This window comes from Halospina denitrificans (genome assembly GCF_004364635.1).
GTDB classification, from domain to species: Bacteria; Pseudomonadota; Gammaproteobacteria; order Pseudomonadales; family Oleiphilaceae; genus Halospina; species Halospina denitrificans.
Genome location: NZ_SOAX01000001.1, coordinates 281391 through 338865, shown reverse-complemented (window position 1 = coordinate 338865; position 57475 = coordinate 281391). Strand labels below are relative to the sequence as shown.

56 protein-coding genes (2 of these 56 only partly in view) are annotated in these 57475 nt (G+C 60.6%); 33 read left to right on the top strand and 23 right to left on the bottom strand.

Features of this window, described 5'->3' with window-relative positions; translation table 11 throughout:
- On the top strand, window positions 1–299 hold the 3' portion of the coding sequence (locus DES49_RS01630; RefSeq protein WP_133734634.1) for a PadR family transcriptional regulator. The gene continues 241 nt to the left of window position 1, outside the view; 299 of the gene's 540 nt are visible here — the last part of the coding sequence; its start codon lies off the left edge, out of view; its stop codon occupies window positions 297–299.
- Complete coding sequence (locus DES49_RS01625) at window positions 296–1981, top strand: phytoene desaturase family protein (protein ID WP_133734633.1); 1686 nt, start codon at window positions 296–298, stop codon at window positions 1979–1981. Before DES49_RS01630 ends, DES49_RS01625 begins: the two co-directional genes overlap by 4 nt.
- Window positions 1982–1993: 12 nt before the next feature.
- On the opposite strand, the gene DES49_RS01620 is transcribed toward DES49_RS01625, so the two are convergent.
- On the bottom strand, window positions 1994–3346 hold the full coding sequence (locus DES49_RS01620; protein WP_133734632.1) for a TrpB-like pyridoxal phosphate-dependent enzyme: 1353 nt from the start codon (window positions 3344–3346) through the stop codon (window positions 1994–1996).
- A gap of 365 nt (window positions 3347–3711) precedes the next feature.
- Here DES49_RS01620 and DES49_RS01615 point away from each other — a divergent pair, with 365 nt between their 5' ends.
- Window positions 3712–4605, top strand: a complete 894-nt coding sequence (locus DES49_RS01615) for a choice-of-anchor L family PEP-CTERM protein (protein ID WP_133734631.1) — start codon at window positions 3712–3714, stop codon at window positions 4603–4605.
- 3 nt (window positions 4606–4608) lie between these two features.
- Here DES49_RS01615 and DES49_RS01610 read toward each other — a convergent pair whose 3' ends face one another.
- From DES49_RS01610 to DES49_RS01600, 3 genes are all read right to left on the bottom strand, one after another.
- Window positions 4609–5409 (bottom strand): phospholipase A, encoded by an 801-nt coding sequence (locus DES49_RS01610; protein WP_243864858.1) that lies wholly within the window; start codon window positions 5407–5409, stop codon window positions 4609–4611.
- Window positions 5410–5535: 126 nt separating this feature from the next.
- Window positions 5536–5934 (bottom strand): gamma-glutamylcyclotransferase family protein, encoded by a 399-nt coding sequence (locus tag DES49_RS01605; protein WP_133734629.1) that lies wholly within the window; start codon window positions 5932–5934, stop codon window positions 5536–5538.
- Window positions 5915–6262, bottom strand: a complete 348-nt coding sequence (locus DES49_RS01600) for a hypothetical protein (RefSeq protein WP_133734628.1) — start codon at window positions 6260–6262, stop codon at window positions 5915–5917. Before DES49_RS01600 ends, DES49_RS01605 begins: the two co-directional genes overlap by 20 nt.
- 236 nt (window positions 6263–6498) lie before the next feature.
- Between DES49_RS01600 and cynS the strand changes: the two genes are divergently transcribed.
- From cynS to DES49_RS01585, 3 genes are all read left to right on the top strand, one after another.
- The gene (cynS, locus tag DES49_RS01595; protein ID WP_133734627.1) at window positions 6499–6939 is read left to right on the top strand and encodes a cyanase; all 441 of its coding nucleotides are present in this window, start codon (window positions 6499–6501) and stop codon (window positions 6937–6939) included.
- 82 nt (window positions 6940–7021) lie between these two features.
- Window positions 7022–8251 (top strand): alginate export family protein, encoded by a 1230-nt coding sequence (locus DES49_RS01590; protein ID WP_243864808.1) that lies wholly within the window; start codon window positions 7022–7024, stop codon window positions 8249–8251.
- A gap of 126 nt (window positions 8252–8377) precedes the next feature.
- The gene (locus DES49_RS01585) at window positions 8378–9733 is read left to right on the top strand and encodes an MBL fold metallo-hydrolase RNA specificity domain-containing protein (protein ID WP_133734626.1); all 1356 of its coding nucleotides are present in this window, start codon (window positions 8378–8380) and stop codon (window positions 9731–9733) included.
- On the opposite strand, the gene DES49_RS01580 is transcribed toward DES49_RS01585, so the two are convergent.
- Window positions 9730–10509: an LOG family protein gene (locus DES49_RS01580; protein ID WP_133734625.1), complete on the bottom strand. Its 780-nt coding sequence runs from the start codon at window positions 10507–10509 to the stop codon at window positions 9730–9732. The two genes, DES49_RS01585 and DES49_RS01580, sit on opposite strands and share 4 nt — an antisense overlap.
- Before the next feature lie 143 nt (window positions 10510–10652).
- On the opposite strand from DES49_RS01580, the gene DES49_RS01575 reads away from it, so the two are divergent.
- The 4 genes from DES49_RS01575 to DES49_RS01560 all read left to right on the top strand — a co-directional run bounded on the left by DES49_RS01575 (window position 10653) and on the right by DES49_RS01560 (window position 15740).
- On the top strand, window positions 10653–12092 hold the full coding sequence (locus DES49_RS01575) for a glutamate-cysteine ligase family protein (protein WP_133734624.1): 1440 nt from the start codon (window positions 10653–10655) through the stop codon (window positions 12090–12092).
- Complete coding sequence (locus DES49_RS01570; protein ID WP_133734623.1) at window positions 12080–13120, top strand: M14 family metallopeptidase; 1041 nt, start codon at window positions 12080–12082, stop codon at window positions 13118–13120. Before DES49_RS01575 ends, DES49_RS01570 begins: the two co-directional genes overlap by 13 nt.
- Before the next feature lie 36 nt (window positions 13121–13156).
- Window positions 13157–14611: a 1-acyl-sn-glycerol-3-phosphate acyltransferase gene (locus DES49_RS01565; RefSeq protein ID WP_133734622.1), complete on the top strand. Its 1455-nt coding sequence runs from the start codon at window positions 13157–13159 to the stop codon at window positions 14609–14611.
- A gap of 94 nt (window positions 14612–14705) precedes the next feature.
- Window positions 14706–15740: a DUF5924 family protein gene (locus DES49_RS01560; RefSeq protein WP_133734621.1), complete on the top strand. Its 1035-nt coding sequence runs from the start codon at window positions 14706–14708 to the stop codon at window positions 15738–15740.
- 39 nt (window positions 15741–15779) lie between these two features.
- On the opposite strand, the gene DES49_RS01555 is transcribed toward DES49_RS01560, so the two are convergent.
- The 5 genes from DES49_RS01555 to DES49_RS01535 form a co-directional block, all read right to left on the bottom strand.
- Window positions 15780–16517: an SDR family oxidoreductase gene (locus DES49_RS01555; RefSeq protein WP_133734620.1), complete on the bottom strand. Its 738-nt coding sequence runs from the start codon at window positions 16515–16517 to the stop codon at window positions 15780–15782.
- Between the two features lie 36 nt (window positions 16518–16553).
- Window positions 16554–17666 carry an alkene reductase gene (locus DES49_RS01550; protein WP_133734619.1) on the bottom strand — a complete coding sequence of 371 codons (1113 nt, stop codon included), beginning with the start codon at window positions 17664–17666 and terminating at the stop codon, window positions 16554–16556.
- A gap of 69 nt (window positions 17667–17735) precedes the next feature.
- Window positions 17736–18320 carry a TetR/AcrR family transcriptional regulator gene (locus DES49_RS01545; RefSeq protein WP_133734618.1) on the bottom strand — a complete coding sequence of 195 codons (585 nt, stop codon included), beginning with the start codon at window positions 18318–18320 and terminating at the stop codon, window positions 17736–17738.
- Between the two features lie 73 nt (window positions 18321–18393).
- On the bottom strand, window positions 18394–19980 hold the full coding sequence (locus tag DES49_RS01540) for a BCCT family transporter (RefSeq protein WP_133735014.1): 1587 nt from the start codon (window positions 19978–19980) through the stop codon (window positions 18394–18396).
- A gap of 40 nt (window positions 19981–20020) precedes the next feature.
- Window positions 20021–20164, bottom strand: a complete 144-nt coding sequence (locus DES49_RS01535; RefSeq protein ID WP_133734617.1) for a DUF3096 domain-containing protein — start codon at window positions 20162–20164, stop codon at window positions 20021–20023.
- 224 nt (window positions 20165–20388) lie between these two features.
- Here DES49_RS01535 and DES49_RS01530 point away from each other — a divergent pair, with 224 nt between their 5' ends.
- The 12 genes from DES49_RS01530 (at window position 20389) to DES49_RS01475 (ending at window position 33516) form a co-directional block, all read left to right on the top strand.
- Entirely contained in the window at window positions 20389–21750 is a 1362-nt protein-coding gene (locus tag DES49_RS01530; protein WP_279591370.1) for an efflux transporter outer membrane subunit, read from the top strand.
- Window positions 21743–22960, top strand: coding sequence for an efflux RND transporter periplasmic adaptor subunit (locus DES49_RS01525; RefSeq protein WP_133734615.1), 1218 nt, complete (start codon window positions 21743–21745; stop codon window positions 22958–22960). Before DES49_RS01530 ends, DES49_RS01525 begins: the two co-directional genes overlap by 8 nt.
- Window positions 22957–26064 (top strand): efflux RND transporter permease subunit, encoded by a 3108-nt coding sequence (locus tag DES49_RS01520; RefSeq protein WP_133734614.1) that lies wholly within the window; start codon window positions 22957–22959, stop codon window positions 26062–26064. The genes DES49_RS01525 and DES49_RS01520 overlap by 4 nt, the downstream gene beginning before the upstream one ends.
- 309 nt (window positions 26065–26373) lie before the next feature.
- A complete protein-coding gene (locus DES49_RS01515; protein ID WP_133734613.1) occupies window positions 26374–26802 on the top strand; it encodes a hypothetical protein in 429 nt (142 codons plus the stop codon).
- Window positions 26803–26917: 115 nt separating this feature from the next.
- Window positions 26918–27919 carry a lipid A deacylase LpxR family protein gene (locus DES49_RS01510; RefSeq protein WP_133734612.1) on the top strand — a complete coding sequence of 334 codons (1002 nt, stop codon included), beginning with the start codon at window positions 26918–26920 and terminating at the stop codon, window positions 27917–27919.
- A gap of 77 nt (window positions 27920–27996) precedes the next feature.
- On the top strand, window positions 27997–28842 hold the full coding sequence (locus DES49_RS01505) for a cytochrome c oxidase assembly protein (RefSeq protein WP_133734611.1): 846 nt from the start codon (window positions 27997–27999) through the stop codon (window positions 28840–28842).
- Window positions 28839–29456, top strand: coding sequence for an SCO family protein (locus DES49_RS01500; RefSeq protein WP_133734610.1), 618 nt, complete (start codon window positions 28839–28841; stop codon window positions 29454–29456). The genes DES49_RS01505 and DES49_RS01500 overlap by 4 nt, the downstream gene beginning before the upstream one ends.
- Before the next feature lie 91 nt (window positions 29457–29547).
- On the top strand, window positions 29548–30015 hold the full coding sequence (locus tag DES49_RS01495; protein ID WP_133734609.1) for a hypothetical protein: 468 nt from the start codon (window positions 29548–29550) through the stop codon (window positions 30013–30015).
- 11 nt (window positions 30016–30026) lie between these two features.
- Window positions 30027–30392 carry a hypothetical protein gene (locus tag DES49_RS01490; protein WP_133734608.1) on the top strand — a complete coding sequence of 122 codons (366 nt, stop codon included), beginning with the start codon at window positions 30027–30029 and terminating at the stop codon, window positions 30390–30392.
- A gap of 43 nt (window positions 30393–30435) precedes the next feature.
- Entirely contained in the window at window positions 30436–30891 is a 456-nt protein-coding gene (locus DES49_RS01485) for a DUF4124 domain-containing protein (RefSeq protein ID WP_133734607.1), read from the top strand.
- A gap of 254 nt (window positions 30892–31145) precedes the next feature.
- The gene (locus DES49_RS01480; protein ID WP_133734606.1) at window positions 31146–32633 is read left to right on the top strand and encodes a SulP family inorganic anion transporter; all 1488 of its coding nucleotides are present in this window, start codon (window positions 31146–31148) and stop codon (window positions 32631–32633) included.
- Window position 32634: 1 nt separating this feature from the next.
- Entirely contained in the window at window positions 32635–33516 is an 882-nt protein-coding gene (locus DES49_RS01475) for a universal stress protein (protein WP_243864805.1), read from the top strand.
- 3 nt (window positions 33517–33519) lie between these two features.
- Here DES49_RS01475 and DES49_RS01470 read toward each other — a convergent pair whose 3' ends face one another.
- From DES49_RS01470 to mqo, 3 genes are all read right to left on the bottom strand, one after another.
- Entirely contained in the window at window positions 33520–33786 is a 267-nt protein-coding gene (locus DES49_RS01470; protein WP_133734605.1) for a hypothetical protein, read from the bottom strand.
- Window positions 33783–34685, bottom strand: coding sequence for an esterase/lipase family protein (locus DES49_RS01465; RefSeq protein WP_133734604.1), 903 nt, complete (start codon window positions 34683–34685; stop codon window positions 33783–33785). The genes DES49_RS01470 and DES49_RS01465 overlap by 4 nt, the downstream gene beginning before the upstream one ends.
- Window positions 34686–34772: 87 nt before the next feature.
- On the bottom strand, window positions 34773–36254 hold the full coding sequence (gene mqo, locus DES49_RS01460) for a malate dehydrogenase (quinone) (RefSeq protein ID WP_133734603.1): 1482 nt from the start codon (window positions 36252–36254) through the stop codon (window positions 34773–34775).
- 186 nt (window positions 36255–36440) lie between these two features.
- On the opposite strand from mqo, the gene DES49_RS01455 reads away from it, so the two are divergent.
- Window positions 36441–36668 (top strand): hypothetical protein, encoded by a 228-nt coding sequence (locus tag DES49_RS01455; protein ID WP_133734602.1) that lies wholly within the window; start codon window positions 36441–36443, stop codon window positions 36666–36668.
- 30 nt (window positions 36669–36698) lie between these two features.
- On the opposite strand, the gene gloA is transcribed toward DES49_RS01455, so the two are convergent.
- Together gloA and DES49_RS01445 are read right to left on the bottom strand one after the other, a co-directional pair.
- On the bottom strand, window positions 36699–37244 hold the full coding sequence (gene gloA / locus DES49_RS01450; protein ID WP_133734601.1) for a lactoylglutathione lyase: 546 nt from the start codon (window positions 37242–37244) through the stop codon (window positions 36699–36701).
- 143 nt (window positions 37245–37387) lie between these two features.
- A complete protein-coding gene (locus DES49_RS01445) occupies window positions 37388–38536 on the bottom strand; it encodes a porin (protein ID WP_166645953.1) in 1149 nt (382 codons plus the stop codon).
- Window positions 38537–38861: 325 nt separating this feature from the next.
- Here DES49_RS01445 and DES49_RS15440 point away from each other — a divergent pair, with 325 nt between their 5' ends.
- Complete coding sequence (locus DES49_RS15440; protein ID WP_166645952.1) at window positions 38862–39032, top strand: hypothetical protein; 171 nt, start codon at window positions 38862–38864, stop codon at window positions 39030–39032.
- A gap of 301 nt (window positions 39033–39333) precedes the next feature.
- Complete coding sequence (locus DES49_RS01440; RefSeq protein ID WP_243864804.1) at window positions 39334–40689, top strand: MATE family efflux transporter; 1356 nt, start codon at window positions 39334–39336, stop codon at window positions 40687–40689.
- 157 nt (window positions 40690–40846) lie between these two features.
- On the opposite strand, the gene DES49_RS01435 is transcribed toward DES49_RS01440, so the two are convergent.
- On the bottom strand, window positions 40847–42304 hold the full coding sequence (locus tag DES49_RS01435) for an NAD-dependent succinate-semialdehyde dehydrogenase (RefSeq protein WP_133734599.1): 1458 nt from the start codon (window positions 42302–42304) through the stop codon (window positions 40847–40849).
- A 230-nt stretch (window positions 42305–42534) separates the two neighbouring features.
- Between DES49_RS01435 and DES49_RS01430 the strand changes: the two genes are divergently transcribed.
- A complete protein-coding gene (locus DES49_RS01430; protein WP_133734598.1) occupies window positions 42535–42951 on the top strand; it encodes a universal stress protein in 417 nt (138 codons plus the stop codon).
- A gap of 57 nt (window positions 42952–43008) precedes the next feature.
- Window positions 43009–44676 carry a BCCT family transporter gene (locus DES49_RS01425; RefSeq protein ID WP_133734597.1) on the top strand — a complete coding sequence of 556 codons (1668 nt, stop codon included), beginning with the start codon at window positions 43009–43011 and terminating at the stop codon, window positions 44674–44676.
- Between the two features lie 67 nt (window positions 44677–44743).
- Here DES49_RS01425 and DES49_RS01420 read toward each other — a convergent pair whose 3' ends face one another.
- From DES49_RS01420 to DES49_RS01410, 3 genes are all read right to left on the bottom strand, one after another.
- Window positions 44744–45469, bottom strand: coding sequence for a 3'-5' exonuclease (locus DES49_RS01420; protein ID WP_133734596.1), 726 nt, complete (start codon window positions 45467–45469; stop codon window positions 44744–44746).
- A gap of 9 nt (window positions 45470–45478) precedes the next feature.
- Entirely contained in the window at window positions 45479–47377 is a 1899-nt protein-coding gene (locus tag DES49_RS01415; protein ID WP_133734595.1) for a DUF294 nucleotidyltransferase-like domain-containing protein, read from the bottom strand.
- 74 nt (window positions 47378–47451) lie between these two features.
- Window positions 47452–48570, bottom strand: a complete 1119-nt coding sequence (locus DES49_RS01410; protein WP_133734594.1) for a hypothetical protein — start codon at window positions 48568–48570, stop codon at window positions 47452–47454.
- A 152-nt stretch (window positions 48571–48722) separates the two neighbouring features.
- Between DES49_RS01410 and DES49_RS01405 the strand changes: the two genes are divergently transcribed.
- The 5 genes from DES49_RS01405 (at window position 48723) to DES49_RS01385 (ending at window position 51746) form a co-directional block, all read left to right on the top strand.
- Window positions 48723–49274, top strand: a complete 552-nt coding sequence (locus DES49_RS01405; protein ID WP_133734593.1) for a hypothetical protein — start codon at window positions 48723–48725, stop codon at window positions 49272–49274.
- 106 nt (window positions 49275–49380) lie between these two features.
- Entirely contained in the window at window positions 49381–50121 is a 741-nt protein-coding gene (locus DES49_RS01400; protein ID WP_166645951.1) for a MotA/TolQ/ExbB proton channel family protein, read from the top strand.
- Between the two features lie 19 nt (window positions 50122–50140).
- Window positions 50141–50509, top strand: a complete 369-nt coding sequence (locus tag DES49_RS01395) for an ExbD/TolR family protein (protein WP_243864802.1) — start codon at window positions 50141–50143, stop codon at window positions 50507–50509.
- Window positions 50506–50916: an ExbD/TolR family protein gene (locus DES49_RS01390; RefSeq protein WP_133734591.1), complete on the top strand. Its 411-nt coding sequence runs from the start codon at window positions 50506–50508 to the stop codon at window positions 50914–50916. The genes DES49_RS01395 and DES49_RS01390 overlap by 4 nt, the downstream gene beginning before the upstream one ends.
- Entirely contained in the window at window positions 50916–51746 is an 831-nt protein-coding gene (locus tag DES49_RS01385) for an energy transducer TonB (protein ID WP_133734590.1), read from the top strand. Before DES49_RS01390 ends, DES49_RS01385 begins: the two co-directional genes overlap by 1 nt.
- 34 nt (window positions 51747–51780) lie before the next feature.
- Here the strand turns inward: DES49_RS01385 and DES49_RS01380 are convergent, their stop codons facing one another.
- The 3 genes from DES49_RS01380 to DES49_RS01370 all read right to left on the bottom strand — a co-directional run bounded on the left by DES49_RS01380 (window position 51781) and on the right by DES49_RS01370 (window position 54885).
- Window positions 51781–52842, bottom strand: coding sequence for a hypothetical protein (locus tag DES49_RS01380; protein WP_243864800.1), 1062 nt, complete (start codon window positions 52840–52842; stop codon window positions 51781–51783).
- Between the two features lie 80 nt (window positions 52843–52922).
- A complete protein-coding gene (locus tag DES49_RS01375) occupies window positions 52923–54011 on the bottom strand; it encodes a hypothetical protein (RefSeq protein WP_133734589.1) in 1089 nt (362 codons plus the stop codon).
- A 142-nt stretch (window positions 54012–54153) separates the two neighbouring features.
- The gene (locus DES49_RS01370; protein ID WP_133734588.1) at window positions 54154–54885 is read right to left on the bottom strand and encodes an SIR2 family NAD-dependent protein deacylase; all 732 of its coding nucleotides are present in this window, start codon (window positions 54883–54885) and stop codon (window positions 54154–54156) included.
- A 161-nt stretch (window positions 54886–55046) separates the two neighbouring features.
- Here DES49_RS01370 and DES49_RS01365 point away from each other — a divergent pair, with 161 nt between their 5' ends.
- Window positions 55047–55616, top strand: coding sequence for a DUF4136 domain-containing protein (locus DES49_RS01365; RefSeq protein ID WP_133734587.1), 570 nt, complete (start codon window positions 55047–55049; stop codon window positions 55614–55616).
- Here DES49_RS01365 and DES49_RS01360 read toward each other — a convergent pair.
- A protein-coding gene (locus DES49_RS01360) for a putative bifunctional diguanylate cyclase/phosphodiesterase (RefSeq protein WP_133734586.1) crosses the window boundary here: on the bottom strand, window positions 55582–57475 show its 3' portion. Its footprint extends 110 nt past the window's final position; 1894 of the gene's 2004 nt are visible here — the last part of the coding sequence; its start codon lies beyond the right edge, outside the window — the gene reads right to left on this strand; its stop codon occupies window positions 55582–55584. The genes DES49_RS01365 and DES49_RS01360 overlap by 35 nt on opposite strands.

Sequence of the window (57475 nt, the reverse complement as noted above, 5' to 3'; positions counted from 1 at the left end):
AATGGCTGGAAACCCCGCTGGATCCGCCCGTGGTTCGCCTGCCGCTCTACGCCAAGTTTTTTGCGTGGGAAAGCTGGCCGGCGGAGGCCCGGACCCGGGAACTGAGTGGATTACGCCAACAACTGGAGGAGCGGCTTACCACCTACAGGGCCATCGAGCAGTACTGGTTCTCCGACCCCTGGTCCATGCCGGCGGAAAAGCGCGCGCCCTGGCATACACTGAGACTCGGCCAGCGGTTGACCGAGACCTGGATTGAATGGATTGATGAAATCACAGAACAGGAAGGCAGCACACCATGAGCAAATCATCCCTTACCCCAAGCACCATCCGCATCGGCCGCCGCTATCGCGCCAACCGCCTGGACGGCCCCTATGACGCCATCGTGATCGGCTCCGGCATCGGCGGACTGACGACGGCGGCCTGCCTGTCAAAGGCGGGCAAGAAAGTGCTGGTCCTTGAGCAGCACTACACGGCGGGCGGCTACACCCACAGCTATGCCCGCAACGGCTATGAATGGGACGTGGGTGTGCACTACATCGGGGACATGGGCTCACCCAATACGCTGGGACGCAAGCTGTTCGATCTGATCACCGACGGTCAGCTCAAGTGGGCGCCCATGGATGACAATTACGACCGTTTCTTCCTGGGTGACCGGGTGGTGAACCTGCGTGCAGGCAAGAAAGGATTTCGCAACTCGCTGCTGGAGGCTTTTCCGGACGAAGAGCAGGCCATCGATGACTACATGGCCCTGCTGAACAAGGTCGCCTCCGGGATGCAGTTCTACACCCTGTCCAAGCTGGCGCCCTCCTTCGTCAGCCCCTTGCTGGGCAAGGGCATCAGGATGGCGTTGCCGGACTGCTTCAACCGGCCCACCTATGAGGTGTTGCGCGATCTGACCGATAACGAGGAGCTGATCGGCGCCATTACCGGGCAGTGGGGCGACTGCGGCGTGACACCGAAGCAGTCCAGCTTCATGATCCACGCGCTCATCGCCAAGCACTACATGCATGGCGGCTATTACCCGGTCGGTGGCGCCTCGGAGATGGCCAAAACCATCATTCCGGTCATCCAGCAGAGTGGCGGCGAGGTGTTCACCTACGCGGATGTCACCGAAATCCTGGTCGAAAAGGGCAAGGCAGTCGGCGTGCGCATGGCCGACGGCGAGGAAATCCGCAGCCCGAAGGTGATCAGCGGCGCCGGCATCATCAACACCTTTGAAGAGCTTCTGCCCCGGGAAACCGCCGAAAAGATCGGGTACCCGAAGCAGCGCGAGCACGTGAATCCGTCCATGCCCCACATCGGCCTCTACATAGGCCTGAAGGGAACCCCGAGCGAGCTTAACCTGCCGAAGACCAACTTCTGGGTCTACCCGAGCGCGGACCATGACGGCAATGTGGAACGCTTCCTTGAAAACACGGACAGCGAATTCCCCGTGGTCTACCTGTCATTCCCGGCGGCCAAGGACCCCGACTACCAGAATCGCTGGCCGGGCACATCAACCATCGAAGTGGTCGCACCCACCACCTACGAGATGTTCGAACCCTGGAAGGATTCAACCTGGGGCAAGCGCGGCGAGGACTACGAGGCGCGCAAGCAGGCCATTACCGACCGCCTCATGGAGGTTGTTTACGAAAAGCTGCCGCAGGTCAGGGACAAAGTGGATTACGTGGAAACCTCCACGCCCTTGTCCACCGCCTGGTTCTGCCGCTACAGCCGGGGTGAGCTGTATGGGCTGGACCATACCCCGGAACGTTTTGACCAGAGCTGGCTGCGTCCAAAAACGAAGGTGCCCGGGCTGTACCTGACCGGCCAGGACATACTGACGTGCGGTGTGGTCGGCGCGATGATCGGCGGCTTCGTGACCTCCCTGTCCATCCTTGGCTACAAGGGCCTGCCCCTGGCGAAACAGATTTTCGTGGACAGGGCCGACAGCAGCACTGATTCCCAGGTGGTCACTCCTGCCGCTTCCGGTACCTCCTGATCAGACCCTAGCTCACTCCACATCCGGAAGGTTGTGGAGTGCCTGGTTCAGGGCGTCGTCCGGGTAGTCAAAGTCCTCGAGGTCGCCAGCGAAATACCGGTCATAGGCGGCCATATCAAAATGGCCATGCCCGGAGAGGGTAAAGAGGATGGTTTTCTCCTTGCCCTCGGCCTTGGCCTTGAGCGCCTCGTCGATCGCACCGCGAACCGCGTGGGCCGACTCCGGCGCGGGAATGATGCCCTGGGTGCGCGAGAAGAGCACCCCCGCCTCGAAGGTGGCGATCTGGGGCACGGCGACCGCCTCCAGAATGCCCTCGTGGTAGAGCTGGGAGACCAGCACCGAGTCCCCATGATAGCGCAGCCCACCTGCATGGATGCCCGGCGGCATGAAGTCGTGGCCCAGGGTGTACATCTTCATGATCGGCGTCAGGCCGACGCTGTCGCCATAGTCATACGCATAGTGGCCGCGCGTCAGCGTGGGACAGGAACTGGGCTCCACCGCCACCATCCGGATGTCCTTCCCGGCAGCCTTGTCCGCCAGGAAGGGGAACATGATACCGCCCACGTTGGAGCCACCACCACAGGGCGCCAGGATCACATCCGGCGTCTCCCCCACCTTCGCAAGCTGGGCCTTCGCCTCCTGGCCGATCACGGTCTGGTGGAGCAGCACATGGTTGAGGACCGAGCCCAGCGCGTAGTTGGTATCCTCGCGACCGGCCGCTTCCTCCACCGCCTCGGAAATCGCCAGGCCCAGCGAGCCCGGGTTGTCGGGATCCTTTTCCAGCGCCTGGCGCCCGGTTTCGGTTTTGCGGGAGGGGCTCGGGATCACTTCCGCGCCCCAGGTCTGCATCATGGAACGACGGAACGGCTTCTGGTGGTAGCTCACGTTCACCATGTAGACGTGCACATCCAGGCCGAACATCTGCCCGGCCAGAGCCAGTGACGACCCCCACTGCCCGGCGCCGGTCTCCGTGGTCAGGCGCCTGATCCCCGCCTGCCGGTTGTAATAGGCCTGTGCCACGGCCGAGTTGGGCTTGTGGGAGCCGGCGGGGCTGACGCCTTCGTGCTTGAAGTAGATCTTCGCGGGAGTTCCCAGAGCCTCCTCGAGACGTTTGGCCCGATAGAGCGGCGACGGACGCCACAGACAGAGGGCGTCGCGCACCGGTTCCGGAATCTCGATCCAGCGCTGGTCGCTCATCTCCTGCTCGATGATGGCCGGCGGGAAAATGGCCTGCATGGATTCCGGCGTGATCGGCTGGCCGTCCGGACCCATATAGGGCGACATGGGCGTTGGCAGGTCGGGGATCACGTTGTACCAGTGGGTTGGAAGTTCGGATTCGTTCAGCAGGATCTTGTGTTCAGGCACCGCCAGACTCCATCAAGCAATTTTTGATGAGGGGAGAATAGCGGAAGCATTGCCACTAGAGAAGAACCCTTTATGGGTAAGCCGTGACCAACGTCCGATCATTTTACAGACTCACCGTGGTAGCAACTCGCTCAGCACAACAAAAGCGGCGCCTACCTCTCGCATAACATTAACTTACCCCAACCCTGAAGGGTGCATCACCGTCAGCATTCTTTACAGCAATACCGATCAACCATTTTAGGATTCTGTTTTTAAAAACTTTTTAATAAATGGCCCATTACTTGCTGAAAGCAACGACCTTCTCTATGGAGGGGATTCAAGGAGTATTTCAACCATTCAAACTTCAGAAAAATAGGGATATAACCATGCGACTCACCGGAACAAAACCTCTTGTTTTCCTGGGATTCTGCCTTGCAGGCACACAGGCGGCAGCTCTGACAATCAATCCGACCTCGTCAGGACCAGACCTGACCAACGCCATCCTTGGCTCGGGAATAACGGTAGACGATGCGTCCATCAATTATGTCGGCGAAGACGGGCAGGCGGGCTTTTTCAGTAACGGGCTGTCCGCGGATATCGGCATCGACAGCGGGATCCTCATGACCAGCGGTAAAGCCGAGAACGCCGTAGGCCCCAACACCAGTGATAGCATCACAACCGCCTGGGGCACATCGGGTGATGCAACGCTCGACGACCTGGTGGTGGGCGCTACTGAGGATGCCAACGTCCTTGAGTTTGACTTTGAAAGCGCAGGCGGAGACCTTTTCTTCGACTACGTCTTTGCCTCCGATGAATACAACGAGTTTGTAAACTCGACGTTCAATGATGTTTTCGCATTCACTGTGGACGGCGTCAATATCGCGACCCTAGGTCCTGACGATGACGCCGTATCCATCAACAATGTCAACTGTGGCAATCCTTTCGGGAGTGCCGACAATTTCTGTGACAGCTACAACAACAACGACCTTAATGATGGGGGCGGCAGCCTCAACGTGGAATACGATGGTCTTACCGATGTCTTCACGGCGTCCATCCTCGGCCTGGAGCCCGGTACGCACACTATGAAGCTGGCGATTGCGGACCGGGGTGACAGTGCCTACGATTCCGGGGTCTTTATCAAAGGCGGCTCTTTCTCGGATAAGCCGGAAACGCCGGAAACGCCCGGGGTCAAGGTACCGGAACCGGGGACCCTCTCGCTGATCGGTCTGGGTCTTGCAGGCCTGGGAGTCACCCGTCGCAGGTCCGTCAGGAGAAGCTGATCACTACAGGATGTTGAGCGAGACCCCGATGCCAATGCGCTGAATACGCTCGTTGTAATCGATCAGGGTCTCGCCATATCCGTTGTAATACTGGAAATGCGCACTGAGTGTATCGTTGAGCGGAACAGAAAGATTCAACTCCGCCGAGGTTCGATTATTGTCACTGCGGAGATTATTGAAAAACCGCGCCTCCACCGTATAACGCCCCTCCGCCTGATACAGAACCCTGAGATCGCCGTACCCAAGGTACTCGCCAATATCCGGGTTATCGTCATCATCGGTGCTTTCCGGTATCCGGTACCAGGGCGAAAGCGCGAATACCCACCGGTTCGTGCTGTATACCACCTCGCCTTTGATCCGGTTCCAGCTTCGCGAGAAGGGCTCCTCGCGGCCATTGGACTCGTGGTTGAGCCCCAGTCGGAGTACCTCGAAACGCCCGTCTCCCAGCTGCCAGCCCGGTTCATGACTCAGGAAGACTTCCGGTTCAAAGTTGGTCTCACGGAAGGGGGAGGAGCGGTCCCAGTTGTAGGCCTGCCAGTGGGACTGCTGCGTGTAGGCCGCCCAGAGTCGTGTCCTGTCATCAAAAATACCCGTCAGCACCGGGATCTTGATACTGAACTGGAACTTGGTCTCCGTCGGCTGCAACTTGGTTCCAATGGGCTCGTCCCGAAACGCTGGGGAAGAGGGGACCTGATTGACGGGATGCGCCCAGGTCGCGAACAACAGGTAATTGCGGCGGTGGGGGAGGAGAGTCCCCGAATAGGACATCAGCTCGCGATCCCGGTCCAGCGCCTGTTCGGTCACTGTGCTCAAGTCCTCGCTCCCGGGCGTGTCAGCCAACAGTACGGGCGACAACAGAAGCAGCCACGGAACAGCGAAAAGCAATCTCAAGCTGTATACCCCTCTATTGGCACCTCGAAATGCTGGCACTCACCAGCTCCCACGGCTGATTCGCCGACAGCCGCGCACGGACTTGTTGTAAAGATAAACCCAGGCGTCGCCATGACGCGTATTCAGGCGTTTTCGGGTATATTGACCCAGTTCGGGCGCCTTGGGGTCATAACCTTCAAGTTCATCCAGACGCGCGAGCCCGGTGTCATTCACTTCGTAAACCTCCACCAGAACGCCTCGGGATGGCTTTCTCTGCGCAGCGGGATAGGGGCCCAGATCGAAGAGAACAATCGAGCGTAGATGGTCCGTGCCCAGAAAACGGGCACGTCCCAGCAGACGGTGGTTGGAACGCCCCCGCTTCAGAGTCCCATAGACGGCAACATAATGGGTCTCAGCAGAGTCCGTCTCAGCGTCCGAATCAGTTGTCCATGTTGGCACAGCGTTCCTTCATCTTCTCCATGCGCTTCTGCATCTTCTCCCGATGCTCCTCATGCATGGCCTGAAGCTCCTGCTGTTGTTCCTCGGTCAGATCCAGGCGCTCGACCATTTCCTTGCGGCGCTCCTTCATCATGTCCTTACCCATTCCCATGGACTGCCCGCCGTGCATGGCTTTCATCCGTTTCATCTGCTCGCACATGGCTTTCGGGTTCATCTGGTGGCCACCGCCTTTGTGTTCCTTGTCCTTATGACTGCTGGCAATGGCGGGTGCAGCCATCAGCAGAACGATCATCAGGGCAAGTAGCTGGATAATGCGCATGTTGTGCATGACTCTCTCCTTAAAAGGGCGTCGCTGGCTTGCTTTGACTCTAAAGAACTACCCAGCCGAGGTAAAGTGACGCCACGGCACCCCCATCCACGAATTGGCACAGCTTCTGCTTCTACTCTCCCCAGGAACCTGAAGGCGAGCCATAGCGCGGCTTTTGCTCCCCTTCTCCTGCCCTGATTCTGGGCGCAGGCACAAATTAAGAGCAATGCACCTCAAACCAACCAGGGAGAAATCCTATGAACCATGAAGAGATGACGGCGGCCATTCTTGACGCCAAGAACAGGAAAGGCATGACCTGGGAACAACTGGCCGAAAAGGTTGGCATGTCGCCCGTCTGGGTGGCGTCCTGCTGCTACGGCATGAACACCATGCTTGAAGACCAGGCGAAAGCACTCTGCGACGCCCTGGGTCTCAAGGGCGATGTACCGCAGACGCTGCAGACCTGCCCCTCCAAAAGCTGGGGCGAAAGTGTCCCTCAGGACCCCCTCCTCTATCGTCTTTATGAAGCCATCATGATCTATGGCCCGAGCGTGAAGGATCTGGTCCACGAAAAGTTCGGCGACGGCATCATGAGCGCCATCGATTACAAGATGCATGTTGACCGGGTCGAAGACCCCAAGGGTGACCGTGTGGTGATCACGCTGGACGGCAAATTCCTCCCATACCGCCGTTGGTAATCCCCGGGAGGCCGCATCGCGCGGCCTCCGAAACCCCTTTCACAGCTATGCCCTTTTCAATCGGATCAAAGAGGATCATACGATGAACAAGCACCCTATTGTCCGGAATAAACGGACCGTCCCGATCAGCGTCCTGGCGATGATGGCGGCCATGCCGGCGAGCCAGGCCGTGGCGGATCCGGTCACCGAGGCCATCAGGAATGGCGAGGCCTCGCTGAGTGCCCGGTATCGTTACGAGTTTGTCGACCAGGACGGCATTCCCAACGACGCCCACGCCTCCACCATCAAGACCAAGCTTGGCTATCGCACGGGCAAGGTCAGTGGCTTCAGCGGCTTCCTGGAGGCTGAAAGTGTGACCGCTATCGGATCTGAGAATTTCGCGAGCCCGACGAACAACGTCTCCAACCATCCCGTGGTCGCGGATCCGACCGAAACGGAGATCAACCAGGCCTACCTGCGATACCAGGGGCTCGCGGATACCGACATCAAGTACGGTCGCCAGCTCTTTACCCTGGACAACCACCGTTTCGTGGGGCACGTCGGCTGGCGTCAGAACGAGCAGACCTTTGATGCGGCCACCGTGGTGAACAAGTCTCTTGCGGACACGACCCTGACGGCCGGCTACATCCATAACGTCAACCGGCTGGTATCTGAAGCGGCCGGTCCGCGGGGCGATGACGGCATGCAGAGTGGCATCTTCAATGCGCGCTATGATGGGCTTTCCGCCGGATCACTGACCGCCTACAGCTACCTGCTGGACTACGACAGCCTCGACGCCGCCTCCACCAGCAGCTACGGCCTTCGTTTCACCGGCGACACAGCGTTGGGCGACAGCGCCAAGGCCCTGTACACGCTGGAATACGCACAGCAGTCCGACTACGCCGACAATCCCAACAGCTTCGATACGGATTACTACCTCATCGAAGGCGGGATCCAGGCCTCGGGCGTAACCGTCAAGCTGGGTCAGGAACTGCTGGGCTCGGACGACGGCAACGCCGCCTTCCAGACGCCGCTGGCCACACTCCATGCCATGAACGGCTGGACGGACAAGTTCCTTGGCACACCGGCGAACGGCCTGGTCGACACCTATGCCTCCATTGGCGGCAAGGCCGGGGGCATCAAGCTGATGGCCATTCATCACCAGTTCGAGAGTGACACCGCGAACCAGGATTATGGCACCGAAACAGGCGTACTAGCCGCCAAGCCGCTGAACGAGACCTACACACTCGGCTTCAAGGCCGCGAGCTACAGCGCGGATGATTTCAGTGTGGACACGGACAAGGCCTGGCTCTGGGTAAGCGCCAACTTCTGAAGATCAACACCCTTTCTCTTTCAGCTCAGTCTGTGCTTCACTCAACCCCATGAATCCAGCCGTCCTGGCCCGCAACGCAAACAGCGTCCACGCGGGCCAGGCATTATCGGAAAAGGGGATCAACTGATGAAGTTACGGTTTCTGGGCGGCGTCGACACGGTCACGGGGTCACGGCATCTCATGGAGACGGATCGCCATCGCGTTCTCGTCGACTGTGGGCTCTATCAGGGCGTCAAGATGCTGCGGCGCCGTAACTGGAAGGGTTTTCCGGAACCGCCCTCGTCCATTGACAGCGTGATCCTGACCCACGCCCACATTGACCACAGCGGTTACCTGCCGGTGCTGGTCAAGCATGGTTTCAAGGGGAAAATCCACTGCACCCAGGCCACCTACGAACTGTGCAGGATACTTCTTCCGGATGCCGGACACCTGCAGGAGGAAGATGCCCGCTACGCGAAGAAAAAGAAATTCTCCCGCCATGACAACCCGGAACCACTCTTCACGGTGGAGGATGCCAGACATGCCCTGGAATTCTTTGAGACCCATGCCTACAACAAGGAATTCTCGCCAACGGACGATATAACCGCCCTGTTCAGCCCCGCCGGTCATATACTGGGCTCTGCCTGCGTCCGGGTGCGCCACGACAACCAGAGCATTGTCTTCAGCGGGGATGTCGGGCGCCAGGCCGATCCCATCATGCGCCCACCCGAGGCCCTCCAGAACGCGGATTACCTGTTACTGGAGTCCACCTATGGCGACCGGCGACACAGCACTGAGGACCCGGAAGAAACCCTGGCCTCGATGATCAATCAAACCCTGGCCCGGGGCGGTATTGCGCTGCTTCCCGCGTTCGCGGTGGGGCGGGCACAGATGCTTCTGTACCTGATCCATAAACTGCAGAAGGAAAAGCACATCCCCGATGTACCCGTGTTCCTGAACAGCCCCATGGCGATCTCCGCAACAGAGCTGTTCCTGCACCATCACCACGAACACCGGCTCAATGAAGCACAATGCGCGGCTATCGATGAAAACACCACCTTCGTGCGATCCGTGGACGATTCCATTGCGCTCAACCAGCGCCGCAAGCCGGCCATCATCATCTCGGCCAGCGGCATGGCGACGGGTGGCCGGGTCCTCCACCACCTGAAGTCACTGGTGACTGACTACCGCAACAGTGTCATCTTCGCCGGCTTCCAGGCGCCGGGAACACGCGGTGATGCCATGGTGAACGGCACCGACCGGATCAAGATCCATGGCGCCTATTACCCAGTCAGGGCGGAAGTCCACAACATCGATTCACTCTCGGCCCATGGGGACTATGAGGAAATCCTTGCCTGGCTGAAGCAGTCCGACATCCGCCCCCGCAAGGTATTCATCACCCACGGGGAACCCTGTGCCGCGGACGCCATGCGCAAGCACCTGGAGGACGAACTGGGCTGGAACGCGGAAGTCCCGGAACTGAACAGCGAGGTGGACCTCTAGCCCGGCTGTTGCGGATCCTCGGGGTCGCAGCACAGGGAGCGTGCAAAGGCGGGACTGATGTCCTCGAAGTCCTCCGCCAACCCTTCCTGCAGGGCCTGGAACGCCTCCTCCGGGGACTCCACGAAGCGGAAGAGTTCCAGGTCCTTCTCGTTGATCATCCCGTAACGCACCAGCGCCTGGAAGTTGATGACCTCCTCCCAATAGGCACGCCCGTAGAGAAACACGCGGATGGGGCGCGACAGCTTGCGGGTCTGGGAAAGCGTGAGGATCTCGCACAGCTCATCCAGCGTACCCAGCCCCCCGGGGAACGCGATCATGGCCCGGGCCAGGTGCGCAAACCACAGTTTTCGGGTAAAGAAATACCGGAACTCCAGGGTCAGCTCGGGGGTAATATAATCATTGGGGCGCTGTTCATGGGGGAGCCCGATATTGAGCCCGACCGACGGACCACCGGCATCGGCCGCGCCCCGGTTGGCCGCCTCCATGATGCCGCCACCGCCACCGGAACAGACCACGAACCTGTGTGCCGGCGATTCCATTGCATTCGACCACTCGGTAACCCGGCGCGCCAGCTCCCGGGCCTCCGTGTAATAGTGCCCCATGGGGCCATCCTCGCGCAGCCGCGCCGAGCCGAAGAAAACGACGGTATCCCTTATACCCGCGCTCTGGAAGGCATCCAATGGTTTGAGGTATTCCGCCAGGATCCGAATGGGGCGGCCTGCATCACTACTGAGAAAGGCCTCATCCTCATGGGCAAGATTGGCGCGTTTGGTCATGCTCAGCCTCAACAACGGTTATCGGAAACCAGAGCATCGGCCCCGGCCACGGAATTTTCAAGCGATATGCCAACAACCTGTTGCAGTGACGCCTGTAACGCCTAATCTGGGGGAAAGCGGCAAACAGCTGCAGGAGGTCATCCATGGGCCAGGAAATCGATCGCTGTGAGTTCAGCGAGGAGGACCGGAAGCATTTCGGGGAACGGCTTGATGACGAGACCCGGCAGCTGGAAGCCTGTTTCCGGGAGAACCGCTTCGCCAGTGCTCCCGGAACCTGCGGCCTCGAGCTGGAGGGCTGGCTGGTCGACCGCAACGCCGAAGCGGCCCCGGAAAATGAAGCTTTCCTGAAAGCGCTGGACAACCCCCTGGTGGTCCCGGAGCTGTCCCGCTTCAACTTCGAGATCAACACAAAGCCGGAGCCTCCGGCGCCCCGCATGTTCCGCCACATGCACGATCAGCTCCAGGCGACCTGGACGGCCTGCGAACAGACCGCCCGCACCCTGGGACTCTCCCCCCTGCACATCGGCACGCTGCCGACGCTGAAGGACGACGTCATGACGCTGGCCAACATGTCGCCCATGCAGCGGTACTACGCCCTGAACCAGGAAGTGCTGCACAACCGCCAGGGCTCCCCGCTGGCCATCGACATCAAGGGGAGTGAGGACCATCTGCACGTGGAGCACAGGGACGTGATGACGGAAGCGGCGACCACGTCACTGCAGATTCATCTCCAGCTTGAAAACAGCAGCGCCGTGCGCTTTTACAACGCGGCCCATATCCTCTCGGCCCCGATGGTCGCGCTCTGCGCCAACTCTCCCTACCTGTTCGGCCACGAACTCTGGGAGGAATCCCGCATTCCGCTCTTCGAACAGGCCGTGGCGGTTCCCGCCTTCTACGACAGGGAGGCCCACCTGATCGAACGGGTCACCTTCGGCACGGGCTATGCCGTCGACTCACTTATGGAAGTGTTCCGTGAGAACCGCGATTCCTTTCCACCGCTGCTGCCGCTGCTCTACCCGGAAGGCAACCACAGGCTGGAGCACCTGCGCCTGCACAACGGCACCATCTGGCGCTGGAACCGGCCGCTGATTGACGTCGACGGGGAGGGCAGTCCCACGCTGCGCCTGGAACACCGGGTCGCTCCGGCCGGCCCCTCGCTGCCGGACAGCATCGCCAACATCCTTTTTTTCTACGGTCTGATCCATCACCTGGCGGAACTCGACGACGCGCCCGAGCATCGCCTGGGCTTCGGGCCCGCCGCCGCCAACTTCTACCGCGCGGCCCGGAAAGGCATGACGGCTACCGTGTTCTGGCTCGACGGGCACGAATACAGCTTGCACGATCTTCTGCTCAATGAACTGATCCCCGCCACCGACCGGAGTCTGAGACAACTCGGCATCGCCGACCAGGACATACAGACCTACCTGCATGACATCATTGGCGAACGGGTCCGTACAGGCCAGACGGGCGCCGCCTGGCAGCGGGGCTATATCGCCCGGCACGGGCGTGACTTCAGGGCCATGACCCAAGCGTACCAGGGCAACCAATCCAGACAGATACCGGTGCACCAATGGACACTCTAGATCCGGATCGCCCCACGCACATCAGACACCTGGACCGCCTGCCCAGGGGCTTCCTGGACTGCCCGGTCAACCGGCTGGACACGATCCTGGACGGCCCCACGCTCATACGTCTTCGCGGTGAACGCCAGCCGCCGCTGTTTGTATCCATTCTGCTGCACGGCAATGAAGTCTCGGGATTCCTGGCCCTCCAGATCCTGCTGCGCGACTTTCACGAGAAAAACCTGCCACTTCCGCGGGACCTCTGGATCTTCGTGGGCAATGTGGAAGCCGCCCGCTATGGGGTGCGCAGGCTTCCGGGCCAGCCGGACTACAACCGCATCTGGGCCGGAGGCGAGCATCCGGAATGCCGTATGGCGGAACAACTGCTGGAGGAGCTGTCGAGCCAGCCCCTGTTTGCGGCCCTGGATGTGCACAACAACAGTGGCAGAAACCCGATCTACGGCTGCGTGAACCGGCTGGATCCGCGCTACCTGAACATCGCCCGCAAACTCAGCAATACCCTGGTCTACTTCACGGAGCCCCACGAGGTGCTGGGGATGGCGCTGTCCCGCCTGTGCCCGACCGCCACCTTCGAATGCGGTATATCCGGCCTTGCCGAAGGCATCAACCGGGTGGTCCGGGTCGTGAATGAGCTTCTTGTCGAAGAGGGGATCAGCGATGCCACCCTGGTGGGTGAGGATCTCCACGTCTTCCATACCGTGGCCCGGATCACGGTGGATGAAACCGCAAGCCTGGGATTTGGTGAACAGACCCGGCGTTATGACCTGTGTTTCCCCGAGGACCTCGAGTCCCTCAACTTCCGCTACCTCCAGCCCGGCACCCTGCTGGGCTGGAAGGCGCCGGGAAGCCCGGGGCTGACCGTGAGGGACAACGACGGCCGGGACGTGCACCAGGACTACATTCGCTATGAGAACGAACGGATCCTGACACGCCGCCCCTGCCTGCTGTCCATGCTCACCGCCGACATTACGGTTATTCACCAGGACTGTCTGTGCTATATCATGGAACCCTATCCACTACAGACCTGAATTGACCGCCGCCGCGATTCAGGCCAAGGTACGTCCATGAAGCTGTACGGACCCATTGTCAGACTCTTTTCCATCTTCAACCACCTGTACTTCACCAGTATCCGCTCCCACAACGAGGAGCGGGTTCCGGAGTCCGGCCCGGTAATCCTCGCCTCCAATCACCCCACCTCCATCCTCGATGCCATACTTCTGGCGACCCAGAACCGCCGCAAGATCCACTTCCTGGCCAAGAGCGGGCTATTCCGCAACCGCATTGTGGCGGGGCTGCTTTACGGGGTCGGCGCCATCCCCGTCTACCGCTCCCATGAAACCCGGGACGCAGGCAGCCGCAACGTGGAGGTATTCGAAAAGGTCTACGAGCTTTTCGAGCGTGGTGGTTGTCTGGGCATCTTTCCAGAGGGCAGTAATTCCCCGGCGCGGGGAATCGGGGAAGTCCGTCCCGGCACTGCACGAATGGCCCTGGCGGCGGAAGCCCGCAACAATTACCGGCTGGGGCTGAAGATTGTGCCGGTGGGGCTGAACTTCGAGAATCGGGAACTGTTCATGTCCGCGGTACTGCTGCGTTACGCGGCGCCCATACGGGTAGCTGACTACGCGGAGCTGCACCGGAAAGACCCCGAGGAAGCGGTGGCGCGGCTGACGGCCCACCTTCAGGAATCATTGCGCCGTCAGACCCTGCACGTGGAAAACGATCAGGTGCGTGCGTTGGCGACGGATCTCGCCGAAGCACTGGGTCAGGACCCCATGCAGACAAAGGGCGGGAACACGGAGGCCACGGATGCGGACAACCGGCAACCCTCGCGCATCAAACGCTGGATCTGGAAGCTGCTTGACTGGTATCACCCGGATGCGGGTGACGTCGATGCGCCCCTGGAAACACGGCTGCATAATGAACAGTACCTGACCGATGTTCTCACCCGGGCAACCGCGAATGATCCCGAAGCGGTCCAGCTCCTGAGACGCCAGGTCGACCGTTACCAGGCCCACCTGCACCAGACCGAACTCAGCCAGGTGGTCAAGCAATCCCTGAACGAGCCCGTGCGCGAACGCCTGATCCGGCTACGGATGACCATCTATGCGATCGCCATGGCACCCCTGGCCCTGTTCGGGCTTGTACACAATGCCATTCCCTACTTCTTCACCAAGTACACGGCCCAACTGAACCGGGACGAGGCGATCCGGGCCTTCGCCTATTTCGGCATTGGCTTCCTGGCCTTCATCATCAGCTACGGAGGCTTTGGTTTCTGGCTCTGGTATTCAGCGGAGATGGGCTGGAAAGGCATTCTGGGCTACCTCGCGACCCTGCCGCCAACCGGATTCATCACGCTGCGTTATCGCCGTGACATCCTGGTCTACCGGGAAAAGATCCTGGTCAGGACTTTTTTCTGGGACCAGCAGGAACTGCTGCAGCTGCTTCAGCGTGAGCGCCAGGAAGTCGTCGAACGCTTCCGCACTCTCACGGGCGAACCGAGGGAAACCCCCCAGGGCTGACATAACGGTAACCCACATTTTTTGACTTCACTCAACCGGTTACCCTAACGTTCGCTGGCCAGCATATCCCGAATGGCCTGAAGAGTATGTGCTCATGCCCGAACCAGCCACATCACGGCGCCTCTGGAAAAGGAAGATCCTGAAAGCCGTTGCCCATGGGCGGCGTCATCCCTATTTTTTTGCAACCATCGGATTTGTTGGCGGCCTCGCCAGTTTCCTGATGGTCGATCGCCAGGCGAGAACGGCTGGGATCATTGCGCTTTTGATGCTTGCCGGCTGGGTGTGGCTGTTGCTGGAAGAGCCCATCCGGCGGCTTGTCAGGGTGACAACAGGGTTCACTATTCCGCCAACCCTGCTCCGGTACACCACCCAGATCGTGCACCAGGAAAGCTTCTTCTTCGTCCTGCCTTTTTTTGCCATCACGACCACCTGGACCAGCCCGCAGGCCGTATTTACGGTGATGATCGGCATTGCGGGCCTGATTTCCATCATTGATCCCCTCTACCACGGCCGACTGGCCAAACACCGGTGGCTTTTCCTGGCCTATCACTGCCTTGCCCTGTCCGTGGTCCTGCTGACCGCGCTGCCCATCATTGTTCATCTCACCACCTGGGAGAGCTACGCGATAACCACGGCACTGACCGTGACACTGGCGCTTCCAAGCATCATCCAGGTCGTGCCTCTCGGCGGCATGCTGAAGGGGGCGGGCATGGTTGGCATCGTGCTTTCACTGGGCGTGATCGCGTGGGTGGCAAGACCCGCCGTTCCGCCCGCAACACTCTGGCTGACCGACAGCACCATTACCCATGTTGTGGACCAGGACGATCTGACGGCGGGACGCAGCCTCCGCCATCCGTCTGCCGATAACGTCCTGGAGCGGGGCCTGTATGCCTATACCGCGATACGGGCGCCACGGGGTCTGAACGAGAGGGTCTACCACGAATGGATTCATGAGGGACACACCTATGACCGTATCCCACTGGAGGTGACGGGAGGGCGAAAGGCGGGTTACCGCGCCTGGACGCACAAGCTCGTTTTCCCCCCGAATCCGGAGGGCCAATGGCGGGTCAGGGTGACGACAGAGTCGGGGCAGATGCTGGGCGAGGTCCGCTTCCGGATCTCGGAATAGGGGGAGGATGGCCGGACCCCAATGGGCCCGGCCCGCGAATCACAGCTCCTGCTTGGTGGGGCGGATGATCATCTCATTCACGTCCACATCGCCGGGCTGCTCAATGGCATAGGTGATGGCACGGGCAATGGCGTCGGAGCCAATGGCCACGGAATACAGGTCACCGGCGGCCTGCTGGGCGCCCGGGTCCGTGATGTGGTCCGTCAGCTCCGTATCCACCGCACCGGGGGAGATATTGGTTGCGCGGATCTCACCGTTGGACTCCTGGCGAATGCCCTCGGAGAGCGCCTTGACCGCGTACTTGGTCGCGCAGTAGACGGCCGCTCCGGGGAAGACGGTGTGGCCGGCCACGGAAGACAGGTTGATGATATGGCCCGACTGCTGCTCACGCATGGTGGGCAGGACCGCCGCCAGGCCGTACAGAACACCCTTGATGTTAACGTCGATCATCGTGTCCCACTCATCCACCTTCAGCTTGTCCAGTGGCGCGAGCTGCATCAGGCCGGCATTGGCCACCAGCACATCGATGCGTCCGTAGGTCTCGCGTGTCTGATCCGCCAGTGACTGCATGGCACTGCGATCGGTTACATCCACCACCTGATAGCTTGCCTCGCCCCCGTTGGACTTGATGGACTCGGTGAGGTCCTTCAGCCGATCCTCACGCCGGGCCGCCAGCATGAGTTTCGCGCCCTTGTCGGCGAGCATGCGGGCCGTGGCTTCGCCCAGGCCACTGCTCGCGCCTGTGATGATGACTACTTTATTGCTGATCTCTGACATTCGGGTACTCCCTGCTCAGAATTTGGATTTCGTGTCTTACTGGCTTTCGTCCAGCGTGGGATAGTCGGTGTAGCCGCGCTCGTCACCGCCATAAAAGGTGCTCTGATCCCACTCGTTAAGTGGGGCATTACGCCGGAAACGCTCAACCAGATCCGGGTTCGCGATAATCGGACGCCCGAAGGAGACCAGGTCACAGCGACCAGCCTCAATCCGCTCCATGGCTTCCTCCCGGGTGTAGGCGCCATTACCAATGTAAACGCCGTTGAACGCCTCGCGGATCGCATCAATGACGCTCTCAGGACGGCCGTTCTCGTGGTTGCCCTGGAAGGAATCCTCGACCACCTCAATGTACGCCAGTCCCGCCTCGTTCACCTTGCGTGCCAGCGCGCGATAGGTGCTGTGAGGATCCTCATCATGCATGCTGTTGAAACTGCCCGTCGGGCTGACGCGGATGCCGATACGCGCGGCGGGCCAGACTTCCTTGACCGCCTCGACCACCATCATCGGGAAGCGCAGGCGGTTCTCCACGGAGCCACCGTACTCGTCCGTGCGGTGGTTACTGCCGGAACGGATGAACTGGTCGAGCAGGTAACCGTTGGCCGCGTGGATCTCGATGCCATCAAAGCCCGCTTCCCTGGCGTTTTCGGCACCCTTGCGGTACTGCTCCACAATTCCGGGCAGCTCATCGGCTTCCAGTGCCCTCGGAGTCGGGATATCCACCATGCCGGACTCGGCGCTGATGAATACCTGCGAGCCTTCCGGCTTGATGGCGGAAGGGCCAACCGGCAGATCACCGCCCGGTTGCAGCTCGGGATGCGAGATCCGACCCACATGCCACAGCTGAGCGTGCATCCGGCCACCGGCGGCGTGCACCGCGTCAGTCACCTTGCGCCACCCGGCCACCTGCTCCGGCGTGTAGATGCCGGGGGTGAAGGCGTAGCCCTTGCCCTGCTGGGAGACCTGGGTGGCCTCGCTGATGATCAGGCCCGTGCTGGCGCGCTGGGCGTAATAGGTGGCATTCATGTCACTGGGCACATCGCCGGGCTGACCTGCCCGGGCCCGGGTCAACGGTGCCATGACAATGCGGTTGGGCAGTTCAAGATCACCCAGCGTCAGTGGTTGGAAGAGTGGGTTGGTGGTGTCCGTCATGAGCAATTCTCCTCATTCTGTGAATACCTGTTAATTAGACAGGTCTACTATAAATCCGGCAAAAATGGATCAGGGTTGAAGCACCCTTGAAAACAACAGGTTGCGGAAATGGGTGAGTGGCTCGCTGGAGCGTGTCAGCTTGGACCGCAACAAAGCACCCTGCCAACCGGAAAGTAACAGCGATGCTGCTTCTCTCGGATCGAGTTCCGACGCAACCTCACCCTGTTGCTGGCCTTCCGCAATACAGTCCCGGAAGCGCTGTTCCCAGGCCGCGAACACATCGTTCAGCCGCTCCCGAAACGCGTCGTTCTGGGCTGCGAGTTCCTGGCCCAGGTTCCCGATCAGACAGCCTTTCGAGTAGTCGCTTGCAGCGACGTCCCCGGCTGCCGTATCCAGATAGAGTCGAATACGCTCCAGGGGCGTTCGCGTGTCATCCCCCAGTGTTGCATCCAGACGCTCCCTGTAGCTTTCGGCATAGGCATCAATGACCGCCAGCCCAAAGTCGTTCTTACTCTTGAAGTAATAATAGAACGACCCCTTGGGTACGCCGGCCTCATCCAGCACCGTGTTGATGCCGGTTGCCCGGAAGCCGTTGCGCAGGATCAGTTCCGCGCCGCTCTGGATGATGTGTTCTCGGGTTTCGTTGCCTGTCATGATTTTTATATTAGACCAGTCTCCTAGTAATCGTCAAGATACCTCCGGAAACAGCGCCGCCTTTGATTGAATCTCAGCGAGTCCCTCCGTCCTCCGATTGCTGATCTTCCGCGTCCCTGGCCTCGAGCAACGCTTGCAGACGTTCATACATAATGGCCTCGTGCAGTTCCTTCTGGCGGATTTCACCGCGCAGGTCTTTCAGGAGTGAGGCCGCCATGAAGATCATGAGAATCATGAAGGGGAAGGCGGCCACGACAGAGATGGTCTGGAGCGCCGCCAACCCGCCACTGACCAGCAACAGCCCGGCCACCAGCACCTGGATAACACCCCAGGTCAGGCGCATAAGGCGACTGGGGGCCAACACACCCCGACTGGTAAACATGCCCAGCACAAAGGTTGCGGAGTTGGCGGACGTTATGACGAAGAGCACGATCAGCACCAGGATCGTAATCCCGAGTATCTCCGTACCGGGCAGCGACTCCAGGGTGAGGAAGAGCGCCGAACTCATTTCCCGGACCACCGCGTCCCCGATCGCCGCTCCCTCGAACAACTCGAAGTAGAGTGCGGAACCACCGAAGGTCGCAAACCAGAGCATACTGAGCAACACCGGCACCCCGATTACACCCAGCACAAATTCACGCACGGTTCGACCCCGGGAAATACGGGCAATAAAGCTGCCTACGAAGGGCGCCCAGGAGAGTCCCCAGGCCCAATAGAAGATGGTCCAGCGCTCCACCCAGTCATCCCCGGTGTAGGGGCTCATCACGAAGCTCATACCGATCATGTTGGAAAAGTAGTCCCCGAGCGCATTGGTCAGTGCCGCCGTGATGAAGTCGGTGGGGCCGAAGAAGAAAACAAACAGCAGCACCAGGGCGGCCAGGAGCATATTGGCGTCACTGACATAGCGCACGCCACTCTCCAGCGGCATCATGGCACAGAGCAGGAAAATAACGGTCACACCGGCAAGAATACTCAGCTGCTGATCAACACCGAATTCCACCCCGGCCACCGCCGACAGGCCACTGTTGATCTGGATAACCCCCAGCCCCAGGGTGGTTGCCACGCCAAAGACCGTGGAAACCACGGCCAGCACATTGATGCCATGACCCACGCCGCCATCAACGCGGTCCCCGAGACTGGCCCGGAAGGTTTCACTGATCAGGCCGGGGCGTTGCTGGCGAAAGCGCACATAGGCAATCGCCAGCCCGACCACTGCAAAGTTCGCCCATTGGTGGAAACCCCAGTGAAAGAGCGAATACTGCATGGCCAGACTTGCAGCCTGCGGGGTCTGGCTTTCAGCAATGCCGAGAGGCGGGCTCATGTAGTGACTCATGGGCTCGGCAACGCCCCAGAAGACAAGCCCGACGCCCATGCCCGCCGAAAAGATCATGCCCAGCCAGGTGGTATAGGGGAACTCCGGCGCCTCGCCATCGGCACCCAGCCGGATATGGCCATAGTTGCTCAGCCCAATGCCGACGCAGTAGACCAGGAAGCCCGTGGTGGTGAAGAGATAGAGCCACCCGAAATGATCGGTGGTAAAGTCCAGTGCCTTCTGGGAGCCCAGTGCAAGCTGCTCGGGCTGCTGAACGCCGAGGCCCAGAAACAGCGCCAGCACGCCCACCGACAGAAAGAACACCCATCCCGGCCAGGGTAGCGCCATCAGCCATTGCTTCGTCCTTGAGACAGCGCTGGCCATGGATCTAGAAGCCTTGGCCCAACAGCCCAAGGACGCCCAGGGCGATCAGATAGCCCGCGACAATATAATTCAAAAGCTTGGGAAACAGCAGTATGCCGATACCAGCACCCAGTGAAATGATCGGTGCGAGATCAATATGAAGCGTCATGGGGATTTTCTCCTTGTGCACGTAGACAGGATTCTGTTCGTATCCTCTCAGACCATAGCGCCGTTAGGCTACTATAGGGCTTATTATTTAAGCGATCACTTGTTAGGCTGAACCGCCATAACGGGGTTTCCTACCAGCGATCAGCCGGGGATTACGATTTGGCAACAACGCGCAGTAACGGACTTGAGTTGAGCGGCCCATCTGTACGCCTTTACTCCGTAGCCGTGGTTTGCCTGCTCCTGATCACAGGCTGTGCGTCTTCCCGGGAGGAGATCCCTGCGCCAGTGGCGCCGCCGGAGAGTTTCTCAGACTCCGGTGATGCCACCATGCCCGATAAATGGTGGCGTGCCTTTGATGATGACCCCCTGAATCAACGTGTGGACCGGGCGCTGGGCTCCAATCTCGACCTCAGGGTCGCCTGGCAGCGTCTTCGCGAGGCGCGCGCTGTGCTCGATCGGGAGTCCGCCTCCCTCTTTCCGGACCTTGACGCAAACGCGGATGCGGAGACCCGTCGCGGCAGTGAACGCGGCTCTGATACCGAGCAGCTACAGCTGGGACTGAGCTCCAGCTATGAGGTGGATCTGTGGGGACGCATCGGTTCCCGGGTTGATGCCGAACGATTCCGGCTCCAGGCCAGCTACGCCGACTACCAGACAGCGGCACTTTCGCTCTCGGCGGAAGTGACCCGGACCTGGTATCGCCTGATGGAGGAACGCAGCCAGCTTGAGCTGATCAACAACCAGATCCAGACCAACCGCGACGTACTGCGACTCATTGAAACCCGTTTCGGCAGTGGCCAGACACAGAGCGCCGACGTGCTTCGCCAGCGCCAGCTGCTTGAGTCCACCCGGGAACAGAAACTGACGATCGAGTCCCGGATACAGGTTTTCGAACACCAGCTGGCCGTGCTTCTGGGAAAACCGCCACGCAGCGCAATTGACCAGGCAGGACGCTCGCTCCCGGAACTGCCTCCATTGCCGGAAACCGGACTCCCCGTGGAACTTGTTCAACGGCGCCCGGATGTCCGCCGTGCGCACAACCGACTGCGAGCCGCCGACGCGGCTCTCGCCGCCGCCATCAGCAACCAGTACCCGCGCCTGACCCTCAATGCCTCCGTCTCCACCCGGGAGAATGATGCCAATGACCTTTTTGACAACTGGGCAAGCGCCTTTGCCGGCAACCTGGTCGCCCCGCTGATCGACGCCGGCCAACGCGATGCCGAGGTGGCACGGAGCCGGTCCATCAAACAGCAGCGGCTGTTCGAATACGGCCAGACCATCCTGACCGCTTTCCAGGAAGTCGAGGACGCTCTTATCCAGGAAAAAAAGCAGCGCCGGCGTATCGAGAGCCTGGAGGAGCAGCTGCGCCTCGCAGACGCCACCTACGAACAGCTCCGTCTCGAGTATTTCAACGGCGTCACCGATTACATTGATGTGCTGAATACCCTGACGGACCGTCAGGAGTTACGCCGAAACCTGCTGTCCGCGGAACTGGAACTGCTGGAATTTCGTATTGCCCTCTACCGCGCCCTGGCGGGCGGCTTTGACACGGGGCGTGAAACCGGAGAACTGAGCCACAATGAGTGAAGCCGTCAACGACAGTGCTGCCAGGCCAGAAACCGGCCGGGCCGGCTGGTTCAAGACCACAATCATCTCGATACTGATCCTCGCCCTGGGCGCCGGGCTGATCTGGTTCATATTCCGGACCGAACCCAGTGCCACCCGCAGCGAGGCACCGCGGGACACCGCCATGCTGGTCGAGGTGACGGAAGTGACCAAAGGCACCTTCAGGCCGACGATTACCGCCATGGGCACCGTCCAGCCCGCCCGCGAGGTTGTCCTCAGACCCCGGGTCAGCGGCATGGTGGTCAGCCATGCGCCCGAGCTCACCCCGGGGGGCATCGTGGAGGAAGGCGAGACCCTGGTGCGGATTGACCAGGCGGATTATGAAACCACGCTGCAGCAGCGCCGGAGCGAGCTGCGACAGGCCAGGGCGGACCTGGAGGTCGAAAAGGGGCGCCAGAACGTGGCGGAGCAGGAATTCCAGCTGCTGGACGAGGAGCTGTCAGGACCCAACAGGGCGCTGGTGCTGCGACAGCCCCAGCTCGATTCCGCCCAGGCGGCCGTGGAGGCGGCCGAGGCGGCGGTCCGCCAGGCACAGCTGCAGCTCGAACGGACGCGGATCAAGGCCCCCTTCGACGCTCGGGTGCTGACCAGGGAAGTGAACACCGGCTCCCAGGTCAGTACCGGTGAATCCCTGGCACGGCTGGTGGGCGTGGAAACCTACTGGGTGGAAACCACGGTGCCGACGGACAAACTGCGCTGGCTCTCGTTTCCGGACGGATCGAACAGCGAGGGCGCCGCTGTTCGGGTCCGCAACAACACCGCCTGGCCCGAAGGCGTCCACCGCGAGGGCCGCCTCTATAAACTGGTGGGGGAACTCGAAGACAATTCCCGCATGGCGCGGGTTCTCATCACCATTGATGATCCCTTTGGGCTGGATTCAGGCGAAGCCCGCAAACCGCCGCTGTTGATTGGCTCCTACGTGGAGAACCACATCCAGGGACGCGCCATTCAGGACGTGGTCAAGCTGGACCGCAACTACGTACGCCGGAACAATACCGTCTGGGTGATGGCGGATGGGGAGCTCGCCATCCGTGATGTGGAGATCCGGTTCCAGGACGCCGAGCATGCCTATATCAGCAGCGGATTGGATGACGGCGACCGCGTCATAACCAGTCACCTGTCCACCGTGGTTGACGGTGCCGACGTCCGGCTCGAGGACGCTGAAGAATGACGGATCGCGAGGGTTGGACTGGTCCCATAACCTGGATGGCGCGCAACTCCATTGCCGCCAACCTGCTGATGGTCATCCTGCTTGCCGGCGGTATCTGGACCGCCTTCGAGATCCAGAAGTCGGTCTTCCCGGAGTTCCGCCTGGATGTGGTTGAAGTCCAGGTGGAATACCCCGGCGCCGCGCCGGAAGAAGTCGAAGAGGGCATCCTGCTGCCGGTGGAAGAGGCCGTGCGGGGGCTGGAGGGCATCAAGGAGATGACGTCCACCGCGCGGGAGGGCACCGGCACCATCCTTCTTGAACTGGTGCCCGGCACGGAGCGGATGAAAGGACTCCAGGACATCGAGCAGGCTGTCGACCGCATCCGTACCTTCCCCGACAACGCCGAGGAACCCCGGGTCCGACTGCAGGGGCGCAGCCATAGTGTCATCGAAATGGCCATCTACGGTGACGTCGATATCTGGACATTACGCCAGCTTGCCGAACAGACCCGGGATCGCCTGCTGAGCGAAGGCGACATCACCCAGGTGGAAATCAGCGACGTGCCGGATTACCTCACCCAGGTCGAGGTTCCGCAACGCGTGTTGCGCGAGCACAACCTGACCCTTGGCGAGATCGCCTCCATCATCGAGCAGTCCAGCCGCGATATTCCGGCGGGGGCCATCGAGACCGAAAACGGCGAGATCCTGCTGCGGATGCAGGAGCGCAAGCAGTGGGCCGATGAATTCGGCAGCATTGTGATCAAAAGCAGCGACTCCGGCGGGGACGTGACCCTGTCCGACATCGCCCGGATCCGGGACGGCTTTGACGAGACCGGTTTCCATGCCCGCTTCAACCGCCAGCCTTCCGTGGAAATCGAGATCTTCCGCACCGGCTCCCAGTCCCCCCTGGAAATATCCGCGGCGGTCAAATCCGTGATGGCCGAGCTGGAGACCACGCTCCCTGACGGCGTCAACCAGCGCATCGACAGCAACCGGGCCCAGCACTTCGAGGACCGCATGACGATGCTGCTGGAAAACGGGGTGCTCGCCATCGTCATCGTACTGGTGATCCTGAGCCTCTTCCTCGAATACCGCCTCGCCTTCTGGATCATGATGGGCATGACCACCTCCTTTATCGGGGCCATCGTCTTCCTGCCGTTGATCGGTGTCAGCATCAACATGATCTCCATGTTCGGCTTTCTCATGGTCCTGGGGATCGTGGTGGACGATGCCATCGTGGTGGGTGAGAACATCTACGAGTACCGTGAGCGCGGCATGGACTTCATGACCGCCGCCATCAGGGGCGCCCAGGATATTGCAGGACCGGTGACGTTCAGCATCCTGACCACCATCGTTGCATTCACGCCGCTGCTGTTCGTGCCCGGTACCATGGGCCAGTTCTGGTGGCCGCTGGGTGCGGTAGTGATCACCGTGCTGGCCATTTCCCTGCTTGAGGCGCTTTTCATCCTGCCCGCCCACCTGGGCCACAGTGGCCGTGGCAGCATCACCATCTTCGGGCACTGGCTGCACGGACTGCAGCGCATCGTCTCCCGATGGTTCCAGGCGCTGATCGACCGGGGCTACCGCCCGCTGCTGGACGCCTCCCTGCGCTACCGCTATGTCACCCTGACCACGTCGGTGACACTGCTGCTGGTGGTGGGCGCCTACGCCAGCAGTGCCCACATGGGCATGATCATGATGCCCGAGGTGGAGGCCGACGAGATTGAAGCCGGCGTCTCCCTGCCCGTGGGCACCACGACGCGGCGGGCCGGCGAGGTGGCCATGGCGATTACCGAATCCACCCACCGGATGTTCGAGAAACACGACCTCCACGAGCAGGCCGAGGGCATCAAGACCAATGTCCGGGGCCAGCGCAGCATTGATGTGGAGATCGTCCTCAAACACTCGGACGATCGGACCATGAGTGTCGACGAGGTTATCGAGCTGTGGCGCGAGGAAATCGGCGACTTTGAAGGCGTGGACCAGATCACCTTCGAGGCCGAGCAGGGGCCCGGAAGCTGGCGTGATGACATCAGCGTTGACCTCAGTCACTCCGATATTGATGTCCTGGCCGAGGCAAGCCAGGTTTTCTTCGAGCGCATGGAGGAATTCTCGGAGACCCGGGATGTCAACGACAGCTATACGCGGGGTAAGCCCCAGTTTGACTTCAAGCTGCGTCCTGAAGGGCGGGCCCTGGGTCTGACCTCCTCCGAGGTCGGGACCCAGGTGCGCAATGCCTTTTTCGGCGCCGTGGCACTGCGCCAGCTCCGGGGCACCAATGAAAACGAGATCCGCGTGCGGCTCCCGGAGGCGGAACGCCAGGACCTTCACTACCTGGAGGATTTCGTCATCCAGATCCCGGATGGTGGCGAGGCCCCGCTCATGGATGTGGCCCGATTCGACCGGGGTGAAGCCTTCCGCTCCATCGACAGGCGCGATGGCCGCCGCGTCATCACCGTGGGTATGGACGTGGAACCCAAGAGTGCCTCCGGCCGCATCGTCCAGGCCATCCAGACGGACGTGCTGCCCCAGCTTCGGGCCGACTTCCCCGGCATCACCGCCAGCTTCCAGGGCAGCCAGGCCGACATGCGTGAATCCACCAGCGCCCTCTGGGGCGGATTCGGGCTGGCGATGGGGGTGATCTATGCGCTGCTTGCCATTGCCTTCGGCAGCTATATGCAACCACTGATCGTCATGACGGCCATTCCCTTTGGCGCCGTGGGCGCCATTCTTGGGCACATGCTGCTGGGTCACGACCTGTCCCTGGTCAGTATCATGGGCATTGTGGCGCTGTCTGGCGTAGTGGTGAACGACTCCCTCATCATGGTGGACTACGCCAATCGCCAGCGCGGCACCACCTCGGTCATGGATGCCATCTACCAGGCCGGCATCCGCCGCTTCCGGCCCATCCTGCTCACCACCCTGACGACCTTTGGCGGGCTCACCCCGATCATCCTGGAAACCTCGCGCCAGGCGGCCTACCTGATTCCCATGGCCGTGTCCCTGGGCTTCGGCATCGTGTTCGCCACCGCCATCATCCTGATCATCGTGCCCTGTCTGTACATGATCCTCGAAGACGGGCTCCACATCTTTCGCCGCCTGACGGGCGCACCAGGGTCTGGCTGACATCCCATATCCTGTGCCTGGCATGAAGGCAGGCACACAGGATATGGAATCAAGCCTTGTGTGAACGACAGATTTGCCCTATCTTGTAAGCACCTGCAACGAGGGGAACACCGGTGAGAATCCGGGGCTGTCGCGCAACGGTATGGCGGAATCAACCGCCGAGCCCGAGTACCTCCGCAGGAAAGACTGGAGCCTTCGCGTCAAGGGTGAAAGGTCGGATTGGAGTACCGGGCCATTGCGCCGCTCCGTCCCGCCATCATACTGCTCCGCGTTGGCTTCTCCCTACGGAACGAGACACAGGAGAAGCCCGTGACTGGAACCAACGTTTTTCCCCAACAGGCATTTGCCCCCGAAGTGGCCGCCCGCGCCGCCAACTGCTTTGACATCCTGGTGCTGAAGAGCCGCATGACGGACAGTGCCCAATGCCTGCTCAGGGCCATGGGCGTGCACATTGATGAACGGCCTTCCACCGGCATGCCGGGCCCGCCTGTCTACCACCTCTGGGCACCGGAACCCCGCCCGAGCGTTACCTGGCTCGACCCGCACCAGGCCGATGCCTTCATCGATGCCCTGCTGGCCGAGAACCATCGATTCCGCTCTCCAGAGTGGGTGGACCTCATGCTGTGCAGCCACCGGGCGGGAACGCTACGGGATATGGATGAGGGCATTGAACTGGGTGAGCAGGGCATCGATGTTGGCCTGGTGCTCAGGGATCTGCTGCATTATCCGAGTGCCTGATCCCACCCGGCTCCGTCGGTGGAATGGTTGATTTCCCGGATACCAGGCTGAGCCGGGATCAGGCAGAATAGGGCCCGGACCCGTCGCAGTGATGACTTCCCGAGGCCCTGTTTCCATGATACCCCGCAGAAAAAGCATACCATTCCTTCCCGGCCTGATCTGTGCACTGTTCAGTGCGCCCTCGGCGGCCGGAACCCTTGGTATCGCCTGGGATAACGATCTTCTGACCGGTTCCGACAAGGGCTATACCAATGGGATACGTGCGTCCTACCTCACCACGGCTGCCGAAAAGGATCACAACTGCCGGTTCTGCCTGGCGAAGAAGGCGCGCGATCAGCTCTTACCCCTGCCCGGAATCGGCGGGGAGGGCCGTCAGCATGCCCTGGTGTTAAGTCTCACCCAGCTGATGATCACACCCGAGAACATCGAAGCCCGCGCTCCCCAGTTCAATGACATTCCCTACACGGGGTACCTGTCCGGCCGGGTCGGCCTCTGGAGCTGGAACGAGGACCGGATTACCGGGTATGGAATGCTGCTTGGCGTGGTTGGCCCGGAATCCTACGCGGAACAGAGCCAGAAACAGGTCCACCGAATCACCGGCAGTACCGATCCCAACGGCTGGGACAACCAGCTCGGCACGGATGTCATTGCGGGCGTGGGCGCGACCCATGCGCGACGATTCTACAATTCCGGGGATCCGGAGCACCTTGAACAGGATATGGGCTGGGTAACCAGCCTGCGTGCCACCAACTTCCTGAGTGATGCCCGCCTCGGTCTGAGCTGGCGTATGGGAAGCCACCTGCCCATCAACTTCATACCCGACTACGCCGGAATTTCCTCATCAATCGGGTTGCCGGGCGCTCTTAATGTTTCCGAAAGTGGCTGGTCGGTTTTCGCCGGGGTGATGGCGGAGTGGATTCCCTATTCCTACATCGATGACAAGGCGGAGAACTATCGCTACAACCAGAAAGCCCTGGTCGGCCATGCCGGCATTGGCGCGGGCTGGCACGCCCCGGGTTTCCAGGCAACCCTGAGCTTCCGGACAACCAGTTCCCAGAACAAAACCAACAAGGCCCCCCTTACCTTCGGAACCATCTCCCTGACCTGGCGCCTCTAGGCGCCCATTGCGGTTTTATGTCATGTCGCCTTCCGCTATTATTGGCAGGCGCTTTTTCCTGACACCCCGGTGCCACGATGTCCTGGTTCGAATACCTGCTTCCCTATGACTTTTCGCCGCTGACGCTGCTGGCCTTCCTGGCGGTACTGGTCCTCTATATCCGTGGCCTCAGGGCGCTTCCGGTTGCGGAGAGACCCGGCGTACTGCGTGTTGGAACCTTCCTGCTGGGAGTGCTGCTCTGCTACGCGGTCATGCATACGCGGTTCGACTACTATTCGCAGTACATGTTCTTTGTGCACCGCGGCCAGCATCTGGTCCTTCACCATCTGGGCCCGATGCTGATCGCACTCTCGAACCCACTGCCGATACTGCGCTATTGGGGGAACCGAATTCCTCAAGCGGCGTCGCCCTACCTGGCACCGCTGGGCTGGATCTATCGAGTGCTTCAGCAGCCCTTCATTGCTGCCTTCCTGTTCGTGGGACTGATCTATTTCTGGCTCTGGCCCAGCATGCATTTTGATGCCATGCTCAGCCGCCAGCTGTACTGGGTCATGAACTGGTCCATGCTGCTGGATGGATTACTCTTCTGGTGGCTGATCTTCGACCCGCGCTCCCCCTACAGCTCGGGGGCCCTGTCTTATGGCATGCGCATCCTGCTCCTGATCCTGGTTATCGTTCCCCAGCAGGTCCTGGGCGCCTGGATCGTCTTCAACCGGGGCATGGTCTACGACGTGTACGAGGTCTGCGGCCGGGCCTGGCCCATGGCGCCGGAGACCGACCAGCTCATCGGCGGCATCCTGACATGGATTCCGCCCTCCATGATGAGCGGCATTGGGGTGCTCATCATACTGGGCCGTTTGCTCCACGACGGGGGTTCCGTCAAACCCTCATCCGAACTGAACGTACAGGGCACGAACGCATGACAGTCCGCAACGCCACACCATCGCGCTCCCGCCGGCTCCTGACCACTCTCCTGCTGACAGCTCTGCTCGCCGGCTGCTCATCCGGCCATGACTGGAATGGAAAGGACATCAGCGGCCTGATGCCGGAACTCGCGTTCGAGCTTACGGATTCCAGCGGTGAGACCTACAGGGCGGAAGAGGGGGAAGGGAGCATTCGGGTCATGTTCTTTGGTTTCACCAATTGTCCGGATATCTGCCCGACAACCATGGCCAGGCTCAAGGGCGCCATCAACCAGATGCCGGATTCCCTGCAGGACGAGGTCACAATGCTTTTCGTCAGCGTGGATCCCAAACGCGATACTCCCGATAAGCTCGGGGAGTACGTTGGTTTCTTTGGTGACGACATCAAGGGACTGACCGGCGATGAGAAGACCCTGCGAAAGCTGGCGAAGCGCTATCGCACCACCTTCGGTTACAACGAACCGGACGAGAACGGCGATTATGACGTCTCCCACAGCAGCGCGGTCTACGTCTTCGATGATGAGGGCAGGGCGAGACTGCTACTGCGATCCCAGCTTTCCCGCGACGAAATCAGTGAGGACCTGACCACCCTCGTCCGGGAGACAACCGGCTAGGGGGATCATCGTAACTTGCCTCCCAACTGGCGCAGCGGCTAGTCTGTCATTAACGGATGTACAGATATTGTACAGCGCGCTGGGAGGCGACATGACCACCACCGGTAAAACCCTGGCTGCGACTCACGCCACCCTGTTCCTGTCACTGGTTGTTGCCATCCTGCTGGCAATGTTCGCCCCGCGGTGGGTCCAGACAGAGGCGGGCGCCTGGGTGGTGGGCATCCTTGCCCTGGTTTTTGTGGCCACGCTGCTGATCCTCACCTCCATTGCCTCCTTCGCCGACAACATCGACAACAATTCCTTCAGCTACCTGCTGCGCAAAAGCACCCTGGACACCACCTTCTATCCCTGGGCCCTGGCGGCCTACATGGGACGCTGGTTCCATCCCGTTGATGACCTGCAGTCGCCGCTCGGGGTCTGGGGACCCGTCCTGCTCATGGCCACCACCTGGGGCATGGTGGTACTCGGGGATGTCATGCGCCGACGCGGAAAACGCATCTGGCCCTGGCTTGTGGTCTCGCTCGGGTTCATCGCCGGCAGCCTGACCTGGCCGGCATAGGGGGATCGGACATGCTCAAACAGCGCCTGATGATTCAGATTGGCATTGCCATGGCGCCCATCACCGTCGTGCTTCTGGATGTGCTGCTTGTGGGGCCGGATTCTGGCAACGAACTGGTACAGACCATCCGCTCAACCGGAGCGACCCCATTCATTGCATGGACAGTCGCGCTCTTCATGGGCCATTGGTTCCACCCGGTGGACGGCCTGAAGCCAGTTGTCCCCGAACCCTGGAACTATGCCCTCTTCGGCGGACTGACCCTGCTGATAGGCATCCTGGGATTCTGGGTTATCGACGCGGATGTGTTCTCCGACTGGCTGCCAACGCTGATGGTGGTTCTCGGGTTTGGAGCGGGTTCGCTGTTATGGCCGGTGTGATTTAGACTCCGGATATGATCCGACTCCATCACCAGGGACGCTTATGGCTTCACGACTCCTTTTAATGGCCGTGCTCACGGTCTTCGTGTCACCTCTTTCCGCCGAGATATACCAATGGAAGGATGATCAGGGCAATGTCCATTTCTCCGACGAACCCCCGCCCGACTCAGAAGCGGAAACCCAAGAGGTGACACCGGACACCAGCGCCATCAACACCGACTCCGACGCGGTGAAACAACGCAAGGCCAAACAGAGGCAGTACCTTGATGAGCGCCAACAGGAACGCGAGCAGCAGGCCCGGGAAAGAGCGGAGCAGGAGCAGGAGCAGGCCCAACAGGAGGCACGTTGCCGCGAAATGCGAGGCCGCATCAAGCACATGGAGCGTATGTCCCGGTTCTACGTCATCAATGACGACGGCAGCCGATCCTATGTCTCCGAGGAAGAAGCCCAGCGCGTGCGCGCACGCCGAAAGCGGCAGTACGAGGAAGCCTGCGGATAACCGGTGGCGTATTTCATTCACTCCCCAAGGGAGTGAAGAGCGTTACAACAGGTAACATCCCGCGTCGGTTTCTGATAGACTCCGCCACCTTCGGAATGCCCCAGATGCATCTCCCGCCACACTGATCCCGGCTGGCCGCCCGGATTCCCGGAATGCCCGCTGTCTGAATGATCCGTCAGGTAACGCTGCCGTGTGGTTGGCCTCACTCCCTGTTGAGGCGCTGTCTTCCTGTTGTCAAATGATCGGAACATTGCATGCTTAACGCTCTTCGCACGACCTGGTTATCGAACGTCCGCGGCGATCTGCTCGCGGGTATTGTTGTTGCCCTGGCCCTGATCCCCGAGGCCATTGCCTTCTCCATCATCGCCGGCGTGGACCCCAGGGTGGGCCTCTACGCCTCCTTCTGCATCGCCGTGGTCATCGCCTTTGTGGGCGGACGCCCCGGCATGATCTCCGCGGCCACCGGTGCCATGGCACTGCTCATGGTCAGCCTGGTGCGCGAGCACGGCCTGGAGTACCTGCTTGCCGCCACACTGCTGACCGGCGTGCTCCAGATCATCGCGGGGCAGCTGCGCCTGGCCAACCTGATGCGGTTTGTCTCACGCTCCGTCGTTACCGGTTTCGTGAATGCCCTGGCCATCCTGATCTTCCTGGCCCAGGTTCCGGAGCTGACCGACGTCACCTGGCATGTCTACGCCATGACCGCCGCCGGATTGGGCATCATCTACCTCTTTCCACTGCTCCCGAAAATCGGGCGGACCATACCCTCGCCGCTGGTCTGCATCGTAACCCTGACCGCCGCCGCCATGGCCATGGGCCTGGATATCCGCACCGTCGGCGATATGGGGGAACTTCCAGACACCCTGCCGGTCTTCCTCTGGCCCGATGTCCCGCTGACGCTGGAAACCCTGATGATCATCCTGCCCTACGCGGTGGCGCTGACGGTGGTTGGACTGCTGGAATCCATGATGACCGCCACCATCGTGGATGACCTGACCGATACCACCAGCGACCGCCATCAGGAGGCGAGGGGCCAGGGCATCGCGAATATCGGCGCGGGCCTGCTTGGCGGCATGGCGGGCTGCGCCATGATCGGCCAGTCCATCATCAATATTAAATCCGGTGGCCGTACCCGGCTGTCCTCGCTCGCGGCGGGCGTTTTCCTGCTGACAATGGTGCTGGTGGTGGACGACTGGCTGGTGCGGATTCCCATGGCCGCGCTGGTGGCGGTGATGATCATGGTCTCCATCGGGACCTTCAGCTGGGAGTCTGTTCGCAACCTGAAGGAACACCCGCTGTCCAGCAATATTGTGATGGTCGTGACCGTTATCGTGGTAGTCGCCACCCACAATCTCGCCTATGGTGTACTGGCGGGTGTGCTGCTCGCAGCCCTGTTCTTTGCCCACAAGGTGGGGCAGTTCATGGTGGTGCGCTCGAGCCTGGATGAAGCCAGCGATACCCGCACCTACAATGTGATCGGCCAGGTATTCTTCAGCTCCTCGGAAAAATTCGTGGATGCCTTTGACTTCCGGGAAGCCGTGGGCAAGGTGGTCATCGACCTGAGTCGCGCCCACTTCTGGGATATCACGGCCGTCAGCGCCCTGGACAAGGTCGTGCTGCGCTTCCGTCGTGACGGCGCGGACGTCGAGCTGATCGGCCTCAACGAGGCCAGCGCCACCATCGTCGACCGCTTTGCGGTCCACGACAAGCCCGAGGCGGTCGACCAGCTGATGGGGCGCTGAGATGAGCGATAACAACAACAGAGAGGTTTCCATGACCCATATTGTCGGCTGTATTGATGGCTCCCGCGCCGCACCCGCCGTCTGTGACTACGCGGCCTGGGCAAGCAGGCGCATGGAGGCACCGCTGATGTTCTTCCATGTACTGGATGACAGCCGTTACCCGGTGGAGCCCGACATGGCCGGCAACATCGGCCTGGGTACACGCGAATACCTGATGGAGGAGCTGGCGGAGCTTGACGAGAAGCGCTCCAGAATCGCCATGGAACAGGGCCGGCACATGCTTGAGGCCGCCGCGGAACGGGCCCGGGAAGCGGGCATCGAGGAAGTGCACCAGCGCCAGCGCCACGGCGACCTGCCCCAGTGCCTTCTCGACATCGAGAGCGATATCCGCCTGCTGGTCATGGGCATCCACGGCGAAAGCAGCTCCGAGCGGGACATTCACATCGGCAGCCAGCTGGAAACCGTGATCCGCAGCCTCCACCGGCCGGTTGTACTGGTGCCCGACGAATTCAAAGAACCCCAGAGCGCCATGCTGGCCTTTGATGCCAGTCCCACCGCCTTTGCCGGCGTCCGGTTGCTCGCCAGCAGCCCGGTATTCAGGGACTTCCCGCTGCACCTGGTGATGGTGGGGCCAGATACGGCGGACAAGTGGGAACAGCTCAGGGCGGCGGAATCAATGCTGGCCGAGGCAGGCTGCGAGGTGCACCTGGCCATCCGTGCCGGGGACGTTGAGAAGGCACTGCATGCGTACCAGGAGGAGAACAGCATTGACCTGCTGGTCATGGGCGCTTACGGGCATTCGCGGATCCGCCAGTTCCTGGTGGGAAGCACCACCACCAATATGCTCAAGACCACACGAACGCCACTGGTAATCCTGCGCTGAACCCTATTTCCTGAGGTGGCGGTTCAGGGTTCCGGCCGCCACGGAAACGCTGCGGTAACAGAGGCTCGAGATACGATGGTGAAGCACCCGCACCGGCTCGCTCACGGGCTGGGTCACCGGGATCCGGGACAGCACGTCAAAGCTCTCATCGGCAATGGACAGATGCACACGCTCGATCGTCAATACGCTGTGCTCAAGCCCAACTGTCACTATATCTGCCACACCAAGCCACCAGTTGTCCGGCTGTTGTTCATTCCGTTCATCACTCATGTGAGCCATTCCTTTAATTGCGCCGCCACACGCGGCTCGTGGGTCAGTTGAATATGATGGATACCGGGAAAGTTGGCAACGCCGGCCAGGGCCCAGCCGGAGCGTTCCTGGCCCCGGGCACTGGATTCATGGACCAGGGCATCACCGAAGAGCGTATTCACGGGATGGTCCTCGCGCTCCGACAGGAGCCCGGAGATCACATAGTGGGCAGCACCCGGCAACAGCGGCGGCTCCTCCACATCCGGCGCAACAACCTCGCCTCTTGAGAGGTTGCGTATCCCTTCGCTGCGCAGGTCAATGAACTCGCCCACCGCCTTGAGATAGTCCCGGGGCATGCGGTTCATGGTGTCCGCCAGGGCATGCGCGCCGCGGGCCAGCCAGGAACCATCATGGGGGGAGCCAATATAGATGCAGCTCGAGACCCGGTGCGTCCACTGGTGCCCCTGGTGGCGGCCATGGAAGCAGGCGCTGCGGATCAGCAGCCCGCCCATGCTGTGCCCGATCAGGATCAGGTTCTCCACGGCCTCGGGCCATTGCTCGACCAGCGCTTCCAGCGCCTCGGCGAGAGCCTCGCCGTTGCGGTAAATGGGGAGACCGCTGTTGTAACGCAGGCTCAGGGGCGTGGCATCCAGGTCAGCCGCCAGCTCGGTGGCATAATCAACACCCGGCTGGTCCGGGTAGTGCCAGACGGATTCAAGCTCGGTCAGGCCATGGATGAGTACAATCAGGTTGGGCTTGGCCGCCTGCGGCGCCGCTGGATCCAGGGCCTCCCCCCGGTGGCGGAAGTGCATGGGGACGGCGAGCGGATTGTCGCGCGCTTCCAGCCAGTCGCCCAGAATGCCGCTGGCAATGGCCGAGGCATAATCCTGCCAATGGGGTTTGGTCGCCGGTTCCGACATGCTGCACTCCTTGTTTATGATCAACCAGTGTACAGCAGTTTCACGGCCGGGTACTGACCCAAGTGGTCACACCCATCGGCAAAAGGGTCATTCGTCGAGCTTCAGGGTATCCAGGGTATAGGTACGGATTTCGCGCAGCAGCGCCTCGTCGTCGATCAGCGATCGTCCGTGGGACGGGATGATCTCCTTGAGGCGACGGGTCCAGTCGCCGGAGTCGCTCATCTTCTCCGGGAAGCAGCGCTGCAGCACATCGATCATGGCGTTGGCCGCCGTTGAGGCGCCGGGAGAAGCCCCGAGCAGCGCCGCGAGGGAGCCATCGCTGGCCGCCACCACCTCGGTGCCAAACTGCAGGACCCCACGGCCCTGGGCATCCTTCTTGATGACCTGGACCCGCTTGCCCGCATGCTGGAGCGTCCAGTCGTGGTACTTCGCCCGGGGATAGTAGTTGCGCAGGGAATCAATTCGCTCTTCCGGGGACTGGAACACCTCGCCGATCAGGTAGCGCGTCAGGTCCATGTTGCTCATGCCGGCCCCGAACATGGAACTGAAATTGCCACTGCGCACGGAGGAAAACAGGTCGAGAAACGAGCCCGCTTTCTGGAACTTGGTCGTGAACCCGGCAAAGGGGCCAAACAGCAGCGCCGGCTCGCCGTTGATGATGCGGGTATCGAGATGCGGCACCGACATGGGCGGAGCACCAACCGGGGCCTTGCCGTAGACCTTGGAGTTGTGCCGTTCGACCACCTCCGGCTTGCGGCACACCAGCCACTGGCCGCTGACCGGAAAGCCGCCGAACCCCTTGCTTTCGGGGATACCGGTTTTCTGCAACAGCGGAAGGGCGCCGCCACCGGCGCCAATGAACACAAAGTCCGCGCGTAGCTTGCGGCTCTCACCGGTTTTCCCGTTACGGGTTGAGACGCGCCAGCGCCCGTTTTCGTTCTGGTTGAACGACGTTACCGGATGGTTGAGCAGCAGTTCGAAATTGGGTTTGCTCTCAAGGTAGGCGACCAGGGCCCGGGTCAGGGACCCGAAATCCACGTCCGCCCCGTAGCGAACCCGCGTGGCGGCCACTTTCTCCATGGGATCGCGCCCATCGGTAATGAGCGGCATCCAGTCTTCCAGGACGCGGGGGTCCTCGGTGAATTCCATGTCCCGGAACAGGTGGTGGGCGCTCATCATCTGATGGCGCTTCTTCAGGAAGGAAACGCCCTCCTCGCCCCAGACAAAGCTCTGATGGGGCGTGGGATGGATGAAGTCACGCGGGCTCAGTTCGCCCTTCCTGACCAGGTAGGACCAGAGCTGGAGCGAGACCTCGAAGGCCTCATTGATCTGCTGAGCGCGCTCAATACTGACGTTGCCGTGCTCGTCCTCCGGGGTATAGTTCAGCTCACAGTAGCCAGCATGGCCGGTACCGGCGTTGTTCCATCCGTCAGTGCTCTCATGGGCAACATGGTCGAGCCGCTCGACCAGGGTGATATGAAGGGAAGGATCAAGCTCGCGCAGGATAACCCCGAGCGTGGCGCTCATTACGCCCCCGCCTACCAGAACTACATCCGTCGTGGTCGTCATAGAACCGCATTCCTCAACCGTTGGGCAGACACGGGGCCGAATTCTAACAGACTCAAAACGTGATTGCGTCGTGGTTTCGCAGTGACAGACAGACACAATGTGGTTACGAAGTTACCGTATGACAAGGTAAACCCACGCGCGAGAATAGTCGTACTGTATTAACCGAGCATTCAGAAAGAGGTCGACATGCCGGTCAGCGAAGAAACCAAAGAGCGGGTTCAGGGGTACAGCATCGTGCGTATCACTGAAACCAACAACGACGGCGATGTGACCATGGAAACCTTTGCTCTCGCCCATGAGTCCGGCGGCCAACTCGATGAGTTCGCCGACTACCTGGATGCGGTGAAAGCCCTCAACCGGCTCCTGTTCCCACTGCCGGGTCTGCCGGAAGTGCCCCTGCACCGGACAGGGTAAGCCCCGGCAATAATGGAGAAAGCCCGGCTGTCAGGCCTTGCCCTGCTTCTCCAGCGTATCAGCCTGAAGAATCTCCACCCAGTACCCATCCGGATCCCGCACAAAGGCCAACCCCTTCATGTTGCCGTCATCGGGCCGCTTGATGAAATCCACACCCAGGCTCTCAAGACGCTGCGCCGCTGAGTGGACGTCCGGCACAGTGATTCCGATATGCCCATAACCCTTGGGCTCCTCGTTGCCGCTGTGGAACTGCAGCTCCGCCTTCTGCTCGTCACCCCAATTGTGGGTAAGCTCCAATAGCGCTTCACGTCCGAAATTGAAGGTAGTCCGTTTGGCATCCTCCGAGGGCACCGCCGCCGCTTCCCGGTCACTGAGATAGCCCAGGAAGTAGAGACTGAACTGCATTTCCTCGAAGTCCAGCCGCCGGATCAGGCGCATTCCCAGCGCGCGGGTATAGAAATCCAGGCTGCGCTCCGGATCCTTGATGCGGACCATGGTGTGGTTGAGCTTGTAATGATGGGTTTCGGCATCGGGCTCATGACAGAGGCCGGGCGCTTCATCGAAATGCTGCGGCATAAGGGATTCTCCTTGATTGACCAGATACAGATCCCAGAGCCGGGATCATGGTGCTGCAAAGACTAGGGAGGATAAAAAGCGGATACCAACAAAAACGGCACCCCGAAGGGTGCCGTTTTCGCTACTACAGTCAGACTTCGGTTTTAGAAGTTGTGCTGCAGTGCGACCAGGGCGACTGTTGAGCTTGAGTCCTGAGCGTTGTCGTACTGGATGTTTTCCAGCTCAAGCCGAACATCCGTCCGATCAGACAGTGCCTGCTTGATGTAGCCATAAGTGTTCAGGTCAATGTCATAGGAAGTATCACGATCGTCTGAACCGTTGGCGAAACCAAGGTGACCGCTCAGGCCATTGCCGAAGTCCATGAAGGATGCAACGGCCATGCTGTCACGGCTGTTGTCACCAGCGTCATCAATGTCGACGGTCGTATAGTTCACGGCAAGCTCAAGGGCATCCGTAACATTCCAGCGACCACCTACGTTCATGAGCGTAGGCTCCTGATTAAGAGCATTATTTGCGGCAACACCCTGGTAGTCGTTGAACTCCTGGACGAAAACCGCGTTGACACTGATGCGCTGATCAATGCTGTACTGGCCAGCAGCCTGAACAGAAGAAATACCTTCCTGATTGACTACACCAGGCGTACCTTCAGCCCCCTCGCCGACACCCAAAGTGACTTGCGCTGAGAAGGGATCAGAATGGCCCCATGCACTGCCGTATTCATAGCTGATTGCACTGCTCTGACGGAAACCGTACGCGAGCGAGTTATTCAGAACACTGCTGGTGTAATAATAGGCACCATAACCATGCACGTCAGTACGATGGGTATTCCAACCACCATACTCAAAAAGCGCCTGCCACTGGGAACCAACTTTCACTTTACCCCAGTCGCCGCCGAGTGCAGCCCAACCAAGCCGGGTGCCAACAGCATTGCCGATACCACCGCCATCTTCATCGAGCACATCGACAGTGAATTCCATATTGTAAGAAGCTGTCAGACCAGCAACAGGCAATTCCTCACTGCCCCGTACGCCAATCCGCGACTGAAGTCCGTTGCTCAGCTCAAAGTCTTTGGCATCACTCCGACCCGCACCAAAACCGTCAGTCGAGTTGGTGCCATCAACAGAGTTAAACCCGCCAAAAATCTCATTGGCTGCGACACCATCGGAATCGTTAAAGCTTTCAACACCAATATCAATCAGGCCATAAACTTCCGGCTCAGCCATAGCCGCCATGGGGGCGGCAATCAGACCACCGCTTACTGCCAGCGCCAGTACATTTTTCTTCATTGTCATGGTAATCATCCTTTCTTCGTTTTGATTTCTTCGCACGATTTTTTGGTTTTTTGTACGCCCCGCCCCCACTTGGCCGAGGATGTTAAGAGGGTAGTTCAGCAATTAAGGTTAAGCAACATTAACAATTGAGTTAATTCGATCGCAAACATTCGCTACGCAACCTAAGTATTCCTCCGTATATCAGAACCACCCGATTCCCCGTATTATTTACATAGCTGCCGGGCACGGCAGAAATAAGGCCCGACTCGCTGACACAGCGATCACTTCAAAGACTGTGAGCCGGAAACACCCCAACCCATCAACCGGAAGCCATAGGAGGCGAATCATGCGCACCAAATTAGTTAAGCAATCCGTTCGCCGCCAAGGTACTGCGCCGGTTGAAGCGACTCGTTGGGCTGAAGGAAGCCAGCGTCCCCAGAACCCCAAGATGACGCTGGAAGCCCTCACACGGCCCGCTCAAACGCGCAGCCTGAAGGCGGCGCTGCGCCAGAAGTAATCTGGACAAGCAGCCGAGAATAGGGAAGGCCAACCGGTCTTCCCTCCTATCTGTTTTTGCCCCTCTTTATTAATTCCTGATCGCATACCACTAGCCCTGATAAGGTGCCTGCGGGATCACTTTCCGGGAAGCTCCGGAGCCATGGATGGCGGAGGGCAGCGTACATGGATGTATTCATAGCGGTTCCCGGAAAGTGATCCCGCAGGCGCCTTCGCACCGAATAATCAGCCTACAAGAGTGGGATTCTCCCAAAGTCTGATTTAGCATCACCCGCTCAGAATAGCGCAAACAAGAGCCCCGAATGATCACCACCTCCGTGGACAACCCCAGACCAGGCCGCGAACTCTTCCACCTGACCTGGCCCATGCTCTTCGGCGTCCTCGCCCTGATGAGCTACCAGCTCGTCGACAGCGCCTTCATCGGCCAGCTCGGCGTCCAGCCCCTGGCCGCCCTGGGCTTCACCGTTCCCCTGCAGATGCTCATCATCGGCGTCCAGGTCGGCATCGGCATCGCCACCACCGCCATCATCTCCCGCGTACTCGGCGCAGACGACCCGGCCAGAGCCCGACGCCTTGCCGGACTGGTCGTCATCTCCGGCGCGAGCCTGATCGCCGTCCTCGCCCTCGCCATCTGGCTGGGTCGCGGGTTAATCATCCAATCACTCGGTGGCAGCGATAAGCTCATGCCCACCATCGACGCCTACTGGGCACCCTGGGTGGTCGCCGCCTGGCTCGGCGCCGTACTCTACTTCGGCTACAGCATCTGCCGCTCCCACGGCGACACCAAACTACCCGGCGCCATGATGGTCATCACCAGCCTGATCAACGTCGGACTCGACCCCCTGTTCATCTTTGTCTTCGACTGGGGCATCGCCGGCGCCGCCTGGGCCACCATCGTCGCATTCAGCACCGGTACCCTGATCGTCTACACCAAGATCCTGCGCCGCGAATGGCTGACCTTCATCCTGGATGACCTGCCCATCAAACCGGCGCTCGCCCAGCTCGGCTCCATGGCCGGCCCCGCCATGCTCAGCCAGCTCATGCCCCCCATCGCCGCCATCCTCGCAACCGGCCTCGTCGCCACCTACGGCGAAGCCGCCGTCGGCGCCTGGGGCCTTGGCACACGACTGGAATTCTTCTCCCTGGTCACCGTCCTCGCCCTGACCATGTCGATGCCCCCCATGATCGGCCGCTACGTCGGCGCCAACCGCCCCGACCGCGTCGAAGTCCTGGTCTGGCTCGCCGTGCGCTTCGTCATCGGCCTCCAACTCGGCATCGCCATCCTCTGGCTCCTTCTCTCGGGCATCCTCTCCCCGCTACTCGCCAGCGACCCGGCGGTCCAGAACCACCTCCACGACTACCTGCTCCGGGTCCCCTTGAGCTACGGCGGCCTAGGCGTCTGCATGATGATGGTCTCCAGCTGCAACGCCATGGGCCTCCCCATGCGCGCCCTGACCATCTCCATCCTCCGCCTCTTCCTCTGTTTCCTGCCATTACTCTGGCTCGGCAGCCAGATCGGCGGCCTCACGGGATTATTCACAGGCGCACTCGCCGGCAACCTCGCCGCTGGCGTGACCGCATGGATTCTCTACAAACAGGGTTTAAAGCACTTGCATCAGCAGCTTGGCAAGACGGAAGAGCAGACAGGGAAAGCATAGGAAAGGGCAGGAACAGAGGGGGTCGGGGAGGCCTGGCCGGGAAGCTCTGAGGCCATGGATGGCCGAAGCGCAGCGTACATGGACGTATTTATAGCGATTCCCGGCCAGGCCTCCCCGACCCCCGACACCACCAAAGTCAGCAGCAAAAATCTTTCAATCAGTAACTACGAGGCACTGTCTGAGGCTCCACAAACTCAAAGAGCCCCTCGAGCCCCCCTTCACGCCCAATACCAGACAACTTCATCCCCCCAAAAGGCGCCTCCGGCGTAGGCCCAGTCCCCGTATTCCAGCCCACATGCCCAAACCGCATCGCCGGAATCATCCGCTGCGCCCTCGTCTCATCCTGCGTAAACAGATAGGACGCCAACCCGTAATCCGTATTGTTGGCCGCCGCCAGAACCTCATCCTCGGAATCAAAACTCACCATCGGAATAAAGGGCCCGAAGGTCTCCTCCTGGCAGCACGCCGCCTCCGACTGCACCCCGGTTACCAGGGTCGGAGGGTAGAACAGACTCCCGGACTCGGGCAGCGTATCCGGATGGGCGCCCGCCTTCAGGGTGCCCCCTTTCGCCAGCGCGTCCTGAACATGCCGGCGCACCTTATCGAAACCAGCCTGGTTAATCAGTGGGCCAATATCCGTGCCTTCCTCCATGCCATCACCCACCTTCAGGGCCTCGACCCGCTCGGCGAGCTTATCCGCAAAGGTCTCGAAAATGCCGGACTGCACATAGACCCGGTTGGCACAGACGCAGGTCTGGCCACCACCCCGGAACTTGTTACCGATAAGCTGGGTGATGGCGTCGTCCACATCCGCGTCATCAAAGATGATAAAGGGCGCGTTACCGCCCAGCTCCAGGGAAAGCTTCTTCACGCGCCCCGCGGTCTCGCGAACCAGGTGCTGGCCAACCGGCGTGGAGCCCGTAAAGCTCAGCATGGTCACCTCGGGATGCTCACAGAGCACATCCCCGATGGGCTTGGGCGGCCCCATGACCAGGTTGATCATCCCGGCGGGCAGTACATTGCGGTCATGGATGGCCCTGAACGCGGCGATCATGGTCAGTGGCGTGTCCTCGGCCGGTTTGATTACGCTGGGGCAGCCACCGGCCAGCGCGGCGGACAGCTTCTTGGCGATCATGCCGATGGGGAAGTTCCAGGGCGTAATCAGCCCGGCAACGCCAATGGGCCGATAATGCACCGTCCAGGCACAGTCCTTGGGCGTCTCGGGAATGGTATGGGAATCCAGGTGGTCGATATAGCGGGCGCAGTAGTCGAAAAAGCCGGCGGCATAATCCACTTCCCCTACGGCCTCCTTCAGGGGCTTGCCGTGCTCCAGGCACAGGATACGCCCGATTTCATCCTTTTCCGCCTTGAGCGCATCGCGCACGCCTTCCAGCCAGCCACGGCGTTCGGCCAGGGTTGCCGGCTCCGAGAGGCGCAGCGCCTTGCTGGCGGCGGCAACCGCTTCCCGGGTTTCCGTCGCACCCATGGTTTGGACTCTAGCGAGTTCCTCGCCCGTGGCGGGGTTCACCACCGGGAAGGTTTCAGACGCATTCGCTCCCACCCAGTTGCCGCCAATATATCCTTCGGTGCGTTCCAGCAAAGGCGATTCCATCATGCTCTCCCCATTCCGACTGTGATCGGCACCGCTTCTGGTGCCGTAGTGTTACTGCGACTATAACAATGGGCCGACTTCCTGACACCCCGGGAATTTGTGAGCTTTATTCTACAACATTGTCTATAGTAATAATCCGTAGACCGTACGCGGGTAGCCATTGCTTCAGTGAGCTAGTAGTCTCGCGCCCGGTACGTGAAATTCATGTCATTAAACATGGAAGGAGCAAGAAGATGTATCGGAAAATTCTGGTCCCCGTCGACCTTGCCCATCTGGATTCACTGGAACGAGCGCTGCAGGTGGCTTCGGATCTGGGTCGGCATTACGAAACCGAAGTCTGTTATATCAGCGTTACCCAATCCGCGCCGAGCAGTGTTGCCAAGTCACCCGAGGACTACGAGCAGAAACTCGAGGCCTTTGCCAACGAGCAGGCCAAAACCCACGGTCGCCCCGTATCGGCCAAGGTCCTGGTTTCAGCAGACCCGGCAGTGGAGCTGGATGATAAACTCATCCATGCCATTGATGACGTAGGTGCGGACCTGGTGGTCATGGGGACCCATCACCACGGCAAGCATGACATCATCATGCCCTCCAACGGCAGCCACGTTGCCAAGGAGACCAACGCATCGATCTTCCTGGTGCGCCCCTGAACCCGAGCTTCTGAGACCTTATTAACGTCCCAAAAAACGTAAAACGGAGCGTTCTCTATGGCGACGCAAGATCCAAACAAGTCGAATGACAGCAGCGAGGGCGTCGATGGCGTCCCGGCCCCCGAGGGCCCTGCCAACCTGATCGATACGGATTACCAGATCGGTCAGGACAACTATTCCGGGCGTATTGGCGGTATCGAGATCGACCTGCATGGCAAGGTCTTTGCGATATCATCCATTGCCATACTTTTCTTCGTGGTGATTACGCTGGCGCTGCAGAACCAGGTAGCGCCCGTATTCCAGGGTATCTTCGATTACCTGACGACGAACCTGAGCTGGGTTTTCCTGCTTGGAACCAACATCTTCCTGATCCTGTGCATTGTCCTGATTTTCACGCCTCTTGCTAAGGTAAGACTCGGTGGTGCCAAGGCCACGCCCGATTTCTCCTACCTTGGGTGGTTCTCGATGCTGTTTGCTGCAGGCATGGGTATCGGCCTGATGTTCTACGGCGTCTCCGAACCGGTTACCCACTACGGGACCTCGATAGCCGGCACAACCGTCGAAGACGGTGTCAGGACCGACTGGGCACCCCTCGGCGGGGCCGAAGGTAATGAGGAAGCGGCACAGCGCCTGGCGATGTCGGCCAGCATCCTTCACTACGGCCTCCATCCCTGGGCAATGTACGGCATAGTGGCGCTAGCACTGGCATTGTTCTCGTTCAACAAGGGGCTGCCACTGACGGTGCGCTCGATCTTCTATCCAATCCTCGGAGAACGGATCTGGGGTTGGCCAGGGCACATCGTGGATATCCTGGCGGTTTTCGCGACGCTCTTTGGACTGGCGACGTCACTGGGTCTCGGCGCATCCCAGGCAGCGGCAGGTCTGTCACACCTCTTTGGCATTCCCAACGGGGATCCAACCAAGGTATTCCTGGTTATGGGGATCACTGCCGTGGCCCTTGGCTCCATTCTGTTGGGTGTCGACAAGGGGGTAAGGCGTCTCTCCGAGATCAACCTGGTTCTTGCGGCCCTGTTACTGCTGTTTGTGATCATAGTAGGTCCGACCCTGTTGATCGCAACGGACTTTTTCAAGAATCTCCTTGCCTACTTCCAGAATCTGCCGGCACTGTCCAACCCCTTCGGCCGTGAAGACGCGAACTACAGCCAGGGCTGGACCGCCTTTTACTACGCCTGGTGGATTGCCTGGTCCCCATTCGTTGGCATGTTCATCGCACGGGTAAGCCGCGGACGTACCGTACGCGAATTCCTGGTCGCGGTTCTTCTTATCCCCTCGGCCGTGTCCGTTCTCTGGATGACCGCGATGGGCGGTACCGCGCTGGAGCTCTACCTGGGGCAGGGTGTTGAGAGCATCAAGGATTCCGCGCTCGAACTGCAGCTCTTCATGATGCTGGAGCAGTTGCCGCTGGCGGCCATTACCTCCTTTATCGGGATCACACTGGTGCTCGTATTCTTCATCACCTCGTCGGACTCAGGCTCACTGGTAATCGATACCATTACGGCCGGCGGCAAGGTGGACGCGCCAAGGTCCCAGCGTGTGTTCTGGGCGATTATTGAGGGTGCCATCGCGATTGCCCTGCTCCTCGGCGGCGGTCTGGAGGCGCTTCAGGCCATGGCCGTATCCTTTGGATTGCCATTCACTGTGATACTTCTGGCCGGGTGCTATTCGATCGTGAAAGGTCTGATGAGCGAGCCAAAGACGCAGTAAAACGGATAACCATCCGGAAACAGAAAGGGCGGCCTTCGGGCCGCCCTTTTTTATGCCTGTTTGCCGGCTAGACCCAGAGTTTCTTCACGGGTGTATCCGGTGAAAAACGATGGGCAACCTGTGCCTGCAGAAGTTCGGCGGTGGCCAGCGCATCAGTGAGGGCGTGGTGGCCACGATAGAACGGAAGATTGTAGCGCTCCCGGCTCTCGTGGAGGCGGATCGACTGGGGCTGGCCCCCGAACCACTTGTTCAGCCGGGCACGGAAGGATTGGCGCTGCCAGCGCGCCTCCAGCACCATGGTATCGATCATCGGAAACATCAGACTCTCCCCCAGGCGAACCTTCACCGACTCGTTCAGGAACCGGCGTTCAATCGGGTGATAGTGGACTACCGGCAGGAAGCCCGTCAGGTGCTCGAGGAGTTCCCCGAGTACATTATTGAGATCCGGCGCACTGGCGATTTCCGAATGGGTAATATGATGGATCAGAACCGACTCCTCCCTCAGGAGGCGGCGCGGGCGCACAACCCGGTAATAGCTGCGGCCACTCTGGATACGGCTGATCGTGAACGGCACCATGCCGATGCTGACAATCGCATGGCGATTGACGTCCATGCCCGTGGTTTCCAGGTCAAGCGCCACCAGACGGACATTCTTCAGGGGGGTTTCCGGGTCCGGGACGCCCGCCTCAAAAAACCGCTTGAGCCGCTCATCCCGGGCTTCCCTGGCGCGCCCGGCCATATACTCCGGCCAACCGGGCTGTTCGATATTCGCAATATTACGCAATGACAGCATCGACCCGCCTCAGCCCCTGGGGCTCGGATAACGGAATTGCAGAAAGCTCTGGGCGTTACTCAGCACCTGGAAAGCATCCTTGAGGTTGTGGCGTTCACTATTGGATACGTCCGCCGGCTCAATGTTGTTGTCGGGGTTCCGTCCCGCCTCCACGTCGTAGAGGTGATGCCAGATACGCGCCATGGACATGAACTCCAGTGCATAGCGGATTTTCTCAACGGCATTGGGCGTCAGCAGCTGGGTCTGGGCAATATCATCCAGGCGGTCAAAGGAATTCTGGGCCCGCGACCCGCAGGCCAGGGCGTGAATCCGGATCAGGTCGACCATGGGGGCGGTGCCACGACGCTTGATGTTGATCGACCGGTTTTCCTTCCCGCTTTTCTCCATGACGAAGGTCCGGAAAAAGCCCAAAGGGGGCGTGCGGTTCAGGGCATTGCGCGCCATGGCCGCCAGGAACCGCTCAGACAGTGGGGCCTTGTTGACGATCAGATCCTCGAGCTCCTCTACCAGTCTCTCGTCCCCGTAGACCGCGTCCAGATCAAAGAAGATATTGCAGTGGAGCAGACTCTCGGACGTTGGGTTATCAATCCATTCGGTAAAATAACGGCGCCAGATTTTCTGCGGCTGACGCCACTGATCATTGGTCGCCATGATGTTGCCGCTGCAATAAGCGTAGCCACAGGCGGCAAGGCCATCGGAGGCACGTTTCGCCAGTGTTTTGAAGTACTCACCGTGCTGCTCCGGGTCATAGTCATTGCTTAGCACCATGGCGTTGTCCTGGTCCGTAACCAGGGTCTGCTCATCCCGCGCCATGGACCCCAGGACCATGAAGGCATAGGGCACGGGCGGCGGCCCCAACTCCTCCTCGGCAAGCTCCAGGATACGCCGGGCAAAGCTCCGGCCGATGGCCGACAGGGCCGTACCGATCACCTTGGAGTCGGATCCATCACGGACCATGCGCTCGAAAGCCGTCTGAACTTCGTGCTTGAGACTGACGAGGCCGCGCAGGCTGCTCTGGTTGAGGATGCTGCCGACCAGATAGAGACTGCTCTGGGTCTCGTAACGGATAATATCGGACAGGTGCAGAAGCCCCACGGGGCGGCGCCGGTGCAGGATGGGCAGGTGCTGCACGTTGTTCCTTAGAATGGACAGCATCGCCTCCTGGACGGTCTCGTCGGACTGGATCGTGATCAGTTCCCCGCTGTGCAGCGTGGCGATGGATTCATCCGGGGACAGCCCCTCGGCGACCAGGCGCTGGCGCAGATCCGCATCCGTCAGTATCCCACACAGGGCCCACTGGCGCCCGTCCGCTCCCGTATAGATCGCCATGCTCGCATCCTCGGCGGGCTCCACAATCAATGCCGCCGAGACATTCTCCCTGGTCATTCGGGTGGCGGCATCACGGGCGGTGGCGTCGGATTCGATCAGCAGCGGCAGCCTGCTGATCACCTTGCGCACCCGGGTGCTCATCAGGTCATTGCGCTTGTGCTGGGCTTCCACCGTGGCCTGCAGCCGGGGCTTTTCCACCTCCACGAATTCCGCAAAGTTGTCGTCCTGCTCGCAGAGACGGTAAAAGATGCTGTCCGGAATGTAATAGATCAGGGTGTCTTCCATGGCCCTGGCAGGGAAGCGCACCCGGTTGTTCCGCAGCAGGTTGAAGTGACCAAAGATGTCGCCCTCACCCAGACGATTATAGAGCTCATCGTTGCGGCGGTAGATCTCGACGGCGCCGCTGCGGATGTAACACAGGTCATGGATCTCCCGGTCGGCCTCAAGAATCATTGAGCCGGCCTTGAAGTAGGCCACGTCCACCTCGCTGGCCAGCTTGTCGAGAAGGGCGTCATCCAGTTCATCGAATGGCGGGAAGCGGGCCATATGGTCCCGTATTTCAAGCAGTTCCGCGTTCATGAGCCCTCCTGGCGAAAATGTCTGATGTAAGGATGGGCCATGGCCCTGGCGGGCGCAATCAGGGCGAGCCGAAATCACTCGGGAGGGATCCGCTCCACAAGGAGATCCCTGAGCAATTCCGCCTCATCGTCCGGGAGCCTCCTGGCCAACAGCAGTCGACGTTTCCCGTCCTGAAGGAGCAGATCGGACAGCCCGGAAAGCGCCGCAGGCTTGAGGGTCAGCTGGTCCCTGCTGGCAAGCTGACCCTGGCGGGCAAACAGGGGCCGGCCAAACCAGCGGGTGATGACGCGGACGTCGCGCCCCTGCAGCTCGAAGTGCAGGGACTGCCCATGGCGATAGAGAGAACGGCCACCAAGCCCCAGGCCGGCAAGCAGCAACACCCAGGCACCAAAACCCTCCAGCGCCATCCCCGCAATGATCAGCAGGAGAGCACCCGCCATGCCAAAGCGGGCACTCCACGAATCCGGTCCGGCCGGATCATCGACAACCAGACCCTGGTCGTCCCCGCTGAGTGTCAGCCGCTGCCTCAAGCGCGCTGAGGCGGACGACGCGTCCTCCATTACCGATTCATTGGATTGCCGCTGCTCCTGCGTAAGCGGTACCTCCATGGTCTGCAGGCCTGGCTTCACGATCAGCCTGAATCCCTGGGAAGCCGCCTGTCCGCCAACAACGCCGTCAACGGTCAGCGTCCAGTAGTGGTGGCAGTGCCAATCCGTGGCATCGAGTTCCGGGCTGGGCTCGGTGGGGGACAGATGACCCGGTGGCGTAAAGCAGAATCCCAGGGCTCCCGATTCGGGGTCGGCAAACAGGAGGCGGGTCTCCTGCCAGACGCATTCCCGCTGATGTTCGATGATCTGGCTGCGCTGGCGCTCACACAACCGTATGCAGGCCAGGGTTACGGTGGCATCCGTAATCGCAAGGGCATCCCCGGGCGGTCGCAGCCACCCCCCCACCTCGCCGCCCAATGCACCGGGGGCGGGGTCCTGATCCAGCGTGAGGCCAGGCGAACGCGGCAACGGAGTCCGATTCCGCCAGGCACGCCATCCGGCAACAAACGCCAGCAACAGAAGCCCAACGCCAGGCAGGGGGTTGTAAACAGTAACCAGCCCCCCCATAACTGCTGATACAAGGGCAACGATCAGCCAGGCCCGCAGGATGCGTGATGAGGTGTCCTGGTGGGATTTTTGCGGCAAATGACAATCCTCTGAAATGGCGGGAAAAACGGGCTGATTCACTATGCCATAACCACCCCGGTTACTGAACCGGGGTCGAGTTCCCCCGTAAATGCGTCTATGCTTGGAGGTGAGTCCTGATTCATAACCTGACCCGACAGGGGGAGGTGCCTGTGACCGATCTGATGCACGATGCCATCACCATCGCCCAGGCGAGCATCCTGGGCGAGTACGATGTACCGCCAACGGCTGTAGTGCTGGCCAACGACAACAATGTGCAGCTTGTACTCGGCGGATTTCAGGACGAATCCGACGCAACCAGCTGGCAGGACGCGCTCCGGGCCATCCGGGAAGAGCTGGATGCACCCGCAGTCATGCTGTATTTCTCCGCGTGGACAACCATCCAGCGCGACGGTGAAGACCATTCACTGGATACTCTCATCGTGCAGGTAGGCACCCCCGGATGCCTTTTCTTCCGTGCCTATGAGCAGATCCGCAACCCGGGACAGGGGGTGGTCACCGAGCTCCGGGAATTGACCCAGCTGCGTGAAGAGGCGGACCCGGAAACGGATACCCCGATGCAGCCGAGTCTGGGCAATGTGTTCGCGCCGGCGACCGAGTCGTTCAGGGAATCCAGCACCTATCTGGACCTGATTGACAGCGTGTCTGAAAAACTGGATGAAAAGTCCATGTTCGCGGATGAAGTCCGAACCCACCTTCACTGAAGAGAAGTGCAAGGCGAGCGGAATGTGGGTCTTCCATTTTTGAATGATAATCTTTATCATTCGATACGGTTGATCCGCTTTCGTATTGCCATGGCTGCCCCAACATATGTCCGAGTCCGAACCAAGCATTTCCGCGGTCGCTGGCCCGATCCACGAGCTCCTGGCCATGGGCGGCCCCGTTATGGCCATACTGCTGGGCCTTTCCGTCATCGGCCTGGCCACGGCGCTTTACGCCCTGATCATCGGCGTTCTCCAGGCTCCCCGGGCATCCGGCAAGGTCTACAGGGCTGTCGATCAATGGTGTGACGGCGACGCCCATTCGGCCCAGCGCTCACTCACCAGCATGCGCAACCCTCTGGCGGGCCTTCTGGCGTTTGTCATGAAGCAGCGACTCGCCGGTGAGACGGAAACCAACCTGCGTGACGAGGTGGGAAGACGCGCACAGCGACTGATCATGCCCTTCGAGTCGCCTCTGAAGATTCTTGAAGTCATTGCGGCCCTGGCGCCACTGCTTGGCCTGCTGGGGACCGTCATGGGCATGATGACCGCGTTTGACGCCATGGCCAGTGCCCAGGGTCAGGCCAATCCCAGCGAGCTGAGCGGTGGCATCTACGAAGCGCTGTCCACCACCGCGATGGGCCTGGCCATTGCCATTCCCTTCGCCGCGGTTGCCGCCTGGATGGAATTCTGGCTCCGGCGCGCGCAGCAGCGCATCAACGACCTGCTGGTCCGGGTTTTCCGCCGCGAACTTCCGGATACAGAGCAGCAAACCGCACCGGCACCGGAAAAGGAACTGACCGGGGACAGCAGCGCTGAACCGGTTGCCAGGCGCCATGCAATGGCTTGAACCCCGTGCGGCGAGACGGATGCCCATCCGTCTGACGCCGCTGATCGACGTCGTCTTCATCCTCTTGCTTTTCTTCATGCTCAGCTCGCGTATGGAGCCCATGGGCCTGCTTGAACTCGAAACACCCGCACCACAGGCGGCAAGCGAGCCGAACCAGGAGCCGGCGGAACTCCACCTCACTGACAGCGGCCTGGAATGGAACGGCTCAAGGGTCGACCCGGACGGCGCCAGGACCCGCCTGACCGGGTACAGCGGCGATACCGTGATACTGAAGACCAGCCCATCAACGCCTCTGGGCGAATTCACCCGCTGGCTTGGTCACATTGAATCCGCTGGCCTCAACCCTGCCTGGAAGCGGAACCAGAAGGACGCAGGTGAAGCCCCATGATGCCCAACCCCTTCTTCCCGGAGCAGGACACCGGCGGGTCCCTCACGGAACGCCTTGAGGAAGGGCTGCTTCCGCTGATTAACGTGGTGTTCCTGCTGCTGATGTTCTTCCTGATCGCGGGCATCATCCTCCGGGACGAGATACCACCATTGCCGGGGTCCCAGGCCGAAACCAGCGACCAGCGCCCCAACATTGACCTGGTGGTGGAAAGCGATGGCAGCCTGCGCTTTCACGGCGAGGCGATTGCGCGAACGAAGCTCGCAACAGCCCTGCCGGATTACAACCCGGAGCAACGACTGCGCCTGGGGGTGGAGCGGGATCTATCCATGGGCGAACTCGAAGCGCTGTTCGACAGACTCGCGGACGCGGGGCATCCCGAGGTCATTCTGCTCACGGAACCCGAGTGATGATCGCTGAACACGGACAGAAACTCATCGCAGCCCTCAGCCTGGTGTTCGCCATCACGATCCATCTGGTGGTCCTGGCGGACCGGCCCATCGAAAGAGCGTCCATGCCGGGCCCCTCCAATGACCAGCGGGGCATCGTGGTCAACACACAGGCACCCCCGGCTCCCAGCGAGAGTTCAGAGACGGAACCTGAGCCCGAGCCCGAACCTGAGCCCGAGCCCGAGCCCGAGCCCGAGCCCGAGCCCGAGCCCGAGCCCGAGCCCGAACCTGAGCCTGAGCCAGAACCCGAACCTGAGCCAGAACCCGAACCTGAGCCAGAACCCGAGCCAGAACCCGAACCTGAGCCAGAACCCGAACCTGAGCCAGAGCCAGAACCGGAGCCCGAGCCGGTCGAGCCGGTCGAAACACCGGCAACCCCGGAAAAACCGGAGACGGAAGAGACGCAGGCGGACAGCGAAACGAAGCGCGATTCGGACGGCGGCAGCAACCCGGAAGCCGACAACAACAGGGAAAACGTAACCATCGGCGGTGGTGACCAGGCCGAGGAGGACGCCTACCTGGCCAGGCTGTCGCGCCATCTGGCCAAACACTATGAGTACCCGCGACGGGCACGGCGGCTGGGTCAGGAAGGAATCGTGACGCTGACGATCGGGTTCAGCCGGAATGGCTCACTCAATGACCGCGCCGTTGAGGACGGCAGTGGTCATGGCATCCTGGATGAGGCCGCGCTGGAAATGCTCCAGAGGGCCGAGCCGTTGCCGGAGGTTCCGGAGGCCATTGAAGGGGAGAGCTTTCGCCTGAAACTGCCGATCCGTTTCAGGATGCAATGAGGGGCCGCAGCCTGTGCGACCCCTCCGCAGCGGATCAGTTCAGGGTGTCGTACACCAGCCCTGAAACGCTGGACTGCTCGGAATCGCTCACCACCTGGTAGGTGTCAGCACTGCCCCAGAACTTCCACCAGGGACGTTCCTGATAGGTCTCGGTGTCGAAATTGACATCCACGCCCGAGAAGCTCAGACCGTTGTTGGCGTAAGTCAGGGTGTTGCCGGACTCGGTATTGATCACCTGCCCGTGATCAACCTTTTCCCCCATGAGGATGGGGTAATGGTTGTAATACAGTGCGTTCGGCGCATCCACGCTGGTCCGCTTGCCATCGAGCCGTACATCGCTCACGCAGCTCTCGTAGCTTCCGACCTGGGTCCCGCCGCAGGTCGAGTGAAGCGCGACCACGCCGTCGTCCTCACCCGGCAGGAAAGATCCCGTCAGCCCGTAATAGTCCGAGCCAGCACCAACAAAACGCAGGCGGGGAACGTTATTGGGCGAGATCGCCAGGTTGCGTGCAACTGCGGGCTGCAGATCGCGCAGAACACCGAGGTTATCCGGCGTTGGCTCCGTGCCGATGTAGGCTGTTACCGCCAGCTTGATCGCCTCATCACTGAAGCCATCGGCATAGGCGGCCGTTACCGCCAGATCCGCAAGCTCAGAACCACCACCGGCACCGGCGAAATCGAGAGAAGTGATGATGTTCAGCGGCTGGTAGCCGGCATTGCTGAGCCAGCGCTCCTGGTTGGCGAGAATGTAGCGACCCACCAGGTCCCCCGTGGAATGCGTCACCAGAATGCAGCCCTGGTTGCACAGGCCCTGCTGGGAGATCTCAACCATCTGCTGGAAGGCCCGCTGGGCGGTTTTGCCTTCCACACGCTCGTGGCTGCCCCAGTCAATCCGCGCCTCGGCACGGGAGGCCCAGAACGCCTGCCAGTAGGCGTCACCATTCTGATCGATTTCCTGCTGGTTGGCCGGGTTATCAGCCAGATCATCCGCCTGCAGTCCGTGAACCAGTATCACGTTCTTGCCGGCAAGTTGCGCATGTGCCGTGCCGGTCGCGATGACCAGCAGGCACAGTGCCATCAGTTTCAGGCTTTTCATGATGTTTCCTCCGTTATTGTTGTCGTCATGGCCCTGTTGTGTTTGTTCCTTCCCTGGTCGCACCGTCGCGGAGCGCCCGGCTAGAGCTCCTCCGCGGCTTTGCGGAGGAATTCAAGCCGGGCCTCGCGCATCGGATCTTCATAGGTGGTATCGCTGTACTCATCGAAGGAAGCACCCTCGACGTTAAAGCGCTTCTCAAGGCGGGGGCCGTAGCTGGTACGATCGCCGGGGTGGGCGGGCAGCTTTCTGAGCCTCAGGTCGCCCAGCTCATAGGGCCCCTCGTTGCCCTTGGCCTCCAGGGCCTGGCGGTGGATGCGCAGTTTCGTGCCGTTATCAAATCCAGACAGGCGTGCTTCATGCTCAATATGGATGAGAGGCTCGCCATCCCGGGAATACAGGTTGCCGGAAATGGCGTAGTCGCCCTCACCGTCGACATCCACCTCCACCGGGATGATCAGATGCGCCCCCTCAACCCTCGCATCCCCCACGGACGCCACCTCGCCCACGGGGTCGTTGTAACGAAGCGGTGCCACGGCATCCACGTCCTGGCCCCGGAACGACCCGGAAACCATCACCATCAGTTCCACCGGCCACTCGGACGCTTCTGACCCGGAAGGCCGGATCACGAGTTCGTACTCACCATCGCTTTCGGCCTCCAGAGATTGCCGGTACAGGGACTGCCCCGCGGGATCCCTGACGCTGACTTCATTGACCGTGAGATCCGCGGCCGCATCGCCAGAAACGGTAGCCGTTCCCAGGATGGGGTTGCCCTTTTCGAAATGGAGTTGTTCAAGTTCCACGGAGAGGCGCGCGGTATCGCCGCCATCCGACACAGGCGTTACGACCGGCGAGTACTGGTTGTACGCGTAGTCCTGAAGGTGTTCTTCGCTGATGGGAAAGGAATAGGCGGGATACTGCGACCCCGCTTCGTAGGCATCCGCCACGCGGGCAAACTCATTGGCGATCTGGCGCTCCGGGCCGGGAGGTTCCGCCTCCGCCGGTTCCGCCGCCTGCTGCCCGGTTGGGGGCTCCGGGGCGGGGACGGTTTCACGGTTCCCGGCATGCGTGCCTTGGTCGTCAGGGGGAGTGCCGGTTACCCAGTAAAGACCCAGTACGGACCCGCCCAGCACGGCAACAACCGCGATGCTGGCCATTTTCCAGCCGCTCATAGTAATCCCGTCTTGCTGTCATTGTTGTTATTACGGTCGCAGGAGTTGCTCTAAACATGAACGACCGTTCATATGTCTGACAGTAAAACAGACGGGCTGGCGTGTGTAACGTTTTTTAACAATCTGGGACAGGGATCACAGCTCAGATCGTGAATGTCGCCTTGAACCGGCTAACCCATTCGGGTACCCCTTCGCTCGCCGGCTTTCGGAGGACGCGGGCACCGGGGAGATGCATGCGTTCATCCGGGTCCACTACCGTGATCGGCACCCCGGGCTGAGCAAACTGCACCAGTGATGCCGCCGGGTAGACCCCCAGCGAGGATCCAACCACCAGCAGATGGTCCGCACGGCTGACCAGGGTCGCAGCCTCTTCCATGGCGGGCACAGGCTCGCCGAACCAGACCACGTTGGGCCGCAGCGGGTAACCGTAACTGCAGGTCCAGTCCGGCGTCAGATCCCGCTCGCCGAGGTGGATTACCTCGGAGGGATCGACATGGCTGCGCGCTTCGAGGATGCTGCCGTGCAGGTGCAGCACATGACCGGACCCGGCCCGCTCATGCAGGTCGTCCACATTCTGGGTGACCACGCTGACCCGGCAGCGACGCTCCAGTTCCACCAGCGCCTGATGCCCCGGATTGGGGGCCGCCTCCAGCACCTGGCGACGGCGCTGGTTGTAGAATTCGCGCACCTGCGCCTGGTTACGGGCCCAGGCTTCCGGCGTCGCCACGTCCTCAATATCAAACTGCTCCCACAGGCCACCCTTATCCCTGAATGTGGACAACCCACTTTCGGCGCTGATGCCGGCGCCGGTCAGTACCACAACGTGTTCCGAGAGCTTGAACGAGTCAGACTGCTGTCGTTTACCCCACCACATAGCGGTTTACCCAGTCATTTATTGTTGAAATTCCAAGTTCCCACCCATTGATAATGCCTGATCCAAACCCGCTTTGCAGCCATCCCGCTTGGAGGGGCCCTTCGCTTCTGCAAGAATAGAGATGGCGAATTGACACCAACCCTACACAGTCGAGTGACATCATGAACGCAAACAGCAGTGCGCCCCACAGCACCGGTCTCATTCGGATGATCCTCGGACTGATGCTGGTTCTTGCTCTTACCGGTTGTGCCCGATATGCCACAACCGACTTTGACAGCAATGCCCGCTTCGAGACGTACGAGCATTACCGCTTCGCTGAGCGCGAGGAAGGATCGGTACAGAGCCTTGATGCAGCCCGGATTGAGCGCGCACTGGAGAAGGAACTGGAAAAGGAGGGCTTTGTCCGAGCGGAGGCCGGGGCGTCACCCGCGCTGACCGTCCGTTACCGCATCGAGCAGGAACGCCGCCTGGAATCCCGGGGGCCCAATTTCGGGCTGGGTTTCGGCTTCGGCAGCAACCCCTTCACCTTTGGAATGGCGCACAGCCCTGTGGAGTCCCGGGAAATCAAGGAAGGCCAGCTGGTTGTGGAACTTGTGGACCCGCAGGCGGAGCAGGTTGTCTGGCAGGGCAGGGCCGCCCGCAACCTGACGGACAGCATGACTGCGGATCAGCGCCAGACGCTGATCAATCGGGTGGTCAGGGCGATGTTTGAACAGTATCCCCCTGAATAACCCCGTAATCGACCATTAGCTGCTCAAATTCAGTAATGGGTTGCGGCCGGGCCAGCAGGTAGCCCTGGATCCAGTCGCACCCGACCTCTTCCAGAATGGCTCTCTGGGCCTCTTCCTCGATTCCTTCACCGACAACCTTGATCCTGAGGGTATGGGCGAGCTGAATGATGCCCGCCACCAGGTCGCGGTCCCGGGTGCTTTCCACAATGGGATCCACGAAGCTCTTGTCGATCTTGAGAATGTCCGGGGCAAACTCGCGCAGGTAGTTCAGGCTTGAGTAGCCCGTCCCGAAATCATCGATGGCAATCCGCACGCCAATAGCCCTGAGTCCCTCGAAGAGCCGCCGTGCATGGGTCGGCTCCTCCATCAGCGAGGTTTCCGTAAGCTCCAGTTCCAGCATACCGGGCGGCACATCATAGGCTTCCATCAACCGCTCCGTCTCTGAAAGCAGGTACTCATCGCTCAGCTGCCGGGCAGAGATATTCACCGCGACGGAGAAATCCTCGGGCAACCCCTGTTCCCGCCAGCCCCGTATGGAACGACAGGCCTGCTCAATAACGAAAATCCCGACTTCCGCGATCAGGCCGGTTTCCTCGAGCAGCGGAATGAACTCGCCCGGCGAAACCATTCCCCGTTCCGGGTGCTGCCAGCGGAGCAGGCACTCAGTGCCGTTCATGCGCCGGCCACAGGCACTGAACTGTGCCTGATAATGCAATTCGAACTCCTGACGCTTGACCGCCTGGTGTATATCCGCTTCCAGACGCAGGCGTTCCGGGCTTGATTCGTCCTGACTCTGGTGGAAATAGCACCACTGATTACGTCCGGAGCGCTTGGCGCTGTACATAGCCACATCGACACTTCGCATGAGGTTCTCGACGTCGCTGCCATCGGCCGGGAACAGGGCAACGCCGATGCTCAGCGTCATGAAGGAGCTCTCATCCTGAATCCGATAAGGGCGGGAAAGGCTATCGATCAACTCCCGGATCAGCGCTTCGCGATTTTCGCAGTCGCGTTTCCGCGAGAGAAGGATGGCGAACTCATCACCCCCCAGCCGCGCGATAAACCCGCGCTGCTCCATGACCAGATGCAGACGTCTGGAAACCTGGCGAAGCAGTTCGTCGCCGGCACTGTGCCCCAGAGAGTCATTGATGTTCTTGAAGCGGTCCAGGTCGATCAGCAGTAACGCAAACTGCCCGTGATTCGCCATGGAATCATGGCATTGCTGTTCCAGCCGTTCATGGAAGTAATAGCGGTTCGGCAGCCCGGTCAGGCGATCATAATGAGCCGCCTCATGGAGTGCTTCCTGCTGGTAGCGCTGCTCGGTAATATCCTCGACAACACCAATCAGCCGCTCAAGGCTGTTGTTCTCGCAGCATATCGGATAGGTCCGTTCCTGAACCCACCGCCAGGCACCATCCGCCCTTTGGATCCGATACTGCTGGCTGATGGTCTGGTAATGGGTACGGCTGTACCGTAATCCCTCAAGCACGCGTTTACGATCCTGGGGGTGGATGGAATTCAGCCAGAGATTGGGATCGTCAAGAATGGAGTCGACCGACTCCCCCCATATCGTCTCGAAGGCAGGGCTGACGTAGCTGAGTTTCTCCCTCGACGGATCCCAGATCCAGAACACCTCCGGAATGTACTGCGCCATCTCCGAGAAGCGGGTCTCACGCTCCTCGACTTTTCGGTTGATCACCGCAATGGCGTGGTAAAGGCTGCGCATGGCGACATACAGCGCCAGGGCTGTGACGCCAATAAAGGTAATGCCTTTCCAGGTCTGGATCACTCCGAGGAGGTCAGGGTTTGAGACCAGCGTTTCAGCCCAGTAATCACTGGACAGGATCCACAGGACCCCG

Coding starts and splice junctions, on each gene's coding strand:
- DES49_RS01625 (WP_133734633.1), top strand. CDS start 296: ATGAGCAAATCATCCCTTACCCCAAGCACCATCCGCATCGGCCGCCGC.
- DES49_RS01615 (WP_133734631.1), top strand. CDS start 3,712: ATGCGACTCACCGGAACAAAACCTCTTGTTTTCCTGGGATTCTGCCTT.
- DES49_RS01600 (WP_133734628.1), bottom strand. CDS start 6,262: ATGCACAACATGCGCATTATCCAGCTACTTGCCCTGATGATCGTTCTG.
- cynS (WP_133734627.1), top strand. CDS start 6,499: ATGAACCATGAAGAGATGACGGCGGCCATTCTTGACGCCAAGAACAGG.
- DES49_RS01590 (WP_243864808.1), top strand. CDS start 7,022: ATGAACAAGCACCCTATTGTCCGGAATAAACGGACCGTCCCGATCAGC.
- DES49_RS01585 (WP_133734626.1), top strand. CDS start 8,378: ATGAAGTTACGGTTTCTGGGCGGCGTCGACACGGTCACGGGGTCACGG.
- DES49_RS01580 (WP_133734625.1), bottom strand. CDS start 10,509: ATGACCAAACGCGCCAATCTTGCCCATGAGGATGAGGCCTTTCTCAGT.
- DES49_RS01575 (WP_133734624.1), top strand. CDS start 10,653: ATGGGCCAGGAAATCGATCGCTGTGAGTTCAGCGAGGAGGACCGGAAG.
- DES49_RS01570 (WP_133734623.1), top strand. CDS start 12,080: ATGGACACTCTAGATCCGGATCGCCCCACGCACATCAGACACCTGGAC.
- DES49_RS01565 (WP_133734622.1), top strand. CDS start 13,157: ATGAAGCTGTACGGACCCATTGTCAGACTCTTTTCCATCTTCAACCAC.
- DES49_RS01560 (WP_133734621.1), top strand. CDS start 14,706: ATGCCCGAACCAGCCACATCACGGCGCCTCTGGAAAAGGAAGATCCTG.
- DES49_RS01555 (WP_133734620.1), bottom strand. CDS start 16,517: ATGTCAGAGATCAGCAATAAAGTAGTCATCATCACAGGCGCGAGCAGT.
- DES49_RS01550 (WP_133734619.1), bottom strand. CDS start 17,666: ATGACGGACACCACCAACCCACTCTTCCAACCACTGACGCTGGGTGAT.
- DES49_RS01545 (WP_133734618.1), bottom strand. CDS start 18,320: ATGACAGGCAACGAAACCCGAGAACACATCATCCAGAGCGGCGCGGAA.
- DES49_RS01540 (WP_133735014.1), bottom strand. CDS start 19,980: ATGGCGCTACCCTGGCCGGGATGGGTGTTCTTTCTGTCGGTGGGCGTG.
- DES49_RS01535 (WP_133734617.1), bottom strand. CDS start 20,164: ATGACGCTTCATATTGATCTCGCACCGATCATTTCACTGGGTGCTGGT.
- DES49_RS01525 (WP_133734615.1), top strand. CDS start 21,743: ATGAGTGAAGCCGTCAACGACAGTGCTGCCAGGCCAGAAACCGGCCGG.
- DES49_RS01520 (WP_133734614.1), top strand. CDS start 22,957: ATGACGGATCGCGAGGGTTGGACTGGTCCCATAACCTGGATGGCGCGC.
- DES49_RS01510 (WP_133734612.1), top strand. CDS start 26,918: ATGATACCCCGCAGAAAAAGCATACCATTCCTTCCCGGCCTGATCTGT.
- DES49_RS01505 (WP_133734611.1), top strand. CDS start 27,997: ATGTCCTGGTTCGAATACCTGCTTCCCTATGACTTTTCGCCGCTGACG.
- DES49_RS01500 (WP_133734610.1), top strand. CDS start 28,839: ATGACAGTCCGCAACGCCACACCATCGCGCTCCCGCCGGCTCCTGACC.
- DES49_RS01495 (WP_133734609.1), top strand. CDS start 29,548: ATGACCACCACCGGTAAAACCCTGGCTGCGACTCACGCCACCCTGTTC.
- DES49_RS01490 (WP_133734608.1), top strand. CDS start 30,027: ATGCTCAAACAGCGCCTGATGATTCAGATTGGCATTGCCATGGCGCCC.
- DES49_RS01485 (WP_133734607.1), top strand. CDS start 30,436: ATGGCTTCACGACTCCTTTTAATGGCCGTGCTCACGGTCTTCGTGTCA.
- DES49_RS01480 (WP_133734606.1), top strand. CDS start 31,146: ATGCTTAACGCTCTTCGCACGACCTGGTTATCGAACGTCCGCGGCGAT.
- DES49_RS01475 (WP_243864805.1), top strand. CDS start 32,635: ATGAGCGATAACAACAACAGAGAGGTTTCCATGACCCATATTGTCGGC.
- DES49_RS01470 (WP_133734605.1), bottom strand. CDS start 33,786: ATGAGTGATGAACGGAATGAACAACAGCCGGACAACTGGTGGCTTGGT.
- DES49_RS01465 (WP_133734604.1), bottom strand. CDS start 34,685: ATGTCGGAACCGGCGACCAAACCCCATTGGCAGGATTATGCCTCGGCC.
- mqo (WP_133734603.1), bottom strand. CDS start 36,254: ATGACGACCACGACGGATGTAGTTCTGGTAGGCGGGGGCGTAATGAGC.
- DES49_RS01455 (WP_133734602.1), top strand. CDS start 36,441: ATGCCGGTCAGCGAAGAAACCAAAGAGCGGGTTCAGGGGTACAGCATC.
- gloA (WP_133734601.1), bottom strand. CDS start 37,244: ATGCCGCAGCATTTCGATGAAGCGCCCGGCCTCTGTCATGAGCCCGAT.
- DES49_RS01445 (WP_166645953.1), bottom strand. CDS start 38,536: ATGACAATGAAGAAAAATGTACTGGCGCTGGCAGTAAGCGGTGGTCTG.
- DES49_RS15440 (WP_166645952.1), top strand. CDS start 38,862: ATGCGCACCAAATTAGTTAAGCAATCCGTTCGCCGCCAAGGTACTGCG.
- DES49_RS01440 (WP_243864804.1), top strand. CDS start 39,334: ATGATCACCACCTCCGTGGACAACCCCAGACCAGGCCGCGAACTCTTC.
- DES49_RS01435 (WP_133734599.1), bottom strand. CDS start 42,304: ATGATGGAATCGCCTTTGCTGGAACGCACCGAAGGATATATTGGCGGC.
- DES49_RS01430 (WP_133734598.1), top strand. CDS start 42,535: ATGTATCGGAAAATTCTGGTCCCCGTCGACCTTGCCCATCTGGATTCA.
- DES49_RS01425 (WP_133734597.1), top strand. CDS start 43,009: ATGGCGACGCAAGATCCAAACAAGTCGAATGACAGCAGCGAGGGCGTC.
- DES49_RS01420 (WP_133734596.1), bottom strand. CDS start 45,469: ATGCTGTCATTGCGTAATATTGCGAATATCGAACAGCCCGGTTGGCCG.
- DES49_RS01415 (WP_133734595.1), bottom strand. CDS start 47,377: ATGAACGCGGAACTGCTTGAAATACGGGACCATATGGCCCGCTTCCCG.
- DES49_RS01400 (WP_166645951.1), top strand. CDS start 49,381: ATGTCCGAGTCCGAACCAAGCATTTCCGCGGTCGCTGGCCCGATCCAC.
- DES49_RS01395 (WP_243864802.1), top strand. CDS start 50,141: ATGCCCATCCGTCTGACGCCGCTGATCGACGTCGTCTTCATCCTCTTG.
- DES49_RS01390 (WP_133734591.1), top strand. CDS start 50,506: ATGATGCCCAACCCCTTCTTCCCGGAGCAGGACACCGGCGGGTCCCTC.
- DES49_RS01385 (WP_133734590.1), top strand. CDS start 50,916: ATGATCGCTGAACACGGACAGAAACTCATCGCAGCCCTCAGCCTGGTG.
- DES49_RS01380 (WP_243864800.1), bottom strand. CDS start 52,842: ATGAAAAGCCTGAAACTGATGGCACTGTGCCTGCTGGTCATCGCGACC.
- DES49_RS01375 (WP_133734589.1), bottom strand. CDS start 54,011: ATGAGCGGCTGGAAAATGGCCAGCATCGCGGTTGTTGCCGTGCTGGGC.
- DES49_RS01370 (WP_133734588.1), bottom strand. CDS start 54,885: ATGTGGTGGGGTAAACGACAGCAGTCTGACTCGTTCAAGCTCTCGGAA.
- DES49_RS01365 (WP_133734587.1), top strand. CDS start 55,047: ATGAACGCAAACAGCAGTGCGCCCCACAGCACCGGTCTCATTCGGATG.